We start from the raw sequence: 57,671 nt of genomic DNA, 5'->3' as shown, positions 1-57,671 counted from the left end.
GCGGCGCGATGGTGGATGCCTTGCGTGCCGCGCGTGCTAAAATTGTGAAATGGAGCGCGCACGATGCCGGTATCGAAGACGTCTCCAAATGCGGCCTCAAGGGATCGCCGACCGTCGTCAAGCGAGTGTTCGCCCCCTCTGCGCGGGCTGAGAAGGCGGCGTTGGTTGAGGCCGCCGAACAACCGGCGCAAGCGCTGATAGACGCGATTTTCAAGCGTGAACCGAAGCTCGAAGCCGATCTTAAGGCACTTGTCCGTGACGCTTGATCTGGAGAGTCCTGGCAACAACAGATTGAAACGGTCCAAGGATGTGCCAACGCCAAGAGGCACCCGAGTCAAGTGAGCGCGCAAGATGTAGCTAGGCATCGGGGCCCGCGACCAGCGCATTCGGGGTGCATGCCGTTCTCGATTGCTCGCGATCACCTGGGACCGCATGTTCCGTAGACCACGTTATGGCCTCGATCGATGTCCGGAGTTGGCCGCGATTGTCAGGCAGATCGACAAAGGGCTGCGCATGCGTCCAGATCCCACTGCATGGTCGTGTTCGACGGCGTTGAGGCGACTGTTTCGCGCGTAGTTGTCACGAGCAAGGACGGAATACGTCCGCGACCGGGACCACCATACTAGCGCCCGAACGCCCAAAGCACTGTCCCGCTGTTGAAAGTGCGAAGCCCACCTATGTGGCACCTTTGGACCAATCTCCGCGATTCAACAGCCCTATACCCATTGTGAGTGGCGGCTGGCTCTTCGCCGGTTGGTTTTTGACGGCCGTGCAAGCGCCATCAGGTTCAATACACTTGCAATGAGAAATCGGTCGCCAGCGCTTTGTTTCAATGTATTCAGAACCTGTGGGGTGAGTGCAAGAGTTGGCACGGTGATTGCTGTAAGCATGCAAGAAAGCGGCGGGGCGGTGCTCGCGAAGCGCGAAACCTAGCGGCGGTCTCTTTGAAAAGCTCGTGCCGGCCAGCAGCCGGCATTCGCGCGGCTTGCGGGCGAAGGCCCCAAGAGTCAGGTGGATGCGGATAGTCCTTGTAATGCTGTACGAAGATCATAGCGGTTCGACCAACTGGCAGGAGCAGAAATCGAGAGGGCCTGCGCGGCGCAAATCTCGCCATGGCTCTGCAAGCGAATGCTGGCCGTGTCGGGAATTCGCGGCATCGGACTTTTCGTGCACCGGAATTCGTCTGGATCGCCGCCGCTCAGCTGATGAACGCGTTCCCTTCCATGCGCGCGAACAGGACTGAACATGCCGCTGTCTGCTACCGCGAAGCTGGCCACCAAGAATTTCGCCTGGATGGTAAACGCGATCACAAGCTCATCGAAACCAACGAAATGGCGGTAGCCAATAGTTGGCCCGGATACGAAGTTGCTCCGTCAAGGACCGTTCTCTCCTCATCGCCAGGGGTCAAATGGCATCTCAAGCGTCTCGATTTACACCCGGTCAGCCTCCGCAGATATGCTGCGAGTATTTGACCGAGCAAGCGCGAGCCCTGTTCGGCCCGCACCCGTTCGCTGCGGAGATGTCCCAGGACCAGGTCGCTAGCCTGCTGCCTGAATATCTGGCGATGTCACAGGCGTTCCCGTACCTGCAGGCGGGGTCGCAAAAGGATCTCATATTCGATGCAATGAATCACAATCGAGATCTTGCGAGGGACGTTGAACTGACCAGCGTGGTCGCAAATTTCATCTGTTGGGATGAGACGGGTGGTTATGGCCAAATTCTCCAGGGCGGAAAGGCGGCGCTACCCGATATTCTGGTGACTGAAAACTTCCACTCGAACCTGTTTAGAAAGGATGCGTCGCAACTACTCGGCAGAGCAATACGGCCCAACTACAGCGCCACGACGAAGCGGTACCTGCATTCTCTCTATGCCGGATTGTCATCCAAAGATCCTTTGGTGCGTTGCGCCTACATGGTCGCTTTTGAGCTACACGCTGCAGATATGATCCAGTCGCTATGGACCACTCTGGTCAAAACCTTTAAGGCGCGGCCTGACGATCTTGAGTACTTCCGCAGCCATGTCGGCGGAGAAGATCCCGCGGAGAAGTATCACGGAAAAATGACAAGCCGGCTGATTGGCGAACTTGTCCCGGCTGACCGTAACGATCGCTTTTTGGATGAATTCGATCGAGCCTATCGGCTCAGCTTACAGTGGTGCCGCGATCTGCTCCGAATTGTCTCACTTCATGATGATCGGTCGGAGATCGAACACCATGGCCGTTGTCATTGTGGTTCTGTCAAGTTCTACGTCCAAGCGCCGCGAGAGCTCTCTGCAGTTCGATGCAATTGCTCAATCTGTCAAATGTCTGGATTTCTGCACTTGCTCGTACCTGGCAAAAAGCTTGGCATTGAGTGCGGCGAAGAATTCCTCACGGCGTACCAGTTCAACAAGAACATCGCTCGGCACACGTTTTGCCGGGTTTGTGGCGTAAAGCCATTCTATAGGCCGCGGTCGAACCCGTCCGGATTCAGCGTAAATATTCGATGTCTGGATAACAGGACCATCGAACGCATAACAATAAGCGACTTCGATGGCGAGCATTGGGACCAAGCGTTCCGCTCGATGCACCAGGACCTGGAGCCCTGCGTCGAAGATAAAACCCTGGAGTGAACTCGAATGGCGCGCGCAATGAATCATAAATCCCGTCTGCTTTCAGAAGAGGCTTTGACAAAATACCGCATAGAGCTGTTGGTGAAGGGTACGGTCGTGATTGGCCCCCAGGTATTGTTCACCCAAGATGACTTGGCCAAGATCGATCAGCTGCAGGCTGAGATTCCCGAAGAAGAAGTGAGGGAGGGAGATGCCGGCGACTCGCACAATGTTTTCGTCAAACGCGTGAGGATAGACCCGCCCGGCCGCGCTCCTAGCGACGCGAGTGGTGCAGCTCCAAGGGAGATCATGGAACTACTTGAAAGGAAAGACCGCACCTTCGCGCTAAGAAAGATTTTGGGAGCCACGTCAGATTACGTGATTCGCCGATGCCAAATGCATCGGATGCCCCCTGGCTCCTTTGTTGGCATTCATCTGGATGCTGCGAGCGACCCGGATTTCGAGTACTCGGTGATTGTGCAGCTGGCGAGAGACTTTGAGGGGGGTGAGTTCGTGGTATATCCAAGCGGGTACGAACAGCAGGTGTTCCAACCGCCATTTGGTACGGTACTTGTCACCACATGTAAGCTCCGGCATGAGGTGATGCCTGTGCTGACCGGCGAGCGCCGATCGCTGGTCTACTTCTGTTCAAAGCGCAGCGGCGCGAACCGCCGGATCATCGAAAGCTCTACCAAGGGCCCTTGAATGAGGTGGCTGAAATGGCTTCGAATGAGTTGGGTAACGGGTGAGCTCTCAGGAGAGATTGGTAGCTTGGCCATCTTGTGGTCAGACTGTCGCTCGCAAAGGCTGCCACAATGCAGGTCAGAAGCCACAGCTAGCTTTGCTGCCTGTATAAAGGCCACCACGCGTAATCCGAGCAAAGGTTTGCTCAGGGTAGTTGTGGTAAGTCATCGTCGCTGCCTCGAACCGAGAGGCGTGTCGGCGCGTGATGGTGTAATCGCGCCGCGCGCGGGAAGGCCCTGTTGTCGTCAGGTTCTCGACAGCTACACACCTAGCAAACAGCCGAATGCTCGGGCTAATTTGCGACGGATGTGCGGGGACTGGGCCTTTGCAGGGTCCATCAGAAGAGAAGTCTCGTCTGAAGCCCCTAATCGCGCGCGGTGTTTTGCTCGATCGTCCTGCATTAGCCGAGTCCTGAGTATTCATTTCGAAAGAGAGAACGGATGGACTTTACCTCAACTCGAGGGAAGCTCCATGAGTCGGGCAGCGCGGGCCAGCAAAGAGAACTTGTCGGTCTCCCCGTCGGCAGACGCCCGGCCGACCACGCCCTCGTGGACGAGTTGCACAGGAACGATCCGGATCTCATCGCCCAGACCCGATTCGTTCAACCCGAGCAAGCCCAGCTGGTGCGCTTAATCCGGAGCCGGAGCGACGACGCACAAACCTTCCGGCAGATTGTCAATGATCAGGATGACAAAGGTACCGCCAACTTCCTGTTCGTGACTGTGAACGATGGTGGTGTTACTGGCGGCGGCGCCGACTGGTCGCTGCTGCTGGTTGATCGCCGCGTGCCCGCCGCCCCTGTTGCCTATCACTATGACTCCGCTGGGTCTCACAACAACACCGTCGCAGAGCAGCTCGCAGCACGTCTCGGCTCCCGTCTGCAAGCGGCCGGCATGGCCCGGCAGCAGAACGGCCTAATTGCGGAGTACTTTGTGGTAGACGCGAAGCGAGCGCTGATTAGACGATTGTCGCGAGGGGCGAGCGGCCAGACGAAGCCGCTGCACATCGAGCACCTCATCCGCCGAACCTGCCCATACGGTACAAATGGTTACCGATGTTCTGCTCCTGTGCAGCAAATAGCCAAAAGACTCCCGTTGTGTTCCTTCCAGGCCGCCTAGATTGCCTCGTGAGGCCACTCGTTCAGCGATGAAATCGTAGCGCTCAATGCTCAATGAAAACCGACTAATGCAACAAATCCCGCATGGGCGCCTAAATTCGGCATTCCATCGCCTTCTTTCGCGGTTTTGCTGCGCGTATTATCGGTTTGTCCGGCAGAGCGCGATGTTTGATCACTGCGCCTGCTGTGATCATCGATGAAAGCCCGCCATGTAGCGGATTACGAAGAAAGTCACGGCGACGACGGCGGACGTTACAGCGAGTGAAAACGCTACTCGCGCCAAGAACTGGCCAGGGCTAAGCCCGTCCCATGAACTCATTTTCGTGCTTGCCTTACGACTCGGATTTGCGCCTGCAGGATGATCGTACCAGACGCACTTTGCGAGTAATCAGCGGAATTCGGTTTGTGCGCGCCGCGAATCGTCGCGCCCCTTGAGGCAGTCACTCTGGAACACTAAGCTCCATTAGGGGTACAAAATTCCACTGCTGAGCAACTGACCCGTTGAATTGGTAGAGCCAAGTAGGATTGCCATCTTTCGTGACGCGGTTTTGTTGTCGATGCACAGCTTATTGTCGGCGATACTCAGAATAAAACCTGGACTCTTGAGTAATTCCCATCGCTGCTTGGGATCGGCAGGGTGTAGATTGCAAGCGTCAGCGCTACTTCCGGAGCGATGCGATCGCCCTTCTGTGCGATTGCGAGCTTACCTGCGCTTGAGTTCAACGTTGACACGCGAATGTCGGGTTGCAAACATTTTGCGTCCTAACGGACTATGGGACAGAACAAAATAGGACAAACTGGACAAGTACACACAGCCAGGCGAGGTACAGCAGCCTTTTGAAAAAAGGCACGTTGCTTGCTTGGGTGCAGTGAGCGTCACCGGTCTTGCAGGGGCTGTGATGCTGGGGCGGGCCTGACATGTTTCAGTGCCATTTCGGGTCCGCCCCGCTATTGCTCGCGAGGCAACATGGAGCAACGTATTCGAGCGGCTTCAGCGGCTATCGCGTTCGCTCATGCGTTCGGTCGTGAAGTCCTCAGCGTGTACGAACATGAAGGCCGCAGGTACAACAGAATCAGAGTCCGCGTAACCGCGAGCATAACAAACGGTTACGACTTCGAAAGTGAATGTCCCATGGCCGGTGCGCTACCGAGTATATATCACTTCGGTGCGGAGCCGCATTGGCTACCGGGGCCCAAGTGCCCACGACTCTACAGCGGCCTTGATTATTGCACCTCAACCCACTTCTCCGTGAGAGTGACGGACAATGGTGTCCAGATAGTCGATTGGCGGAGGAATTCCTTCACATACACCGTCTGGTGGGTGGTCCGCGCAATAGAAGGAAGCCGACGATGGAAATTGCGCTAGCAATTGGCGCTGTGTTCGTTTTCACCGCAATCACGGTCGCTTGCCTGTGGGCGCTTGGAGCCCGGGGTGGCTGAGTATCATTGATGAATGAGGCCCATGGAGAAAAGCGTTTGCTACCATGCCGCCCCTTCTCGTTGAACTTCTGTGCGGTCCCACTTGGATTGGCCTGACGGACCCCCTAGCGGTCGTGCTGTTGTGGATGTTGATTGTGTGCGAATGCCGCCCGAACAAACGGGTGCGGACTGCTCGAAAGCTATACGGGTGCGGTGGTCTAACTCGCGGCCCGCTCTCAGGGCCGCGCGTTTTGAGCGGATCACTCCGCAAGCTTAAGGTTCAGGTAGTTCGGAGAGTAGAGCGGGTCAGCGGTTTCGTTGGCCTGGACAGCACCGAAACGTCCATCTTGAAGGCCATGATCTGATTGGCGCTTCCTTTGTAGATCTTCAGTTGCGGCCGCCTGAGCTCCTCAAGTTCCAGCTCCAATTGATCGAGCAGTCGCGCCGACCGCTCCGAGCGCGTCCCATAAAATGTCCGCCGCAGCTTCTCAATCTCGAGCTTGAGGTGGGAGATCAGCGCTTGCTGCTCGATTGCTTTGCTTGGGCATTGGCCGCTTCAGCAAGTTTGGCCCCCCGCCGCAAGCCTGGCCGCACGCTCGGCCAGGATCATTGCATGCGCGGCAGCGAGATCGGGCGGCAGTCCGTCGCCGGCGGAGTCCATGACCAAATGGAATCATGTTCGCCGCCGGATTCAAACGACAAACTCTCAGCCCACGCTGGTTGGACGCAAGGACTCCTGGGGATTGCGCCAATCGATGCCGGACAAAAGATAGCTCATCTGTGCCTGCGAGATCGACACCACGCCGTCCGCCAGCGACGGCCATATAAGACGACCTCTCTCCAACTTCTTTGTAAACAGGCATGCTCCCTGGCCGTTATGCCAGATCACCTTCAATAGATCGCCCCGGCGCCCGCGGAAGCAGAACAAGCGACCGCTCAGGGGATCACGGCGCAGCACCTCTTGGACCTGCAACGAAATTGAGACGAAGCCTTTGCGCATGTCGGTGTGGCCCGTCGCCAGCCACACCCGAACTCCCCTAGGGATTGGAATCACCCCGGATCCGGAGCCTCGATAGTCCGACGAAGCGCCTCAACGTCGAGCCTCGCATCGGCAATGACGCGCCGCCCGCCAGCCAGCTCTATCTCAATCCGATGCTCCGTCCAATGTGCTGTCGCGCTCTCCGATGAGGCCGCCACCGGGGCCATGCCCCACCCTCGGCCACAACTGCCTTGACAAAGCCAGCCTCGGATTTGGTCCGGTCTGCCGCGACGGCCCTTCGCCAAGTCACCAGCAGAGAACGCGACAAGCCATATCGCCGCGCTGTCGCCGCAACCAGGCGTGGCTCGGACATGCTTTCCAAAGCAATCCGAGCCTTATCCTCTCAGACCAGCGCCGCCGGCCTGTTTCCACCACCTCAAGTCGATTCAGCGCACTGATCTTCTCAACTATCAGGCCAGTCCGCTGCAAGGCGTCTCTTCTCGGAGGCTTACCGCCGATCGGCACGCACGAGCGACTTAAGGGTAGCCGCGATTTGGGCTGACAGAGCCAGAGCGAGACGGAGCAGACATTCACGTCACGTCCTCAGGTACGGGTTTCAAGGTGCGATCGAAAGCAGGGGCAAGTTCGGATCAATTGAACGGTCCAAGATATGGTCGATGGGATCTCAATCAAGCAATTCTCAGTAGGCGGTGCTGCAGATCGCGGGCCGCGGGCCTGTCGCGCGCGATCACAAGGCACTCCACCGTGCCAGCCTCTTCGTCGGCAGCAAGCGGGATCACGCCCTCCTTGCGTGTGCGGTCGAATAGAAATCCTTCCTTGCCGAAACGATCATGCGCTGTTTGGAGGGATCGTGATCGAACATTTCTCACGGATAAAATAACGTTGCAACCGGAATAGTCGAAGCCCAGCAGTCGGACCGCAATACTGTGTAACACCGAGCCGCCACCCCAGCGGCCGTTCGCTTCATTAAACAGCAACCGACCGTGATTCGCGAAAATGGCGTCAATGTTGATCATTCCGCGATATCCCAGGTCTCGCGCAAGTGCCACAAATCGGTAGGCGTGTGCCTGGGCGGTCAACCATTGCTCGTTCGTCAGGTCACTTGGAAGCTCAAGTCCTGTCCAGATCAGAGCTCTTTCGGATCGATCTGTGCTTTTACGCAGACGTATGTTTCCACTGTTGATGAAAACGATTGAACCATCATCCTCGATTTCATACTCGAGATAGAACAAAGACCGGGCCAGGTGGTACGACTCCACGACCAGCGTCCTACACGACGCTGTTGTCATCTCAGACCAAAGCGCGTCAGGATCAAACGACGGCCATGAAATTAGCCGGGTATCTCTTGCCCCAGGTAGTGGATCGCTTTCTTTGCCGGTCAGGATGACATTTCCGACCCCACCGGCTCCATTGTCCAGCTTTACAATGACTCTGCCGGTCTCGGATCTGAGGGAAGTGACCGCTCTGAATAGTTCGTTTGAGTCCGTCGTGACAGATCCATTGGGCAGCGGAAGTGCGACGCTTGTCGCCAATTGACGGAAGTGGCTCTTGCGGTTCAACAGATCAGGCCCTCGCTGCAGAGCGAAGTCGTCGCCGGTCTGCGGTATGCCCAGCATGGCCGCCAGGCGTGCGACGCCTTCAGTAGAGTAGCAGGGATGCAATCGCCAGTTTGATTTCTGACGAATATGTCGGTTGATGCGCTCAACGACAGTCTTGGACAGCAATGTGCAGTCATCAAGGACCGGCGATTGGCGGCCGCCTTCAGGTACAAGGAGAAAAAGACTCGATGCGTCGAAATCGAGCGTCGCGCCAATGAAGGATAGCAGATCCGCCGGGATGACTACCGGGGAGACTATTAGGTCGCCGTGCTGGGCAAACCACGCTGAACGGTATGCCGAGTTGGCGGCCAGCGAAAGTTGAGCTGATGTCAGATCGGCGCCCGACATTTGAGCCGTACCGGCATTCATGATCAAGATCCGCGGCATCCGCGACCTCCGGGCATCTGGACGCGATCAGACAGGGATCGTCAGGCCACAATGTTGAACTTGCTGCGCCGTGGTGAGGCACTGAGCGAAGGTTGATTTTGCGCCGTCTCGATATCACCTGCGATGTAGCGGGAGAGTACGGCGCGCCTCCAATCTGCCGATCTCAATTGATAGCTCCTTTCGGGCTGATCACGTGGCGATCCTTCAGCAAAAAATGCTGGATCTTGCCCAACGCGGTTTTCGGTAGTTCTTGTGTGAAAATGATTTCGCGCGGCACCTTAAAACGGGCGAGCTGTGACTGGACATGTGCCGTCAGCGCTTCCGCCTCGACCCGGGCGCCCGGTCGCTTGATCACATAAGCGACCGGTACTTCTTCCCAGCGCGCATCGGGTCGACCGACCACGGCGCATTCCGCGACATCCGGATGGTCCGCAAGCACACGCTCTACTTCTGCCGGATAGATATTCTCTCCGCCCGAAATGATCAGGTTTTTCTTGCGGTCGTGGACCCAAATATATCCATCTGCGTCGCAGCGGCCAATGTCCCCAGTGCGATACCAACCATTGCTAAGAGCCTCACGCGTTGCCTGTTGATTGCCCCAATATCCGCAGAAAACGTTGGGTCCACGGACTGCGATTTCGCCTGGGTTACCGGGCGGCAACTTGCGGCCCGAATCATCCAGGATCGCCGCTTCGCAGCAGAGACCTGCCAAGCCGCTTGAGCCCTCAGGCACGAGATTTCCGCCGAGCTTCGTATACACAGCGATCGGGCAGGTCTCCGTTGAACCGTAAACCTGCAGGACTGGAACGCCGCGCGCGACAAAGCGCTCGACAAGGTGCTGAGGCACCATCGTCGATCCGGTACAGATTGCTCTGAGCGAGGATAGGTCGGTGCTTTCCCATCGACCATTGCTGGCCAGGGCTTGCATCATGGCTGGCACCAGGGCTGCCAAGCTCGGCCGGTCACGCTCGAACGCATCAAGCATGGTCTCCGCCCCAAAGCGGGTGTGGATACTCACCGTCGCGCCGTGATGCAAAGTCGGCGTCGTCTGGATGTTCAAGCCACCAACGTGGAAGAACGGCAAAACAGCCAGCGTATGATCGGCCGAGGTGAGGTCATGCATGTGCTGACTCATGATGCCGTTCCAGAGCAACGCTTCCTGACGCAGCACGGCGCCTTTCGGTCGCCCTGTGGTGCCCGAAGTATAGACGATCAGAAGCGGGCAAGACGGCTCCGCGCGAGGATTGCGTCCGTCGCCACAGTCTCCGTCCAGGAGATCGTCCAATTTGCAGCCGCCGAGAGGCGTAAAGTCCAACCCGACAAGAGAGGCATGGGGCACTTGCTTCGTCAGGACAGGCAAAGCTGCGCCGAAGCACTGCTCAAGAACGAGCACTTTTGCCCCGGAGTCCGACAAAATGAAAGCGTGCTCGGCGGCCGCAAGACGCCAATTCAATGGTATGAGGATTGCGCCGAGCCTCGCGCACGCATAGAGCAGCGCCAGATAATCAGGCCTGTTGAGGCTGAGGATCGCGATCCGGTCTCCCCTTTGGACGCCGAGCTGGCTCTTGAAGGCGCGAGCGATCCGCTCGATCCGTCGATTGAGGCTGGCGTAGCTGAGACTCTGCCCTTCGAAACGGATCGCGGTTTTGCCGGGAGTATACGCAGCGTTTCGCTCGATCAGTGTGCAGAGATCCAACTTGTTATCCATGCGCCTCAGGCTCGCAAATTACGTTTGTCCCGATGCGCTTCAGCCGCAACCCGGAATTGCTTGGCGAGGCTCCGATCACATGCTTCGGTTGGCCCTTGTACAGGCTATGATGACACGGCCTAGGCCTTCTTGATGGATGTCATGGGTTGCGAACAATGGATATTGCTTGAGGGATCTCGGGCGATTGATCACTGACTCTCTGCTCGGCGGCGGTCGTGTGCATCTGTCGGTAGTGATAGGCACACCACGAAGACAGTTTCTTGCCGCGTCTTTGATATACAGGCTCGCCGCACATATAGGCCGCTCTGGCATCTCCATCTTTGAAGCCGATGATGCAACGGCATTGGCCTTCAATATGGTCGATTAACAGGACCTTCTTGACGTCGTCGGGCGCTTTCAACTTGCTGCTCCAGAATGCCAAGCAATATCTGCGATGCCGGGTGGTTGCGCGGAGCGGCACTTGCAGCTCAGGCTCTTTGAAAACCTGCGCAGGCCCGCCGTCTGCCTTGCCAGCCATGGGAAAGCAGTTTGAACAGAGCGGAAAGCCGGTTCGGCCAACTGATTTTGGCGCGGTGTCGCGCCAGAGGAGGGGTTTGGTTCAGATTCAGGAAGCAGCGACCCTCCGCTGGGGCTTCGGATGGAGGTCTACGTCCATCAATTCTGACCTCAACGCCTGTCTGGTGGCCCGGCCCAGCACAGTCACATAGTCTCGGTTCCGGAATGCCGAACCATTCAAAGCTACGTGCGAGCAGTAGCTCCGCAACCGGCACTCGCTGCATAGCCCTTCCGACCGACCCAGCATCGGGGATGAGGATCACGACCGACCATGGGGGCTTGGATCTGACCAGCTGAGACATTCTCAATCCTTCACAATCCCGGCGACAGACCGAGATAGGTGCTAACCTCAAGACCGTACAACTTAACGTTACGTGAGATTCAAGCCCTTTTTTGGGCCTGTGACAACGTGGCCAAGCTCTCAGGCTGCCGGAAAAGGGCCGCCGGCCGGTGTGCTGTCGCAAGCATTCAGCGCTGCGATGTGAGCCAAGAAAGTTCGTCTCCCGTCGAGATCAGGGTCGCCTGCCGATGAGCCCATTGCCGGAAACGCTTGCCCTTCGACCAGGCGCTCGCTGCCCTTGCAGCCGATTGCGCGCGTGAAGTCCGCTGCGCCGTCATTGAATAGCTCAGTCACGTCTATCTGGCGCCGACCGTGCGATGCCAAATGCGGCCGACCGATAGTTTTCGATGAGGTCGGCCTGATAGGGGCACCAGCCTATAGCCCTTGCGGCGTTGGAGAAACGATCCCGCGAATGTGCCGGCGGGCGTCATCCAACGTACCTCGTGGTCACTGACTTCGCGATTATCGCAGTGTCTGATAGAGGCGGTACAGCAGCCGCGCGCGAGGTTCAATCGACGAGATGTAGAGTTGCTCATAATGCGTATGCGCGCCCTTGCCATCGACGCCAAGGCCGTCAAGGGTCGCGGTATGCGGCGCGGTGAAATTGCTATCGGAGCCGCCGCCGCTGAACGCGTCGAGCAGCTCGAATCCAAGCTCGGCAGCAAGCTGTTTGGCGTGTGCGTAAAGCGCGGCGCCGGCGCTGGTCTTCTCATATGGCGGACGGTTCAATTCGCCTGATACCTTCACCTTGACGCCCTCGGTGCGCGAGCTGATGCCCAGAATCTTCGGCACCAGCTCGTCGGCATGGGCCATGGTCGGGACGCGCATGTCGACTTGCGCGTAGGCCAGTTCCGCGATCACGTTTGGCCTGGTGCCGCCGCGGACGACGCCGACATTGACGGTGATACCGCGCGTGAGATCGTTCATCGCCTCCAGCGTCTGGATCACATGGCCGAGTTCCCGAATCGCGCTGCGGCCGTCCTCGGGGCGCGTGCCGGCATGCGCGGCCGCACCCTTTATGAATACCTCGAAGCGCGCAACGCCCTTGCGCCCGGTGATGACCTTGCCGCCGTCGCGCGCCGGCTCGGTCACGAGCACGTATTTGGCCTTGCGGCCCTCGGCCTCGATCAGCGCGCGCGAGGTTGGGCTGCCAATCTCTTCGTCCGAGACGTAGAGCTGGGTGATGCCGAGCGGCGGGCGTGCGTCATCGGCGCAGATCTGCCGGAATGCGTGATAGGCGAGGTAGGCGCCGCCCTTCATGTCGTAGATGCCGGGGCCGAACGCACTGTCGCCGTCGATCTTGAAGGGTAGCCGTTCGATGGATCCCATCGGATGGACTGTGTCGAGATGGCTCAAGATTAGAAGGCCCGGTACGCCCTGCCCCCAAGAAGAGCGGATAACCAAATGATCGCCGCAGCCGTCATGCCCCGCAACGCGCTCGACGCTGGCGGGCAGGTCGCGATAGCCTGCTGCGACGACATCAGCCAGTTTGTTGATCTGATCCGGCCGCTCCGTCGGAGATTCGATCATGACCCAGCGGCGAATGCCCTCGAGAATCGGGGCGATTTCGAACGCGTTGCTGGACATAGTTGTCTGACGCCTTTGAATTCGATTGTTATCGTTCTGCAAGATCATGACATCAACCATGTACTCACATCAGAATCGAGGCCGAACATCTAAAGGGTCGCCAGCCGTTGTGACCCAGGCGTGCCTCTGGATCCGATCTTGCTGCGGCAACGATGTACGCGCCTGTCGATCTTAACTTGAGCTACCAAAGCTGGTAGTTTTCGACGGGATTATGCGGACCTAAGAAGAAGGCCCTTCTGGAGTTGGTCGTTCTGGTGAGCTGTAATTATTCTGATCAGGACCTTCCTGCGAGATCCGCGCAAATCGCATTGTCCTGACCAGGTGACCCCCACGCCTCTCAACGCGGAAGGTCGCCGGCCAGCGGCAGCATCGTACGAGCGGCGAAGCGCCGAAATCGCCTGAGCTGAGGGGACGGACCTCTCAATACGAGCTCTAATCAGTGAAACAGTTGCAGCCCGGTCGATTGTTCGACGACTGTCGCTGGAAGCGGCCAGGGATCGATGCCACCGCGCTCAGTCAAGCAGTAGGGTTCCGCGCCCCGGAAGTTGATCAATGGATTGCCACGGCCTTGTCGGGTCGCGATAAATTCATCCGATAAAGATGGTATGTGTGCCAAGCACCTTGTGGTCATACAAAACGCATTCGAGCGCGCAAAATGCGTTCGGCAATAGCGGTGGGCGCTGTATCGAAGCGGTGAACACCCTTGGGCCCCTCCCGACCGCCAGCGGCACGGCGGCTCCATGCAGATGGACGTCAAAGAACTCACCGCCAGTCCACGTCGTCCGGCTGCCGTTCCGCTCGTCACGATGGCGACACCCGCTGGCCAGATTGCGCATGGTCTGACGGAACTCTGTCGGTCGGATAGACGGCATTTCAAACTGGTGGCTCATGATCTGCCTCTGGACTTGTACCCGATTCCGACTTTTATCCGTATTGGGCGGCCCCTAATAAGGTATCCGGTGTCGGAATTACGTGACGAGCAAGCTCAGGTCGAGCTCGGCTATGACTTCGATGTCCTCTGGATTAGCTGAAGTCATGACCAGACGGACGTGCAGTATCTCACCTTGTTATCGGGATCGGCGATTGCAGCGGCAGAACTGAGAATTGCCGCCGCCAGGAGTTTCAATAGGACCCTTCTCAAGCAGAACCGCGCTGAGCGGCCGCCGACGCGCCAGTGCACACAGAGTTGTGGTCGCGATCCGACCAGCTGGGCTGGAACCTCGCTGGGCCGCCGGGCGGAGGGGATGATGCCGATTTCGGTACCGGCGCGCGGCTACCAGAGTTTCTCCGCATGTAGACGGCATCGGCGTACCTAAAGCGCCTTTAGGAGAATACGTTTTTTTGCCTCGAGAAGATGCTTATCCAGCGTCGCGTGCAGCGCTCCCCGCAACTCCGGCGGGATCGAGCCATCTGTATCGATCAATTCTCGGAACTTCCGAATGATGTGTTCTAACACTGCAATAGATCCTTGTGCTTCAACCTTCAGCCAGGACATCATCGATTCTCTCCTTTGGCGCGCAGCGCGCTTCCTCGTGGGTCCTCACCTCGGCAACTCTGGCTGCAGCAGACTCTCGTCGAAAAAAAGTTGGCGCTCGGGCCGCGTGCTCAGCGCGACTTGCTTTGATGAGGGCGAGCGCAGGCGGCGCACGCTCCTTGAAATCCCGCAGAAGTGACGCGCATTCACGCCTGCAATACTTTCGCGCTCGTGAGCAACAGTCTTGGTCGGAATACTGGAACATCGGCCAGCTCGGCTGTCACGCGTTCGAAACCGCGATCAGGCGCTTCAGTCGAGCGGCTGCGGCGCCGCCATCAAGTGATTCTTGTCCAAGTGCTACGCCTTCCCGCAGGGTCGAGGCCCGCCCGGCCACAACCAATGCCGCTGCCGCGTTCAAAAGCGCAGCGTCGCGAAATCGACCTGGTACGCCATCAAGCACATTTTGCAGCGCAACGGCATTAGCCTCTGCATCGCCGCTCTCCAGCGCGTCGCGGCAGCGGGGGAGCCCGGCTTCTTCCGGCGTCACTTCGAAGGTGCGGACTATACCCGCCTCAAGCGCAGCAACAAAGGTTGGACCGGTAAGGGTTATTTCGTCGAGCCCGTCCGAGCCATGAACAACCCATACCGACTCGGCACCGAGGTTCTTCAAGACGTACGCCAGAGGCTGGACCCATTCGGGAGATAATACCCCAACGATCTGCCGCTTGACCCTGGCCGGATTGGACAGAGGCTCGATTAGATTGAAGATCGTGTGGATTCCAAGTGCTGTCCGGATCTGGCCGACGCGCTGCATCGCCGGATAATGGGCCGAGGCAAACATGAAGCCGATGTTGGCTTCCTGTACACAACGTGCAATAGCTTCAGGCTTGAGATCGACCTTCACGCCGAGGCGCGCCAACACGTCTGCGGTGCTTGAACCCGAAGACGCAGCGCGGTTGGCATGCTTGGCGACAGGAATGCCGACCCCGGCGACGATGAAGGAAGCACACGTCGACACGTTGACCGAATATATAGGGGTGTCGTTCGTGCCAGCGATACCGACGGGGTCGCAAGCCGCCTCCACGCGCAGCATTCTATTCCGCATCGCGGAGGCGGCCCCGGTGACTTCTTCGACCGTCTCGCCCCGGACCCGCATCCCCATCAACAAGCCTCCGATTTGCGAGGGAGTCGCGTAACCCGACATCACGCTGTCGAAGGCTGACGCAGTTTCCTCGCGCGTCAGAGTGGCGCCGCTGGCAACTTTGCCAATGATCGATCTAAGCTCTTCCATCGAACTTTACACGTTCCTTGTTCAAACCTCGATCTCTTCCGCGACGTTTGAGGCGGCAGTCGGTTGAGTGTGGGCGCCCTCGGCGAGGCTACAACCTGACGCTACGTGAGGGTCAAGCTCTCCATTTCGTGCCGTCGAGAGGAGGTCGTCGGCCAGTAGAACACTGTAGTTTCTTGATGCCAGGACCGATGGCACTCTCTCGCGCCCGCTTGCCACGCCCGCAGCGGCCTCTTTACCGCGGTGTTCCGACCGGATCACCGCCAAAGCCTTTTAGCGTCGGGCGCCGCCGTCGTGGAGCATTGAAGCGGCTTCCTCTACCTGCTTCGCGAGTATTGGTGCTGGGGAGATGGAGCCCGATCTCAGCTGGGCTCTACAAAATAACGCCACCGGATTGTAAATGAAGGTGCGCAGGACGGCCTTCATAGAGCGATCGACGCGTCCCGTTGATCCGCGCGCATGAAGCGGTGAGCCAGCCGTGTTCGGTCCTGCCTTACAGTCGGAATACGCCGTATTGCGGCGCATCGATCGGCGCATTGAGCGAAGCGCTCAATGCGATTGCGAGGGCAGTTCTGGTATCGACAGGATCAAGAATGCCGTCGTCCCAGATTTCCGAGGTCGCATAATAGGCACTTGACCGCTCGCGATATTCTTCAAGAATTGGTGCTCGAATGGCTGCCAATTCCTGCTCCGAGAGGCGCCCTCCGGCGCGAGCCAATTGTCTCGCCTTGACGTGTGTGAGAACTCCGGCGGCCTGCTCGGCGCCCATCGCAGATATCTGAGAATTCGGCCAGCTGAACACGAATCGAGGATCAAACGCGCGTCCCGACATAGCGTAAGTTCCTGCGCCGTGCGAGCTATTGCAAACGATCGTAAACTTCGGCACGGACGCTCCGGACACCGCCATGATCAGCTTGGCGCCGTCCTTGGTGATCCCACGCCGTTCATATTCGCGGCCAACCATAAAGCCAGTTACGTTCTGCAGGAAGAGCAGGGGCGTCCGGTTCTTGTCGCACAGTTGAATGAAATGAGCCCCCTTTAGCGCGCTGTCGCCGAACAGCACGCCATTATTGGCAATGATCCCGATTTGATATCCATAAAGCCGCGCAAAGCCGCACACGAGTGATGTCGCATACCGCGGCTGGTATTCTTGAAATCGGCTGCCATCGACCAGACGAGCGATGATCTCTCGCATGTCGAACTGCGCTCGCGCGTCGTTTGGAATGATACCGTAGAGTTCGGACGCACTATAGGCGGGCGGCTCGGGGACCACTCGATCGATCGAGGTCTTCGCCGGTTGGTGGAAGCGAGCAACGACGTCGCGGGCAATCGCAATCGCATGGATTTCGGAGCTTGCGAAGTAATCACAGGTGCCCGACACGCTGGTATGCATGAGAGCGCCGCCAAGTTCGTCGGCGGACACTTGTTCGCCGGTGGCAGCCTTCACGACCGGAGGACCGCCGAGAAAAATCGCTCCAGTGCCTTCGACGATAATGTTGTATTCACTAAGCGCAGGGACGTAGGCCCCTGCCGCGGTGCAGTGGCCCATGACGATGGCGACCTGCGGCACCCCCATCTTCGAGAGAACGGATTGATTGCGGAGAATTCGACCGGCATGGTAGCGATCAGCAAAGAATTCCGCCTGCAAAGGCAGAAATCCGCCGGCGCAGTCGCACAGGTGAACCACCGGCAGACGGTTTTCGATGGCTATATCCAGTGTCCGCACGATCTTCTTGACCGAGAGTGGATACCATGCGCCGCTCTTCACGCTGGCATCGTCGGCGTGAACAATAACCTCTCGCCCCGCCACAATGCCGATGCCGACAACCTGGGCGGCGCCGGGCACCTCGCCGTCGTATGCCTTGTTAGCCGCCAGCGTCGAAAGCTCTAGGAACGGAGTTTCCGGATCGAGCAAGGCCGCGAGCCGCTCACGAACAAAAAGTTTATTCTGCCGACGCAGCCGCTCGAAGTCCCGCTCAGGCCTGTGGAAGCGGGCAACGCGTTGGCGCTCTTTCAATTCGGCGGCAAGTTGTCTGTTGTGCAGGTCGTTGCGACGAAATTCCTGCGAGTTCACGTTCGCCACGGAACCGATCCGCTGCATTTCAGCGCCCTTCTTTAGAGAGCGTGACCAGCACAGCGTCGTGCTCGAAGCTCTCACCTTCCTTGACGTGAATCCGATGGACGATGCCATCCTGTGGTGAGCGTATGATCGTTTCCAGCTTCATGCTTTCAATCGTCATCAGTGCCATTCCCGCCGAGACCGATTGACCGGACGAAACTGTGATCGCAACAACAAAGCCGGGCATCGGCGCCCGGGCCTCCAAAGCGTGAGTCTCGTTATTGCCGGATGCGCACGCTCGCAACGGGTCGTTGTAGCGCAAAATGCGCGTCCTGCCGCGGATGTGGAGGTGAATTAGCTCCCCCTCGATGGCGAATCTGACCGGTTCGCTCTGGCCCGCAATGGTCAAGATGCCGCTACTGTCATTGCAATGGCTGAACGCGACAGGGGCAATCACCTGGTCTCGAAGATGGAGCCGGTAGTCTCGCTGGTTGGGTGAAAGCCACAATTCATGATATACGCCGTCGACCTCGAATGAGTGATACACGTCAATTTCTCCAACTACCGAGCGCTGCGTGAAACTCGGGCACGGCATCGGCCGACTCGCGGACCGGTCTTGTCAGGAGAGCCGCAGATGCCAGGAACGCAGACATTTCGGCAGCAAAGTTGTCGGCGGCGAGATGTGGATTTTCTTCTAGGTATCCCGTATGGAACTGACCGCCAAGAAATGCCTCGTCGCAAAGAATCCGTGCGAGCAAGCTCGCGTTGGTCCCGCACCCAAGTAGAACCAGTTCGCGAACGGCGCGGTAGGCTTTCAGAGCAGCCTCTATGCGGCTCGGTGAATGCACAATGATCTTGGCGAGCATGGGATCGAATGCCGCCGTGATGTGCTGGCCTTGCATGATGCCGCTGTCGATTCGTGCGCCATCCGGATACTCGAGAAGAAGTACTTTGCCGGTGGTCGGGACGTATCCGCGTTCGGGAGCCTCGGCGCAAAGCCTGAGCTCGATTGCATGCCCATTTGAAAGAATGTCGGACTGCGAAAGTGCAAGTTTTCGGCCCGCTGCCGCATAGACTTGTTCGGCGATCAGATCGACGCCGGTGATCATCTCGGTCACCGGATGTTCGACCTGAAGGCGTGTATTCATTTCTAGAAAGTAGAACTCTCCGCCGCTGAAAATGAACTCGACCGTTCCTGCATTCTGATAGTTCGCTGCACGGGCGATGCCGACGGCGGTTTCGCAAATCCGGGTCCGCAATTCTGGTGATAGCGCTGGCGAGGGCGTTTCCTCGATGATCTTCTGGAAACGGCGCTGCACCGAGCATTCGCGCTCGAAGAGATGGACCAAGTTACCGAAGGCGTCACCGAGCACCTGTACTTCAATGTGTCGCGGTCTTTCGATATATCGTTCAACATAAAGTCGGCCATCTCCAAAGTAGCGACGCGCTTCACTGCTCGCCTGCTCAATGGCTGCCTCCAACGTAGCGAGGTCGCGTACAATCCGCATTCCCTTGCCGCCACCGCCAGATGATGGCTTCACGAGCAAAGGAACTCCAATAGCCCGCGCTCTCGAAACGAATGTGGCCGGATCATCTTCCTCGATGGCGCAGGGTGCGACTGGAAAGCCGTTGCTTTGAACGAACTCACGGGCGCGGATCTTATCGCCCATTAGCTCGATGGTTTCTGGAGCGGGTCCGATGAATACAATACAGGCCTTTGTCACTCTACTGGCGAATTCCGCATTCTCGGAAAGCATTCCATAACCGGGATGTATCGCGCCGGCGTTCGCCTTGCGGGCGGCAGCGATGATCTGCTCGATATCCAGATAGCTTGCGATCGGCGTGCGGCCGCTGATCGGAATAGCCAGGTCGGCCATTGAGACGGCCGGGGTTCCCGCGTCAACCTCATGGTAGGCAATTGCAGACCGAAGCCCAAGCTTGTTCAAGGTTTTGATGATACGTGCGGCTATCTCACCCCTATTGGCGATCAGAACCGTATCGAAGGGTAATTTATGCATTCGCCTATCCGGACAAGCGCGATTGAACCAGAGCGTCGGTCAATTGTAGGCGGCCATGCTCGTCATCTGACCTCGGGTGACCGTCCTGCAGGTCAGGCTTGGACCACTTCTGTGGATGAGGCAAACGAACAGGCAGCACATCTTCACTTCGAGTCGCTGCTTTTTTTGCCAGTGTCGCGCACGGAGATCACGTAGCGACATTGCTGACTGAGGCTCGCTTGCTTGGATCTGAGGCAGGCAGTGATAGCGGTGCGATCTGGTATGTGGCTGCTACAAAGGCGGAACACGTCCTCCATGCAAGCCTCTTTCTCCTCTGCGGTCGGCGCTTGATCGCGCGCGTTGACCAGCCTGGGTATTAGAGCTGTCATTGCGACGGCAAGAGCGACGGCGCAGTAGTAGAGTGTGAGGCGCGAAGGCAGCTGAGTTCGTTGATTTTGAGTCATGATATCCCTTTAGGTCGGTCGGGCAGCGGTATTGTTCTTCCTGCGCGAAGTGCCAACATGACCTGTCAACCGCGAAACAAGCTGGAACTGCTTAAGTGCTGTGCCGGCAAGCTCGTCCTTTCACTTTTGCGGTCTGACTGTACGGTGCTGGTCATCTGTCCGGCACGACGAAACGACACCTGCCCTAGTGGTGGAGCTCCGCGAAGAGGGGATGCACTGGCGGGTGAGCTGGCCAAACAAGTGATCATTTCGGAGCTTCCGGTGATTGTGCGGTTGTGCATGCTTGGATGTTGCGAGGCATTGCTTGGGCGTGACATGTGCTTAGGTACTCTGGCTGAGCCTATCCGCCAGGCGACTATTGACGCGGTAGCCGGCGGGAAGGGCACGTGCCAACTATCGCGAGGCAGAGAGATCGGGCAAAAGCCAGGTGCGCTCAAGCCACGGTTGATGATGCATTCGATCGTTCAGAGCGAACCATGATGGCGCGGGCCGAGACTGTGTTTGGTGTAGTCGCGCCCGTGTTCGTTGGGTGGGGTATCTGAGGCGGAGCCTCCGTCTTGCGTCCGTTCCGGCGAGGCTACGGTGATGGAAGCGCCTGCCGTGCAGATCTCGAAACGCGCGATTTCGTCCAGCCGCGACAGGAACAGCTCCGACGAAGCGCGGACAACGATGCGCCTGGAAGATCTTATCGTCCTGATCGAGTCGCGCCAGGTGAGTTTAGATGTTTCAAACATTCGCAATTCTCATGACGTGTCCGGACCGCTGGATTGTCGGACGTGGTTCCCACTTGTCCAGGATCGTACAATCTAACGCTAGGTCCGATTCAAGCCCCTCGTGCATCCCATCGTCTGAGGATGTCGGGGCTGTGCATTCTTCGTACGAGCCTCGGCTGCAAGGCGCACTTTGGTGTTTCAGAATAGCAGCTGTGCATGGCGACTGCCCGCTTCGGCAACCGAGGCCACGAGCGTCGCTGTTACGTGATTATACGGAGCGCCGGTGTCGCATTTCTTTGATCTGCCAATTGCATGCTCTCGGCATGAATCCGAAAAGTAAACTCTACCAGCCCGACCACTGGCGAGGCCGTGCGGAAGCAACGCGAAAGAAAGCGGAAGCGCTCGCTGACGGAAAAGCCAAAGACAGGCTGCTTAAAATTGCCGTGGAATACGACAAGCTGGCTCGGCGTGCCCACGTGTGGCGGATGCACAAAAACGAGGACGATACGTGGCCTGAGGAAGAGCTGTAAAGCGTCCCTGCGGATCATCAAAAGGCCCCCAGCCCGTTGATCGCTACCCGACCTAATGGTCCGCGCAAAATGTCGCTCAGCTGCAAGTCAGTGCCTGGAAGGGACGTTGAGGGGCACCGTGGGCCAAGGCATCCTGACGGTCCTGTGGCGCGCTCCTGATCGCGACACGTAGGTGAAGGCGGAGCAGGCCGCCTGCCCAACGCTCCTTCAAGTCTACTTGTTTAGTCAGCTTCTCGAAAGCTAATTCTCATATGACGAAAAATGCGGGATCCAGACGAGTCAATGCGTCGCAGTTAAAGCGGAAGCCCGGATGACATCCGCGCGGGGACATGTTGAGCTGTTACAGGTCAGTGTTTTGCACTTCGTCGCGGCTGCAATGGCATATCAGTTTGGCAAATTCGAGAGTTCTGCGGCATCGGTCAATATTTACTTTGCGCTGGTCGGAGGGACGGATTTCCAGGTAGTCGCGCGAAGTGTGTCACTGGAACCAAGTCTGTGAAGAGGTCTCCACGTCCGATTGATGGTGCGCATACGGTGCGGCCGCGGCATGCGAGAGGTGTCGGTAAGCTCCTCGCGCCTTTGGCATCCGCGAGATTATTTCAGAAGAGCGCTGCGATGATCCAGTAGATACCGGCCCAAAGCAGCGCATTTATGAGGAGTGCAGCCAGCAGCCAAAGGTTCCACCTCCTTTGCACCTGCCGGGAGCGACAATCGGCGCCGTAATGCTTGATCGGTTGTTGCTTTGGTGCGCGCCAATGCGTCATTTCATCAGACGTCGCGCTGGTCCACGGAAAAATGCCGGGTTTTGCATGCCTCGTACTACTCATAAGTTCGCGGTCCTCTTTCATAAGGAGAGTGTCAGAATCGTTTGTCTGAGCGCGGCGAGCATCCGGCCGATGGTATGCTCGTCGTATCGTCGGTGCATTTAAGGTCGGCGTTCCGTTGCCACAGCAATCTACATGCCACGACGGAGAAGTGTCGGCACCGCTTTGATGTAAGCAAAAACGCCTCTGTCGGGCGTTGGCGACACGGAACCGCTGTCCAAGGTCGGATTCGCGACGTCCATGTCTGAAAGACAACACCCGCATTAGCAGCAAAAGCGTGAGCGCTTCGCGAGCGTCATACCGTGAGAAATGCGTAAGAGCTGTATCGTAGTAGCGCGGGAAGGCGGCCGACGGTCGCACTCATAGAGATCGATTAATCATTGTTTCTGACCATCACCTTACGAGGAGACACCGAGATGGCAGGCGATCCGCTGGATGCTATCAGCTCGAAAACAGTTCGTGCTCGGCGTCAGCGGCTCTGGTGCAGGCCCGTTTGATTTGGTCCCGTACAATTCAATCGAGCTTACGTAGATGGCGCATTGGCACCGTTCAGACTCGACCGAAAGCTGCGAATGGTCAAGTACTACGATCTCACCAAGCAGTAAGATCGCCGCGAAGCATCAACTGGTGCCAGCAGTGGTTTTGCGAGTCATCATAGAATGTGGATGTCAAACGCCACCATAGGGAGCATGCCATGATGCCGACCAATTCATTGAAGAGGAGGTGACGGCCAAGAGCCGACAAGTTCTTGTGAAGAAGGTCACCATGAAACATGAATGGGCGCTAACGCTTGCTTGAAGTGGGCAAGAGCGATGGCGGACATTGCTGTTGCTGATGCGCGATCTGTTCGGCGACGTGCGACCAATACTGGCTGGCATCGATAAGTAAGATGATTCGCATGAGAGGGGCTTGATGGCACAGCTGCCTTACGAGCGGGAAGGTGCAATCGGCGGACTGATTCGCCATCGCGCAGATCGTGTTATCGCGCATGCTCAGGCAATCAGTGGCCCTTGAGAGCGACCTTCGCCCACAATGCGAGTGTTAGAAGACTATAACAGGAGAACGAGTGATGATGAACATCTGCGGCTTTCTCAGATGGTGCGCTGAAAAGGGGTATAGGAGCGCTGGGCCGAGGATCGAGCCGGTTGACGAGTTGCGAGACAACGTCATCTGCGTCGAGTTCAAGGCCATCCGAGAGGCAAAGGAGCGGGCGTGCGGGCGCAGATGATAGAGAAGCTGGAGGCCGGCCGCGTGCAACACGGCCGGTTCGCTACCGTTCCGGGATCAGGCCCTTGCGGCGTGTTCCTCGTGCAGGGGCCTTGCGGGTGTGAACTAAAGATAAGTGGATTCGTCCGTCCTGGCTGGGAGCATGTCGCTGTCTCGACGCCGCGGCGCTGTCCGAATTGGGACGAGATGTGCTTTGTCAAAGACCTGTTCTGGGATGAAGAGGAGTGTGTCATGCAATTGCATCCGCCACATTCGCAGTATGTGAATAACAGCCGATATTGCCTGCACCTGTGGAGACCCACTCATCGCGGCATCCCAATGCCGCCGCCGAGCTTTGTGGGCATCGTTGGGCTAGGGCCATCAGAAGCCGCAAAGTTGTTCGCCCAGATGAGCGCGACAGCATGATGAGCTGAGTTAAAAGGACATCTGAGCGGAAGATGAGGCCGAGCGGGTGCAGAAGCACCGGTTCGGCGCCGCCGGAACGCGGCGTCGCAAGCGGATATAGTCGCCGATCGCCTGTTGCACTGTGCAGGGGTGCTGAGCCTGAAATCGCTGTTTTCAAAGGAGCTGCTGATGGTGCACTGATCCGGTTCAAGAGATGTCTCGTATGCGCTTGGGACCAATTATTATCGAAGGAACGAATTGGAGTTCGGGTCTTGGTGGCATTCAAACCAGTGTTTGCAGTACCGTGCTGAACGCCGGTTCGGCAGCAACAACGACGTCTCACCGGGCAGACGACTTGTCACGAGTCAATCACTGGACGATCCGACGAAGCGAAAAGCATGTGCCGACCGAATGGCATAACGCGAAATGCTGAGACCGAAGCCAAAGCGAAGGCCGAATTCAGTTTGACGAAGGCGCTGTCCAGGCGCCGCCTACGCCACGAGCCGGGGTCCGGTCACCCTGACGGCATGCGGAATTGCTCAAGCTAGGCCTACCGGTCGCTCTGCAAGAGCCGGTAGCTCGTCGGCACTACTCCTCATCTGAAGCGGGGCTGATGAGCAGAGACGGTCGAGTCGCCAAATAGCCAACTCGGGCGGTAGCTTCTCCAAGCCTATTTGGTTGTCAGCTCGTCGTCAGCTTGCCGCAATAGCATTCGCAGGCAGGGCGTAAGCAGCCCGCCCTCGCTCTGAGGAAACGTACGCTGAAGAGGCAGGCGAGCCGCCATGTATAATCGAGTTAGTGGTCAATCCACACGCCCTAATCAAACTAACGAACCGCGTCAGCCGGCAGACAGCAGCGAATTTGCGCAAACACTGATGGATCTCGCTCGACGGGAGAGCTCGTCACCTGGGGAATTGCCCGACAAAATGGGGCTCTGCTGCAGCAGGCCACATACCTCCGATGCAAACATTTACAGTCCAAGCACCTCAGATTCCAGCATAACCTCTTTGTCCTCCAGCTCAAGTCCATCCTCTCCAGCGAGGCCTATCCCTCCTCTGTTCGGTTACAGGACTGCTGAATTGTCCGAGGCCAATGTCAACGGCATCTGCGTTGGATTGGCAGCGGAGTGGATCCGCAATCTCCCAAGCAGTCCTTCATCCCGGATGAGGGCGCTCCGCCCGGGTACTGAAACTCACAGCTCAGCCGCAGTGCTGCAGCAGCGGTATGAACGCCTCAAGTCGGCGGAAAGTTCTCACAATCCTCAGGCAAGAAGCACGATGTTACGCGAAGCTGGCCTAGAGCCGTCCGCCGAGCAAAAGCGATATAGGTTTGGTACATCTTCGCGCATTGACCAGATCGTGAGCGAGGTCACCCACGATCCATCGATCTATTTGGTCAGCTTGCGATTCGCCGAAGGTGACGCCCACATGATCGCAACGTCTACATCGAACGGAATGACGACCCTCTTTGATCCTAACTATGGAGAGTTTACAGTTCGGTCAGATCAGATGGGTGATTTGTTCAAAAGTCTTGCCGACCGCTACCGCAACCCGCCGAACGGACTTGATATATCGATGGTCGTCACACAGAGGATGACGTGAGTGTTGCGGAGGTTCCAAAACGGGCCTTGCCGATCCCACGCGCGGATGCTTTCGCGATTAATGCCGGACAGCCGCGTCGCGTCCGACAGTGCAACACCACGGCACGGAAGACGGATTGTGGCACCCTGAACGTGCGCCCGACGTGGTAGCGGAGCTCACCGGCGCCCTTCGGACGTTGGAGGGGCACGCTCGACGGAAGCTCTCTGGAAGTAGTGCAGCGAGGGGGAGAATATTCAGAGAGAGGCTGGCCGGTCACTCGGGTTCATGAGCTCGTGCCCTCGCGCGTCAAAGACTGAATGGGCTTCGCTTGCACTGAAGCAGGACCGTTGGCCCGTTAGAGCTTGCATGAAAGCTGGTTAAGCTCCTCGCGTGGGGTTCGGCGCTTTTCGTCCTTACGCTCAGGGCCAAGGGCAAGCATCACGGATCCAACACAGGCGGCACAAGCTGTATTTCGTCGGCTTCGGAATCGTCGCCGGCCACTTCTCTACTGAACTCGCCAGCCAGACAGCTGCCGTGGACGACAATGCATGCCGTCGCACCAGCGCACGACCGAGTCGACGTTCGCCACGAGCTCCGCAACAATCCGCGCCTTGTCCTCGTCGCTGCACTTCCGCTGACGTTCAGCTCTGGAGAAGACCTCAGCCCCGGAACCGACGCAGGTTCGTTCCAAGCCTGACGGTCAAACTTTGCATCGAGCTGGGCTAGAAGGTCATTTGACACTTCCCGAACAATGCCAGGTGACATGCGACCCGGAGCCCTCTCCGCGGAATGCGCGCAAGCTGGCTATTAGCTTGATCTGGAAGACGTCGCCCCGTGGTTTAGATATGATTCCAGTCTCACACCGGAAGCAGCGCGGGCGCGACTCGGCGCTGGTCGGGCTGGATGGATCAGACGCTGTCCCTGCCACGCCCGCACTGGTTGAAGTTAGCAGAAACGTGACTCGGCGCCCAAAAGCCCCACGCATACACGGAGCAAGCGCTGTCCCTACCACGCGCCGCTAACTTCAACGGCATTGTACACGGACTAGCTTTCCGAAAGCTGACGAACCCGACGCGATCTATAAAACGAAAGCGGCCGGTGTGGGTGGGTCGATGCTCCTGTCTGGAACCCACGCGTCTGTCCAGCGGACGTCCGACTTAAGGGTATGGTCAAGCATAGACACAAGCCGATCTCTTCAAAGAGGTCGTGAAACTCGCATGTGCCATGTGTCGCAGAAAGTGTCATCAGAAGCCCATCGATGTTTGCAAGGCGCGGCTCCGCGACATCATTCACGAAAGACGATCCATTATCTCTGCGACTTCGACGACAGCTGGGCCCATCCGATCAAGCGCGAAAAGTGATCCGACAACAGGCGAACGAACGGCCTTCCACTCTTACTCGATGCCGCCGGATGTCGGCGGTGTGCCGGACTATGTCGGAATACCTCGATGTCATAGGTGACCCCTCTCGTCCCGAGCACGGACATATGCGTCCGTGCGGCCCAGAGAGATTCGATCGCCGCTTCATCGACCGGATAGCGCTCGAGGCCGCTGTCTCCGCATTGTCCGGAAAATGGAAGGCGCATCAGCGCTTCACGCGGGCCAAAATAGCCGTGAACGGCCAGTCAAAACGGGATCCGATCTACGCTTGCCTTTCACGGACCCCTCTTTCTCGACATTGTGGTCGGGTGTCACGTAGATGATACGATGCGATCGTGTCCCATGTCATAGTGCAACGGGCGGCGGGTCACGGCGTCCAGCGGCTGGAGCCGGGAGGTCAGTTGGCGATCGCCGGTAGGCTTGATGGTGGGATCATCGCTCAACGTTGCGATGGCTTCCAGCGTCATGTAATGGGCGCGCTGGACGGCCCATTCGTGGTTCTGATCGGGCAGGAATTGCACCGATGAGGCGGACGATGGCGTCCTCGTTGGGGAAGATGCCGACCACCTCGGTCCGCCGATTGATCTCGCCGTTGAGTCTTCGGCTTTCCGGAGTTGCATAGTCGCGCGCGGGACCACCAGGTGGAAAGAGGTCCGGCATCCGCTAGTTCTCAGACATACTGCACTAGCTTAAGGTAATCGTCAGTGAGAACAGGTGAGCGAATAGAACAAGCCGCGTCTTGAAGGAAGGTGGTCAGAGTCCGACTGGCCCGATTGCGGACTTCGACAGATTGCCGTGCCGGCGCGCGAGTACGGAGAGTTGCTAGCTCGGAACTGACCAGGTCAGCCGCTGCTGCGGCGCAATCTGAGATAGAGAAGCAACCAGCAGACATGACAGCTTTTGCCAAGCCCAATGTGGTGAGCCAACCCGCATAGATCAGCACGGCACCGTCTGTCTCATGGAGCCCAGAGAGTTCCTCAACTGCAGCAGCATGGACTGAAGCCGCACCAACTGACCGAAACAGATCGGCTATTTCATCACGGGTGGCTTTAGAGAGGAGGCAGCGGCCGAGGTGTGATAAGAGCGCCTCAGTCGGACCTTCGAAGATGCGGAGGATGCGAGCGTCTCGATAGATTTTAGCTAAAGGCGTTCCCTCATCGTAACCACGGCCACCTAACAGCTGGACGCATTGATCAGCGACAAGACCGCACCATTCCGAGGACAAAACCTTCGTTGCCGACGCAAGGTGGACGTTGGGCGCGCCCTGCGCTGAAACAAGTCGGCAGGATGCTGCCAGCATCGCCTTCACGACCTCCCGCCGCAGCACCATCTGCCCAAATAACTGCTCGATGTAGCTGTTCTCGATCATACGCAGTTTACCGAGTCGACGATGGCTTGCATAAGAGGCTGCGAGCTGGATAGCGCGCTCAAGCGCTCCAAGACCCATAGCAGCCACACCGATGCGGCCGCGGTTCATACTAGATGACGCCGCGCCCCAGCCGTCTTGATCGCGAGAGAGCACGTAAGCACGCGGCACCTCGACATCCTGAAACTCCAGAGTATTCTGAATAATGCCACGTAGACCGAGTGTGCGATGCTCGTGCGTGACCTTTAGCCCTGGAGCCTGCCTGTCAACGAGTACACCAACGAGCCGACCTTTCGCATCGGGACCAGACGCGCGAGCAAAGCAAACGATCCAGCGAGCCCAGTCAGCGAGGCCGATCCAGATCTTGCGGCCAGAGATCCGAACTTTATCTTCGCGCATGAGAGCCGAAGCTTCTATATGCCTCGGGGCAGAGCCAGCTCCAGGCTCGGTCAAAGCGAAAGCGCAGAGATCGCCGCGTGTTGCACCCCGAATGATATGCTTTTGTTCGGGGATGTGCGGTGCCGCTTCGATGCAGGGCAAGGCTAGGAAGTTATGGATGACGAGGGTGGAGGCAGCGGAGACGTCGAAGGATGCAGTGGCGGAGATGAGGTCGATGGCCTCTTGCAAGGAAAGAGCTAATCCGCCGTGCTCTCCTGGTGTGGTGAGCCCGAACAGTCCATGCCTTGCCAAGATGCTGTGTAGGGTTGGAGGGAATGCTCGGCGGTCATCAGCGTCTGCGAAATTCAGCTGACTGAGGTCAGCGATCAAACTGGAGAAAAGTGCAGCTGCACGGCCCTCAGCTGTGCGTTCCTGCGCCTCACCGAATTGGGCGTTAACCTGAGTATACATAGCCATAAGGCCCATAATGATCCCGGCCCCGCTTCGGGCCAATTCATCCGCGTGGCTAGCTTGGCTACACATTGGTATAGTGTGGATGCAAGCGCAGTATAAGCACGTTGTCGGGGACGGGGGTTTATTGCGCCTACCGCTTCCCGGCCGATCTCAGCGCCGATCAGTTCCTCAGCCATGCAGACGCCCAGGAAACGTGGGGATTTGGCGCAAATTCTACAACAAAGAATGCTCCCGGAGGGCAATCGGCAATAGATCGCCGATTTTGCTGCGAACTCACGTGGCGCAACCAGCCCGCCAAAGTGTTCAGAGTCGTAAAACTCTACTTCTGGGTAGTCCAAAGTTTCGGTCCCGCTGCATCCTCAAAAGTCATTCCCCGTGATTTGCCTGGCCGTATGCTCAACAGCCTCAATTGCGCAACCTGCTGACACACACTCTCTCTAAAACAGATATCATGGTAGGACCCTGCGGCGGAGTTCAGGGCCCAGTAGGCGAAGCGGAGCCCATCCGCGAGGACAAAAATGAAGCGCACGCTAAATCATGGCACTTCCACGGGACATCTTGTGGCTCTTGACAATGAGCACTTCTCCTGAGGGGTTTCAAACAAGCGCTCTCGCCATGAGATGTAAGTGCGAAACTGCAGGAAAGGTATTTGGGCGCTTGGGACCACGCGTCAGGACAGGAAAGTAGGCAAGAAGGTCGAAAACGGGTAGGCGGCGCCGGATAAGCGCCAGACGAAGGGTTCAAACACTCAGCAGAGGTAGGTTCGTGAGACTGAAATAGCGACAGGCCCACTTCCATCGCAGTGCTGGACCCGTTTAACGTCGACCGAGGCCATTTCCCCGCCGAAGGAAAAGTCACAAGCAAATTAAGTCTGGGCCCTACCGCCGTTCATACGGATAGGCGGATGGGTTGGGCCTTTGGCGCGGCTTGCAAGGGCTACGTTGCAAGCTCGCCCGAGCAAAACCCTGGCATTCGTGCCAGGGTTTTTGATGTCATCGATACTTTGAGAGAGTGGATCAGAAGTCCATACCGCCCATGCCGGCGCCTGGAGGCATTGCTGGACCAGCCCCGGCCTTCTTCGGCAGCTCGGCAACCATCGCTTCCGTCGTAATCAGCAGCGCCGCCACCGAGGAGGCGTTCTGGACTGCGATGCGCACGACCTTGGTCGGGTCAATGATGCCTTTGGAGACAAGGTTGCTATACTCGCCTGTCTGCGCATCGAAGCCATAAGAGTACTGCTCGTTGTCGAGGACTTTGCCGACCACGATCGAACCGTCTTCACCGGCGTTGATCGCGATCTGGCGGGCCGGCCAGGACAGCGCCTTGCGGACGATCTCGACGCCGGTCTTCTGGTCGTCGTTCTTGGTGCGCAGGCCCTTGAGCTGCTCGGAAGCCCGGAGCAGGGCGACGCCGCCGCCCGGCAGGATGCCTTCCTCGACTGCCGCGCGGGTCGCGTGCATCGCGTCATCAACGCGATCCTTGCGCTCCTTTACCTCGACCTCGGTCGCGCCGCCGACGCGGATCACCGCGACGCCGCCCGCGAGCTTGGCGAGACGCTCCTGGAGCTTCTCACGGTCGTATTCCGAGGTGGTCTCCTCGATCTGCGCCTTGATCTGGGCCACGCGCGCCTCGATGTCGGCCTTCTTGCCGGCGCCGTTGACGATCGTGGTGTTCTCCTTGTCGATCGTCACCTTCTTGGCGCGACCGAGCATGTTGAGCGTGACGTTCTCGAGCTTGATGCCGAGATCTTCCGAGATCGCCTGGCCGCCGGTCAGGATCGCGATGTCCTGGAGCATGGCCTTGCGGCGATCGCCGAAGCCCGGAGCCTTGACGGCCGCGACCTTCAGACCACCACGGAGACGGTTCACCACAAGCGTGGCCAAGGCCTCGCCTTCGACGTCCTCGGCGACGATGACCAGCGGCTTGCCACTCTGCACCACGGCCTCGAGCAGCGGCAGCAGCTCGTTCAGCGAGGAGAGCTTCTTCTCGTATATCAGGATGTAAGGGTCCTCCATTTCAACCCGCATCTTGTCGGCGTTGGTGACGAAGTAGGGCGAGATGTAGCCGCGGTCGAACTGCATGCCCTCGACGACGTCGAGCTCGGTCTCCAGCGACTTGGCCTCTTCGACCGTGATCACGCCTTCGTTGCCGATCTTCTTCACGGCGTCGGCGAGGAACTTGCCGATCTCCTGGTCGCCGTTGGCCGAAATGGTGCCGACCTGGGCGATCTCCTCGTTCGAGGTGACCTTCTTGGAGTTCTTCTGCAGGTCCGCAACGACGGCCTCGACCGCGAGGTCGATACCGCGCTTGAGGTCCATCGGGTTCATGCCGGCGGCAACCGACTTGGCGCCCTCGCGGACAATCGCGGCGGCCAGGACGGTCGCGGTGGTGGTGCCGTCGCCGGCAGCATCCGCCGCCTTCGAAGCCACCTCGCGCACCATTTGGGCGCCCATGTTCTCGAACTTGTCGTCGAGTTCGATGTCCTTGGCGACGGCAACGCCGTCCTTGGTGATGCGAGGCGCGCCGAACGACTTGTCGAGCACTACGTTGCGGCCCTTCGGACCGAGCGTGACCTGCACGGCATTGGCGAGGATGTCGACGCCGCGCAGCATGCGGTCCCGCGCGTCTACTCCGAATTTGACTTCTTTGGCTGACATAAAGAATTCCTCAGTTCTTATTTTCTCTTCCTTCAGCGCGCCCGCCGGGCGCTCGTCAGGGGGTGGGCTGTGCGAGCGCTGGGTTAGGCGGCTTTCTTCGTGGAAAACACATCGGTGAGAACGCCCATCACGTCGCTCTCCTTCATGATCAGCAGGTCCTGGCCGTCGATTTTGACCTCGGTGCCGGACCACTTGCCGAACAGCACGCGGTCGCCGACCTCGATGTCGATCGGAATCAGCTTGCCGGTCTCATCGCGGCCGCCCGGGCCGATTGCAATGACTTCGCCCTGCGAAGGCTTTTCCTTGGCTGTGTCGGGAATGATAATGCCGCCAGCGGTCTTCTCATCGGCGTCGATGCGCTTGACCACGACGCGGTCGTGAAGCGGACGGAAATTCATACAAGTCTCCTGAGCGTCTGAACAAGTTGGAGATAGTCACATTGTGACGAGCCCAATTACAGCAAGAGTCAGGCCAAAAATGAGCTGAACGATCATGCCTGCAGTTCTGCTGAATCGCTGCCTGGTCTGCGCGTGTCTTTGTCCGGAAGCAAACGCCCTCAGGTACACAGTCCGCCAAGCTGTTGCGAAAATGACATTGCGTTTCGTCGGAACACCCGGTTGATCCCAGGGTTCCTCAACTTGGCGGCCCTTACACCGATCGAAGCGCCGGCGTATTTCGACGGCGGCGGCCTGGCTGCACATAATTGGTTCGTCTTACAGCAGCATCTAGGAGCCGGGGAAACGTGCGGCGCACAAGATTCATCGAAGGGCGGGTTCGAACAATATGAGATCCTCGCGCATAATAACGATTATGCCAACTATCTTGAGCGCGGGACCTTCAAGAATTGATCTGGACCGAGCTCGATAAGGTCATTGCACGCTGGTACGAACCCAGCAGAGGCCCGCCATGGCAGTCGCTGCACCTGTCGGTCCGAGAGGTTTCCCTTTTTATGTCGATGGCATCCAAATAGCCGTCATGGATCAAGGGGACTGAGGGGCATATGAATAATATACGTTGATATACGTTGTGCCGGCGCATCTGGCGTGTGATTGCAGCTTCGAAGCTCGAAATTCACGCGATCTCCGCGCCCAATGGGAAAAGCACCTGTGTCCTCTGTAGAAGTCCACCAGTACATCGTCTCACTTCTTCAGAAGCCGAATCCAGTCATCCTGGATATCGGCTGCAATGACGGGACCGATACGCAACAGTTTCTCAACCTCTGCCCGCAAGCTCAGCTCTACTGCTTTGAGCCGGACCCCAGAGCGATCGCGCGCTTCAAGAAAAAGCTGGGCTCGTCCCTCAATAAGGTGAAGCTGCTTGAAATCGCGATCAGTGATCGAAACGGGATGATCGACTTCCATCCAAGCAATGCAGATGGTGACGCGAAGGAATGGGACCTCTCCGGCTCAATACGCCGCCCAAAGAATCATCTCACTGAGTATGATTGGGTCCGATTCGATCGCCCTGTCTCGGTTGAAACGCGGCGGCTGGATGACTGGTGCGGCGAGGCGGAGCTGAACACGGTCGATTTCATCTGGATGGATGTCCAGGGAGCCGAAGCCGATGTTATTGCCGGCGGCATGCGGACCTTGAGCAACACGCGCTTCATCTACACGGAATATAGCGACCGTGAGCTCTACGAAGGGCAGTTGTCCCTGCAAGCCATTCTGGACTTGCTACCATCATTCGAAGTGGCGGCCCATTATCCGCGCACAGTGGAAGGTGATGTATTGCTCAAAAATACGCGCTTCTAGTGGCTGCTCGTATCGAGCGCCTCATTCATTGCTGGGAGACCTGACCAGCGCGCTCCATGCCACCCAAAGCTGCACAATTGGCGTCATGAAGGCGAGGGGATGTCAGTAGCCGAGCGGGCACTCCGGTTTCCGGCTGCCATTGCAGACCACACGCATCACGTCGGCGTCGGGCGGGTGGTGGGTCTCTGACAATCATTTATTTGGCGAGCCGGCACGACCGAGGACTTTGCAGCCAGCAGGCCGAGCCGTTTCATATGTTTGAATCAACACTGCCAGCTGGGGCTCGAAGCGTGGAATCATCTGAACGGCAGCTGATGGTCTGAACCTCTGGTAAGCTGGTGCACTGCTTCGAAGCAACTGGTTCTCGTAGTTCCTTGTCTCAATCGGAAAGCGAGCTGAAGCATGTGTTTATGCCATATGAAGGTCGCCGTGAGGCGTCCAGCATAACTGCAGCAGCCGATTGTCCAGCAAAGCGTGCGGCGCAGGAGAAGGGGGCCGCGATCATCAGCGGCCGATCTCGTGCCGGATCGGATCAAGACCGCCATCGTAATCGCGGTTACTTGCTGCTCATGTGTCGCAAGCGGAGTTGATCATCGAATCTGCGAGCACGCTCGGCCCGTGCGGCTGCGGCGCGATGACGAAGATCGGCGAGGATGTCAGGAAACGCCTTGACGTAATGCTGGCGCAATGGCCGAAGATTCTCCTAGCCGCGCCGCCCGATCACCCGCAATTCCAGATCGGCCCGATCGGCGTCCGCGTCCAGCACGGCCCGAAACCGCCGCCATTGTAGCGGCCGCCGGCGGAAGCCGGGGCGGCCGAAATAGTGCCATTCGCCATCCCAACCGTGGTACTGATGAACCGGGTCAATATACCAGTGGCGCCGGTCGGCGCGCGAGAGCCGGCGCATCGCGTCCTTATGCCCGTAGAGCGGAATGCTGTTGCTGAGCGGCTGGCGATAGCCGGGCAGGAAGCCGTAACCTTGCCAGACCGGCTTGGGCCGCTTTTGGATTGGCGCAGCGTTCGCGACGACCGACAGCAGCGACAGGATGATAGTAGCAGTTAGACACACAAGGCGCGCGACATGGATCGACAATAGTCGGTCTGTTGCGCGGAGGCTATTCAAATTTGGGTGCAGAGTCCTGCGCAATCTTGCGCAGAATTGTTCTCTCAGCTGATCACGCCCTTCCTGATCAGAAAGCACGCATATCCGGTGCTGTCACCCACCTGCACCGCGCCAGCCCTAAGCCTTAGCGCGAGAAGATCCGGACATGAGAGTTTGCTGCGACTGATGGGGCGACCGACCCAGCGCTCGATCTCGGTCTGCACCGTGCGTGCGTCCGGGCACACGGTCGAGATCGTCGACCGGCATCATCACGCGCGCGGATCGGCGAAATCTCAAGCGGGTAGAAGGTTAGGATGGCGTGGACAGTCTTCTCCATACTCATGCCCGGGAGCTGGATCAGGCGCTCCGAGCAGAGTCGTGGGTGCCCGGGCCGCGAGGGTGGTCGCCATGGCCCATGGAGGCGAGCAGCCAGAGCAGCTCGGGCACTAGGATCGGATCAATCGGCTTCAGGATGTGATGAACTATCCTCTCGATCATTCTGACGTTTGTCTCTGTCTCCCCAAGCTTCGCAATCATCAGATACCACGGGCCAGAACAGTCCAAACTGTCGTCGATCGGTGGCAAAAAAAAGCCCGGCCTCATTTCGATAGCCGGGCCGAAGTCAGTCGTCGACAGAGGGAGAACTGTCGACGGTTATTTGCGGCAAAACGTTCACCGCAAATTCTAATTACGAAAGGATTAATGACCGGAGAAATCTCGCGCCTTTTCCTTTCTATCAGACGATATTGACCGAATGCGGCTCAACGCTGGCTCGCACAAACCTTGAAGGGTGTATTGTCCGTTATCCTGAGGATCGTCGAGCCATGGTGATAAAGTGAGCGTTGCCGAACAGAGACGATCCGCAGCTGAATGGCGTCAATGTGTCGGCCGCAGAGCGCAGCAACCCAGCTTCCCCTGGGCTGGGACGAAGTACGTTATTTTTCGCATGCGAGCACTCGTTGCCCGTTCGCGCGATCCCGCACGCGAGGGCCCTCTGCTGCACACACAACGACCGCATTGGCATCATCGTCTCACCGATGGCAGGAAGCCGCCGTCCGCTCCGATTTTCGGGGCATCCTCGTCATCTATTTCTCATGGTACACCGTGACGTCGCGTGCGATTCAAGGCCTTTTAGCCTGACGATGCAGATGTTCTGGAGCGTGCTGGCGCGTGTCCGGAATGTGCGGGCCGGTTGATCTCCGGGCCGATAGCCGCGGTCGTATGAGGAAATGGGGCAAGTGCGGCGGGGAGGGGATGCTCTATGGAGATGCGGTGGTGTTTTTGAGAAGCGCCTGACCGCAAGGGTCTCTCTCTTTCTTGTCCTTTAAACAAGGCCGGCAGGCCGCCAAGTCCTTGCAACCGCAGGCCGCATCATATCGCAGGCTCTGCAATTCGTAGCTGCAGAGCGTGTGGGGACGTGGGTGAACCACTTCATGGAAAGCCCGGCTGTGCTGCACTTCCGAGCAGGAGTCGGCCGGCGCTCTGGAGCGTTCCCTCGTTTAGAGCTGCGTGTTGGGCAACCACGAAGCTGTCGCACATGGCGCGCGCCAGATTGCTGGTGGTATAGAGCGACGTACTTCCAGCGAGACCGCTCGCAATCCTACAGACCTCAGCGCTCTGCCGCGCGGCGTTCGTTGCGGCGAGTCGCATCAGCGTCGCCGTGCTCCGGTTTACCGCACCCTTGAGCGCTTCCTTCCACAGCTCCTCGGTGGCCTCATAGAAGAAGGAACGGGCGGAACGCAGCATGGCTTCGGCTCTGGCCATCTCCAGTTGGACATAGCCGCGCTCCGCCATCACGGGCGCTCCAGTGATCGAGGCGCGGCTTCCGGCCATGGCGACCACCTCGTCTAGCGCCGAGCGCGCAATACCGATGCCGACAATTGCATGCACCTGCGCAGCGAAAGCCACGGACGGATAACGATAGACCGGCCCGTCGAGTGTCGGCGGACCGCCGCGGATCAAGGTCCATTCCTCCGGCACAATGACATCGTTGACAACGACGTCGTGGCTGCCGGTGCCTTGCAGGCCGATGACGTCCCAATTGGGGCGGATTGTCACCTTCTCGGCCGGCATTACGGCTACGCGCACAAGGTCACCGGTCGAATCGTCTTCCACAGTGATGCCAACGCCTATCAGGTCCGCGCCCGGTGAGCCGCTGGCGAATGGCCATACGCCGTTCACGACAAATCCGTCGGTGCTTCGCCTGGCGGGCTGGAGTGGGAAAACCGCACCTGCCAACACCACATCAGGTCCATTCGCGTATACCTTGCGAAGCGTGTCGTCCGGAAGAGCAGCGAGGTAGCGAGCCCCATCGCCGAAGCTGGCGACCCAACCGGCGGAGCCGTCGGCTTCAGAAATGCGCTCGATCAGGCGACAAAAATCGGCCGGCGTTCGCTCCTCACCGCCGAATCGCCTGGCCGCCATAGCCCGATAGACGCCAACGCGCTTGAAGCCCTCGATGATCTCGTCGGGAATCTTCTGCGCTCGGGCGAACTCGTCTCGACGCGCGCGGATATCGACCAGTAGCGGCGACAGATTATCCCAGGTCGCAGCCATAGCGTCGGCTTCTGCAGTGATCTTCTCTGGTGGAGCGTTCATAAACTTTCCTCGGGTGTTGAGCCGGTCGACGGCGCGTGTCATTGATATGGACTGCCCGCGCATGGCGAAGCCGGCCGGATTGATACCCAGCCGGAGGGATCGTCGAAACTGTCGCAGTTGATAATCGGCTGTGATGCGATTGCAGGCGGTTGCCAGTCCAAACCGCACCCCGAGCGGATTGGCTCAAAGAAAAGGTGTTGAGGGCCAGGAAGGCTGATCGAGATGTGGCCTCGATGTTGCCATTGAGGCTGAACTGGCAAGGCAACCGATATGAGGCGGCGAGATCGATCCGCCTCTGCTGCACTATGTTTCGGACGGCTGATGGCAGCGCTCGTTTTGTCATGTCTTATCCAACGGACAGGTTGTCACAATTGGGGCTCGGCCGGCGCGAACCACGTTGTGAATACCTGACTTGGCGACCGGTACCCCAAGCCTGCGGCTCGTTTCCATATCCCCAGCAATCGACGTGCCACCAATCATGTCTGCCGGTCGTGGCTGAATCGAGCGAGATCACGTGACCCGTGCCGCGCCAGGAGGATGCTCGCGCCTCCCGTGTCTGATACCAGGCACAAGAAGTCATCAACCGAACAAGGCGGGAGGAGAACGACTGAAGTGGACCTCGGCCGCGGACCAGTCGGGCTCGGCTTGCCTGCTGGAGTTTCAGCCCCGCTGCGATCTCCTGAGACTACCAACAGCGCAATTTACCGTGGTCGCGGAGCCTGAGCGGCAGCAACGCCTGATCAGTCTGGTCGACGATGCGTTGGTTGAAGAGACTATGGACGACGTGCGATGACCGCGCGAGTCGCGATCATCAAGCTGATGTCCGCATTGGAAAAACGCACTTCAAAGGTGCACGCCGGCCGCGAAGATGCTCCTTTCCGATGCGCCACTTCGGAACTTCCAATGACAAGACCCGCCTGCGCAGAGCCACGAGTGCCTTTTAGATGGCACGTCAACGCGTCTGTCGATAGTTGACCGTCAGGCTTCACGAACTCCGGCGCGGGCATAAAAGATTGTTCTCCGCTCGAGCCGATGGTCGCCATCGTCGTGCGCGCGACAAGTTTCTGTTTATGCTGATCCAAGCTAGGCCCAAGACAGATGCAACAAGGCTGCTTTCCGACACTTGTGGTCTCCCAAATGGCTGATGCAGAGAGACGTCCGATGCCTACGCGAGTAGCTATTTTCTTTACGTCGGTCGGCTGGTTAGTCATGTCGGTCGTAATCCTGCTCTATTTGATCTTCGGCCCTGGCTGAGCCTGGTGATCATAAGCAGGACCATAGATGGCTTGCCGGATCGGGAGTGAGAGTCTGCCGGAATTGTCGCTTGTTCCGGGGGCCGAGAGCTCAGACCCTGCATGCCTCGCACCGCGATCTGCCGCTTGACCCCCCTCGGCCCGCCTCGCGCATTAAGGTGCAGGCTTGAATACTGTTGGCCGCGATATGAGTGTTTCTTGGTGCTGGCCTCGCGTTGCCAACATGAGCGCGTAGAACACAAGGAGGATTAAGAGGCCGCGCATAACATAAAGCTTCCCGAAGCTATAACAATTGTGGAGCTGATTGTACTCGGTGCAGTTGATGCAGCCGATGCACGAGCGAATTGCGCGGAACTCGATGAAGCCCTGTATCAGGCGGCAAACGACCAGCTGGCCGCGCGAAGGTGCCAGCGTCAGCTCAGCAATTCGACCCTGCCGGTGTCGAGCCGATATAGCCCCCCGACGACCTTCAGTCTGTTCTGCTCAACTGCCGCGTTGAGAATCGGCCCCGTCGATTTAAGTTTGTTGACATTATCGACTACATTTCGTCGGGTTGCTTCTGCGAACGTGTCACCTGTTTGCTGGCGAGATGCTGTTACTGCAGGCGCAAGCGCAGCGATGAGGGATGAAATGTGCCCCGGCGGCGGCTTATCGTCGTGGAGCGACTTGATCGTGGCGTCTATCGCACCGCAATGATCGTGGCCAAGTACCAGGATCAGCGGCGTATTCAGCACGGCGACCGCATATTCCATACTGGCGACCGTGTCATCGTTGGCGAAGTTGCCGGCGAGGCGGCAGACAAACAGATCACCGAGTCCGCTGCCGAAGACAAGTTCAGGCGCCACGCGAGAATCGGCGCAGCTCAGAACCGCGGCATATGGATTTTGCCCATCCACCAAAACAGAGCGCTCGCGCTTGAAATCGTCGCCTCGTGATACGCCATGGACATAACGATCGTTACCTTCCATCAGCCGCTTCAGGGCAGCATCCGGCGAGAGCAGGTTATTCGGCTTGGGCGGCGTTTTTGCTTCCTTCGCATCGACAATGTTGTTGTCAAGCCGCAGGCAAGCCGCCGAAACAGCGAACAGCAACAGCGAGCGGCGCGAAGGCGCGATCTTGGTCAGATAGGACATATTCGGATAATGGCCTGCATGCATGCATCTCACCTCATCGCGCGGCTTTGCGCCACCCGGTCGCTTCGGCTTCCGATTCGCTGCAGAGCCAGCGTTCACCGGGCTTCTTCGTCATGTCGATTTGTTCGTAACCGAATTGCCCGGGCAAGTGATAAAGTCGCTCGCCGTTGTGGCCCACGGTGCCTTTTATCAGACACTCTGACGAGGGCGGGTCCGATAGCAAAGCGGATCCGAGCAGGAGCTCCTGAGCGTCGATCGGAACCGAGCTCGCGCCGATGATGATCGTCCCCTTGTTGCGGCGACGCCAGTCCCAGGGCGCGATGAACGCCCCCGACCACAGCCCCGCATAGGCTTTGCTCGCCACAACCTCATAGATAACGTACGTATTGGCAGAAGGCGACGATAGTGCCCAGCCGGAGCGTACCATCCAGGCGTTCACGTCCTCGCCTTCGATGAAGCAACGGCCACGCGACCTGCCGTATTCATCAACTCCTGTGGTATGACAATCCCACGTTCGTCCGTTCGAATGCTTGATAAGCTCGTCGCGAGCAGCCACGCCGCAAGCCCATTTCCGGCCGTGGGCGTCGAGGCAAATCTGGTCAGTCTCAGGAGCGTCGATGCCTGAGAGCCGAAGCGTGGTTTTCTCGAGCTCGATCGTATTGCCGTCGAGGATGCGCGGAGGGCCGCTGAGCTTCGCCGCGCAGACCGGAGATGTGATGACAGCCAACAATGCGACCATCATTACGCGGTGTTTCATTCCGACAATAGCCTTTCGTCTTGATTCATGTTCACGTGCGATCCGGCGCCGCGTTCGACGCTTAAACGCACTATGTCCGTTATCGGGCCGCATCTTTCGACGTTTGCTTTATGAAAGCTTGGCCCTCATTTCCAAGCTACGACCTGACGCTGCGTGAGGTTCAAGCGATTTCTTCCGGTGTGCGTATCGCGGTATCCTTCGAGCCTCACCGGTCTCACTCAGTGGGCGCGCACAGCACCCTCTCTCGGCCTGAGGAGGAGATCCCCATCGCTCAGCCGCCAACTCGGCATGCGGGAGAAAGCCGAGCCTCGGAACGCTGTTTCTCACGCGATTGAAGAAGAAAAGCGCCTGTGAATTGTGACAGTCGAGTGGAAGTCAGGCGTGGAGGACAGCAACCTGGCTATGCTTTGTGCCAACCCCCATCGGCACACAGAAGGCTGCCGACGGTTTCGGCGAGAGCGATGACATTTTAAGTTCTTGCCACGGAAAGACCGACGTTCGAAAGAAATCTGGTCTCGCGTCCTATCAGAGATTTGGACGAAAGGCGCCACGGAGTCCAGCTCAACGCTCGCAGCGCAAGTGAATCGGTATCGTTTGCGCAAACCGCGGAAAACCAGGAGCTCTCTTGAGAGCCAGCCGGGATGGTCGGGTGGTGCCGCGGCCCCGTTCGGAGAAGGCCAGGATTTTTCATGACCCGGTCGGCGCGACTGGCGGCCGCTCTTTCGTTGTGCGCTTCCCCGTACTCACGTGTTGAGAGTTACCCAGCACGGCATGAGGGCATGCGTTTGCGCCGGGAAAATTTAAGGACAACCATGTGGAGCCGTGGCTACTTCGTATACGCACCGGCGAGGGGTAAGCCGCCCGCGTGTTCGGACGATCGCGAGTGCCGTCCTGATGCCATTCGGTGCGAGGCGTCAATCCACAAGGCCCATCGCGGCATCCGAGCAGGTAGCTCTGGTGTGGTATGGCCGACTCAAGCTACACATCATTCTGAGCCACCTCACTACCCAATGGAAATGAAATGGTTTCAGCCCCCCGGGAATTGCCCGTCTCTTCTTACGCGCTTGAAGTGGATGGCCGACTCAGAGCTGAATTCGCAACCAAAGACGGCGCCAGGGCAGGTGGAGCAGAACTAAAGAAGCGCTTTCCCATGCTTCAAATCCGGATCTACGATGCGCAGACGAATGCGTGCGAGGAAATCTAGCGGGCGACTCAGTCCGGTCTTCGATGCCTCGCGCACGGCTCCGGCTCCTCGTTGGGGGCACTCGAAGGACCGGTGGTCAAGCCGGGGCCGCTAACACTGCCCCATTACCCTATTAACCGGTTTCGTCGCAGCAGTCGATCCCGCGTGCCACCTCGGCCTCGGAATGGTCACGCTCTTGCGGGTGCCAGTCAGTCGCGCGATGCGCGGTTCGCACGCCGGATCGGGCTTGGGCCCGAGGCATCTGCAGGCCCAGTCCCGTGAAGAATGGCATGGAGAGCTGGTTCTCTCGCAAATGGTGTCCTTCCACTGCGTGGGGTGCGCCGAGGTCAAGCCGCCTCTCGCAAGGCGGCACGCGCCGCTGAGCTCGACTCCTCGCAGAAAGAATCGGAGGTAATCGTGCTGCCCCATTTTCTCGATGGCCGGCTGAAGGCCGCGGGAAAGCTCGCGACTGTTCAAGGTGTAAACACCGGAGAGTTTAGAGCTGATAGTCTTGCCGTTGCTCTGAGGCGTTCGGCCCTGCAGGAGCTACGGCGCGATCTTGCTCTGCGCGATCATTTACCGAGGCCTTTAGCTCCCTTCTAATCCTCCCGTTCCTTTGGCTCCATGCGAGCGAACCAGGAGCCAGGAGGAAAAGCCGCGATACGCTTGGCAAAGGAGGATTGCGGCTCCCAATCTTGTCCTTCGCTCTTCTCGAAAGTGATGACCCCGTTGTATGTAAAATAGCGGGGCCCTGGGATATTACAGTTCACCACAAGCAAAACGCGCCACAGATCACCTTTCTCGGTCGGCTTGTCATTCTGCTTCGGCAAGTAGTCCACTCCAACAGGATCAACGATAGTGCAGCTGCCCTGCCGCAGAAGATCACCGAGCCGACCTTGCATGGTCGTCACAAAGTTGAAGTTGGCCGGGTCATGCAGAAAGCCAAGATTTGCGTCCCTTTCGCCATCCTTGACTTCACTGGCGATCAACGAGAGCGCGAAGGCGCGCCAGCCCAATTCCATTGGCTTCGCATAGGTCGACGCAAGTTCAATCGTCCCGTCGAGCGCGACCTTCCAGGTGATAACGTACTCTTCGTCTGATTTATCATCCCGGTGCCTGGTCCAAGAAACAAAAACATATTCATTTTGGTCAAGTTCAGCGACGCCCCACATCCGAGGGACGAACTGTGCCACCTTCGAGACGTTGGAGATAACTTGTTCTATTGTCTCACCGTCTTGCGCTCGCCACGTTGACTTGACTCTTTCGACAAGGGGGCTGTCGTTAGCGCGAACAGTGTTGCTCGTCGCAGCCAGCCCGGCCAGGCAGATCAGGGATCGACCGAGCCAAAGCCATAGCGCGCGTCTTCCTGACGTTTTCTTCATAACCGTCGGCCTATCCGGTCTCATCCACACGTCATTCCAGAGCAGGCAACCTTCAACCTGTTATGCGCGAGCGCAAGAAGTTAGCGGCGACGCGACGGGGCGACCACTGGTTTTCCCGTGCGAGCAGGCGCTCCCCTCTATGTCACGCGCCGCTAACTTCACTGCCACCGACAGCCTCAATTTGCTGTGCTGGACATGCCCAGCAGGAGGACTGGGCAGGCAGAGGACGTGCATTCTTCGTGCCAGATAATAGACGGCAATTCGCACCGGTTTTGTGTCCTCTTTGTCGACTTTCCGACTGGCGCATGTCTCGATGTTTCCGTTCAACCTCTCCAGCACGGCTTATGCATCCCCGTCACGCACCGGATGTTCGACGGCACAGCGGAACGCCTCGGTGCCAAGTTCCTGATGAGAAGTGGCAGCACGTTTGCCGTCATTGAACCGTGTGGTTCGGTTATCGTTGCCGGAATGTGGGCTTTTGATCGCTGCCATGCCTTCGGGCACTTTCGGCCAAGGGGCCATGGCGCGTTTGGCGCTCCTTTCGCGACGTCCGGCGCTCCGGAAGTCGAGAACAGCCTCAGTCAGGCGCGCTTTGTACTCGATGGCGAACGACGGCAAGCCGATCTTCGCCGAGCATTTGGGGTGTGGCTGGCACCGCAAATCAAACGTGCTGCCCGGGTAAGTTGTAAGTTGCTGGCTTAGCCAGGTGTCTTGGCCTATTCAACACTGATCCTGTTGGTCGAGAAGGTGGCTGGATGGCGCGCGTGCTCGAAAAACCGCTGGGAAGCTGGGACTGGCGACAAATGCGTTCTGCTCGAGGCAGCGGCCCCGACCGCGCAAGCCGCATTTGTCCTTTCCACCGATCTGGCGTGCAACCCGCGGGCAACTGCGATGCTCATTGCGGTATCGCTGATTGGAGAGCACTGCTACATCATCTCAATGCTAGAGATGCACGGTCATTCGCGTAGCAGATGTCGCAGCATCAGCTTGAGACATGATCTGAGAGGTTGACGGAAGACTGCTCTTGCCGATAATCCAAGTCGTCGAGGTTCTCCGGTTTCCATTTGATCCGGAGCTAAGAGGGAAGCCGGTGAAAATGCCGGCGCTGCCCCCGCAACTGTGAGCGGCGAGCCGCTGTCCAACGACGTCACTGAAGCCTGCGCGGCTTCGGGAAGGCCGGACAGCAGCGATGACCTGCGAGCCAGGAGACCTGCCCCGACACTATATTCGTCCACGGGCGGGGTGTCCCGGTGGTGCGCCAAGCAGCCGTCGCACCGCGACTTCCCCTGCCTGCGTCCGCCATGGCCTTTGCCCCCAACATGGGTTAACGCTATGTCTCTTCTCTCCCTCCCTGTTGCCACGCTCGGAACGCCACGCATCGGTCCAAGGCGCGAGCTCAAAGTCGCTCTAGAAAGCTACTGGGCCGGAAAAAGCAGCGAACAGCAGCTGCTCGAGGACGCAGCTGGCCTGCGTGCCGCGAATTGGGCCCGTCAGAAATCTATCGGCGTCACGGTCATTCCATCGAACGATTTCTCGCTGTATGACCAGGTGCTCGACACAAGTGTCATGGTTGGCGCCATCCCGGAGATCTACGCCTCGAAAGCCGAATCCGTTTCGCTCAAGACATACTTCGCCATGGCCCGCGGTTCACAATGCGACGACCAGGAAGCGAGTTGCGGTCACGGACCGCGCGGATTTGGCGCACCCGCGCAGGAGATGACCAAGTGGTTCGACACCAACTATCACTATATGGTCCCCGAGTTTCACAGGGGACAGACTTTCAGGCTATGCTCTCGCAAGCCGATCGAGGAGTATGAGGAAGCCAAGGCCCTTGGCTTTCAGACCCGCCCCGTCCTGATCGGGCCGGTCACATTCCTAAAGCTCGGCAAGAGTCCCGATCCCACGTTCCAGCCACTCTCACTGCTGGATGAACTGATACCGCCCTATATCGAGGTTATGCAGGAATTGGCCAAACGTGGGGCAAATTGGGTTCAGTTCGACGAGCCCAGCCTAGTTCTTGATCTGGATGAGGGGACGCGAAAATCTTTGCGACATGCCTATGACCGGCTCGCCAAGGAGGGGCCGGCGATCAAGCTCATGGTTGCCAGCTATTTCGGCGACCTCGGCGACAATCTGGACACCGCCTTGAGCCTGCCAGTTGCCGGGCTGCACCTCGATCTGGTTCGAGCGCCACAGTTGTTGCACCAGATCATCGCTGGCGGCCGAAGTGATCTCGTCATGTCGCTCGGTGTCGTCGACGGTCGGAATGTATGGCGGTCGAATTTGTCGTCGCTGCGCCAGCGGCTCGAACCCGCGATTGCGAAGCTCGGCAAGGATCGTGTACAGATCGCCCCATCCTGCTCGCTGCTTCATGTGCCGGTCGATGTTGAACTCGAGACCGGCCTCGCTTCCGACGTCAAGAGCTGGCTTGCTTTCTCGGTCCAGAAGATGCGGGAGCTTGCGATCCTAGCGCGTGCACTCGCAGGCGACCAGAATGTTGCGTTAGCTCTTGCCGAGTCGGAAGGTGCCGCGACTGTCCGCCGGACTTCGCCGAAAATCCGTGATGCCAATGTCGCTGTCCGGATGAGAGCGATCGACCAGACCATGTGTCGGCGCGCGAGCCCATTTGCCCGTCGGGCCGAGATCCAAAGCAATCGATTCGGACTACCGGCTTTTCCTACCACGACGATCGGATCATTTCCGCAGACCACAGAGATCCGGAATGCCCGTGCGGCGCATGCGCGAGGTGCGATAAGCGACGAGCAATACGACAAGTTCCTCAAGGAGGAGACTGCGCGCGCCGTACGTTGGCAGGAGGACATCGGTCTTGACGTCCTCGTGCACGGCGAGTTTGAGCGCAATGACATGGTGCAGTACTTCGGCGAGCAACTCGCCGGCTTCGTATTTACCAAGAGCGGATGGGTGCAGTCCTACGGCTCGCGCTGCGTCAGGCCACCGATCCTGTTTGGCGATGTAGCACGGCCGAAGCCTATCACCGTGGACTGGTGGCGCTACGCGCAATCACTAACAAGGAAGCCGATGAAAGCGATGTTGACCGGACCGGTGACGATCTTGAACTGGTCCTTTGTTCGGGATGATATTCCCAGAAGCGAGGTCTGCCGCCAGATTGCGCTCGCGATCCGAGACGAAGTCCGCGATCTCGAGAATGCTGGTGCGACCATGATCCAGATCGACGAAGCTGCAGTCCGCGAAGGATTGCCGTTGCGTCGATCGGAGTGGGCGGCTTATCTCGACTGGGCCGTCGATTGCTTCCGCATCTGTTCATCGGGCGTCGCCGATCAAACGCAAATTCATACGCATATGTGCTACTCGGAGTTCAACGACATCATTGGTGCGATCGCTGCAATGGACGCGGATGTCATCTCGATCGAGACATCGCGCTCGAAAATGGAACTACTCGACGCGTTCAGGAACTACGAATATCCAAATCAGATCGGGCCGGGCGTGTACGACATCCACTCTCCACGCGTTCCCGAGACGAGCGAAATGAAGGAGCTGATGGTGTTGGCTCGGACGCGGCTGCAGGATTCGCAGCTCTGGATCAATCCAGACTGCGGCCTGAAGACGCGCAAATGGGAGGAGGTTCGGCCAGCGCTAGCGAACATGGTCACTGCCGCCCGCGAACTGCGCGCTGCATTCGATCCGCGAGGCCGTTGATCCGGGCTTCGGTCTCTTTTCGACAAAGCTGATCCGCTTGTGGTCATTTGCGCGGGAGCCTTAGGAACATAAAAAATGCCCCGCCCCGCTTAGCGGGCCGGGCGAAAGTCTGGGAGGAGCGAAGCTGACGCATTCGCGCGGACTTCCATCGGCGAAGCCGCCAGTTCGATCACGGCGAGGACATTCGCCGAAAATCTGAGCCGAGTTGAAGCACAAGATCAGCGTAGCTCAATTATGCCGTGGTATGCGACCGTATAGCCTGAGAGTTAGAATCTACACCAAGGTTTGTCGCTCATGAGCACGTCGGCACGATTACGACAGCAGCGAGGGGGCATGCCGGGCGGTCGCCGCAGGACAGCAAACTCGGTGCGCTTTCCTGCCTGGAGCCTTATGTTCGATCAGGGCGACGTAAGCCCGGCTCCATGGATCTCGCAAGCTTATCCAATGCATAAGCGGTTGCTAAATTTGAACCTTGCTTAAGGCAGTCCTTGGTCGACCGGTTCCACCCGATAGTCGGGTTTCGGCTTGGGCGCTGAGGAGCACCCTATCGGCACCGCGGCATCATCAAGCTCGTGACACCCTCCGCATGGTCCGCTCATAGATCTCAAACAGAGGTTTCTGGACCTGATTACGGAGTGTCGCCGATGCCTATGGCCGCTCCAAGGCCAATGGGAGGGCATGCTGCACGCCGCATACACGTATGTAGGATCGCGTGAAGCGGTCACGCGTCAGGAACGAGCATCATTTACGATGCGGATCCCCATAGGTTGTTGAAATCCAATTGCGCCAGAACTGGTCGTGGCGATCCACGTCCAGCGCCTTGCTGTTGGTGCTGAACGTACCCGGGACTGGCAGTGCCTCGCATTCGCGTGCAGTGAGTAGGACCGGCTGCGGCCGGATGTCTCAGAGCGTATGGGGCGGGGCTCAAGGAGTGGGTGCTTCGCCGCACCCGCGCGGCGGCAATCGTCCGTCCTCATCGGTCGGCGGACACGAGAGGCGTCCGTTTCGCGCGATATCACTGCGCAACTGACAGACCTGCGAGGTTTACATTGTGGTGCCGGAACCAGAGCTCAGCTAGGCTCCGCCATGCTGTTTGCGCCGGTGGTCGAGGAAGCGATCACGTTGCGCAGAAGCCATTTTGGGGGGGGGGGCGGCAGCCTACGTGCCCGCGAGCACCCCCATTTTCTTTCGACAGAATGAGCATGAGGTCCACTTCCTGCTGTCAAACGGCCGCGTCAATACGGCCCGTCCGTCTCGGCGCTGTGTCACGGATTGCCGGCCTTGGCGGACGACAACGCGACCGAGCTCCGTTCGGCCTCAGCTTCTTGCTCCAATTGCAGAATATGCGCTCTTAGCGCATCGGAAGTCGCTGCCGCTGTCTCGCTGAACAGCGGATCTCCATCATTGGTGAGGGCGGAAGCGATTTCGGTCCAATCCTTAGCCGAGAGAGCCTTCAGAGCGGCGGGAAAGAAATCTCGTTCTTCCCACATCATGTGGTGCCGCTCGCGTACTATAAAGTCGCGTATGATATTGCCGACGTCTTGCCGAAAGAGGTCACGATCCGCGAGGATAGCGTCAATAGCTCGCGCGAAGTGGTGCAAACGGTCGACGACTTCCTGGTGTTCAAGCGCGAGATCGCCGACGATTGCAGCTGCCTCCGGATCGCGAGACTTGAGCTTGAAAAAAATCAAGTCTTCCTGTGGATGATGGTACACCTCGGGGTAAACCTCGAAATAGCTGATAATCGCGCGAATGACCTCATAATCGGGCCGGATCCCCTTCTCAAAAATCTCCAATTCGCGTTGAAGAGCGACCAGAAGAAGATCAATGTTGCGATGCTCTCGAAGCAGAAGATCGATGATCATTGCGGTGTTCCTGGAGGCACAATCTAGGCTGGAAGCGATTTCTGCCATTTGCAAGACTGCCCAAGCCGAATTCGGTGTCCTTCGCGGGGCTGCGATTTGTCCGCGCCATTCGACGCAAAAAGTAGCGCGCTTCAATTTGAGCTGGCGTAAATCAACTTAGCTGAAGTGTTGCACAAAGCTCCTGGGCAGTCCGTCGTTACGCAGCACGACCGCACAGCGCACGAAACCACCTGATAGAGGTATTGGGCTGCCTGGTCTTCGCGGTAGATCTCGCTATTGGGAGTGAGACGCTTCGGTCTCGGAATTATGCCAAATGGTTCACGACGATGAGGTCGCCCACGCAAGACGCTGGTCGGATGGCGTCTCGTCTCGCTAGAACTGGCGGCCTGGGCGTGCATGGCGGACCCTATCTTACCAACGTCGATTCGACGCAGATTGGCTGCTCCTGACGAATTGGAAATTTGGATGTTTTCCCTAGGTAGAAGCCCCTAAGTATTTACACGTAAGTCCATGAGCGGGGCGTGTATGGGGCGACGCGGTCACTTGGTTGCTCAAACATGCTCAAATCGGATTACGAAGCTGCATGCTGGCTTCGTCGGCCGCGCACTGCCGTACCCCTGAAGAGCTCCAGCCAGCCGAAACGTTGTCGTCCATCGCCACTTTCGGCTCGCCGCAGGAAGTCTTGTTCGGCGCCTTGACTTTGATCCTCGTCAGCATCGGTCGGCCGCGGAGGTGACGGGGCCGATGTTGACGGCATCCTGATCGATGTACGCTGGCGTGGTGACGTGCTTGATGATCATGCGATAAGTACGCATGTGGACCGAGTTGGGGTCTAGCCCGGATCATAGGTCTCGGCTCGCGTGACATATTGACCTGGCGCAACGGCCGGCCTGGGTGTGTTGCATCGGCAGGCGTCACCGAAAACATGATCGGCTCGGTGCGCGCGAAACCTGCCGTTCGTCAGCTTGATGCATGAATAAGCCATTCACGCTATTTTGCGCTGCTGCTAGAGTCCCGCGGTAATGGCGATCCGCATCAACTCGGACATGCTGCGGACATTAGTCTTGGCCATCAGGTTCGCACGGTAAACCTCGACTGTCCGCGGACTGATGCCGAGATCATGGGCTATCACTTTGTTAATCTTGCCGGCTAATAGTCCCTGCAGGACGTCGCGTTCGCGGGACGAGAGATCCGCGAGGCGGGCTTCCGCCTGCAGTTTCGCTGCGTCGGCTGGCTTTGTTGGCCGCGCTTCCAAAGCACTATTGATCGCACGCAATAGCACCTCCTCCTCGAACGGCTTCTCGATGAAGTCGACCGCACCCGCTTTCATCGCTTCCACTGCGAGCGATACGTCGCCATGACCAGTTATTAAGAGGACGGGGCAGTCGGCGCGATCGGCTTTCACTTTTCTGACGAGTTCGAGACCGCTCATAGCCGGCAGACAGATGTCTGACACAATGCAGTCAACCGGACCGCTTGCGACGTCATTGAGAAACGCGGTCGCCGTCTCATAGGTTGCTACGTAGAAACCATTAACATCAAGCAGAAACGCGAGCGAGTCCCGCATAGCGGCGTCATCGTCGATCACGAGAATGCGCCGCCCAGTCATGTGTCTTCACTAAGCTCCGCAATCGCGCGGTGAACTGAAAGATCCTGTCGCCGCCCGGATTCCTCGTGGCTCGATGATCGTCCAGCAGATCGATAGCCCCACACCCATGCCATGCGTGTTAGACGTGACAATGGGCTGGAACCGGCCGTCGCTGATGCAGAGCAGGGTAGCGAAGCTCCCCCAGTCCGCGGCCGCGGCGAAAGCGGGAAAAACGACCGGAAGGTAGATGATCGTGCCCGTGCGGTCCTGAAGATGCGGACTAACGCCCGTCGCAGCACGAGAGCCAACGCGGCGTCTGCCGCGCCAGGCCCATAGCCGTACCTGATGTGGTCCGACATGTTTCTGGCAGGCCCTCTCATTGATCAACTCTAAATTGTTTACCACGAGAGGCCACCCCGAGGCAGTCCCGGCCTCAACTCACGCCAATCTATTGCGCAGGATGGTCGCCGCTATCCGGGCCAGATGCGCCAGTGCGTCGGCTGCACGGCGACGCGTTCTCCGGTCTTTGCCTTAATCCAGCCGTCGAAGATCCGGCGGCAAGGAAAGACCACCCGGTGAATGGTGTTACCCTCGATCACGGCAATCTCCAGATCCCGATCAAAGGGCGGCGCAGTTTCGAGCCGCTCCCAGGTCAGGTCGCCACTAGATCCTGGACGGAGTTCATCGCTGCGGGCTGACAAATTCAGGCAACCTTCTGAACACTACGGACGAGATCGCTTGGTGTGCCGCGCGAACAGGCTCAACTCGGTATAACCTAGGCGGCGCGTGCTCTCGATGGGGTCGGCCGCGGCCGGGATTTTATCGGCCGTGGCGCCGTTGAACCTATCGTGCCGGGACATGATCCGCTCGCTAACCGAAATATTAGGATTGGCGCTGCGAAACAACTCCCGGGCTTCGGTCGAATCGATCTGAATCAGCTCAAGCCCGCGGCGGTTGGTATTCATCGCTGTTCTGCAGAAGTTAAACTGGACTGCGCTGCGACGATCTGGCCGGCGCCGCGACAAATGTCGCCGTAGTCTGTCATGCCGAAACATCCTCCGTTGGTGAAAATCTCCTTGTCCCACGACGTCAGCGCGGGGCGTTGGGTTGTGATGACGTCAGCCGCGCCCTTACGAGCGGAGCGGCATCCCCAATCGAGAACGGGAAGGCGCGGGAATTTTCTTGACACCATTCGGATGGGCCTAGTTGCGCTCGGCGCTGATCATCGCGCCCGTCCGCAGGTCGATGAAGTGGACGCCATCGCACGCAGCGCAGGTTATTCTGTGCAGGTCATCGGCACGCGGTTCGGGTGCGTCCGGCAGCAGTCCTTGAACTCGGTCGCCGGTATCTGGACATGAAAAGATGATGGGGCGCCAAGTCTTTCTGTCTGCCATGTGTGTGACCTTGGACTGGAAGCTCACTTCTATCAGTAGGCAGTCGCCGCAGAATTGATACAGGTCAAAAAGAGCTGATGCGCGTCCAAAACGGCCAAGCTCGAGCGGCTGCTGCGAGCCCGACAGGCCCGCGTTGGCAGGCGACATGTCTCAACTCGGGCGATCCGCCAGGGTCCCGCGTTGGTCTGCAACACGCCAGCGTGTAGCCGAGTTGATTTGAGGCGCATCCCTCGCGATGGGCCACGACAGCATCTGTCCTCAATGCTGCGATAGCCAGCAAGCAGATAGTCAATTGATCGCTCGCTTCGCATTGTCGGCAGCCTTGCCGGCGCTGATCCCAGATAATCTTTGGCGCTGAAGTCCGGAATCTTGGCCTTATCAAACGTTGGCTGCGACAAGCCTGATCATCGGCTTTGCTGTCGGGGCGGCAGGGCGGACCGTCAGAAGGTCGGGGCGGTTCGCCTCATTGGCCCGCGATCACGTGCGCGTAGTCTCGCCGTCGATAGTCCTGGCCGCCGGCACGCCTCAGAAATGCCTCTGCCCGGTCATTGGCGCAATGACCTGGTGTTTGCGGCAATGCCTCGTGAGACCACCAAATATCGCGTGTAAGGTTCGCGGCGTCTCGAGCCTCCATATTGCCAGCGGTTGAGTATGGGAGTTCAAGGTGCAAAATTGTAACGCTCCCCCGAGATCGCGATCGATAGAGATCAATAGCCGGCATCTCGGGCGTGACGGCGCATGCTGCTCTCGATCCTCTCTTCGAGACATTCCCCAATTCATCGTCACCCCAATTTGTTGGTCGAGGGCTTGAGCAGACCAGAAGACGCTGTCCCTCGGCTCAAACAGAGTGCGATCTGCAAAGCTAGACAGATAGAGATAGCGCGGCTTGCGGGACAACAGGAGCGCGCGGGCCGCGCTGCCAAAGTCTCGACTTTATCTCGACGGAGCAGCGGACAACCAAACCTCTTGGGGGTGCTGCTTGAGGCAGATCAAATACTCTTGAGGCGCCAATGGCAGGATGGTGGATAAGCAAACCCACAAGAAGAGGGGGCCATGCCTTCATTTAACGTTCGGTTCATTAAGACCGTTTGTGACGATACCGGTCACGAACATCGTGCCTGTCAGGCAGCGTTTAAGATCGATGCCGCCTCGCTAAGTGCTGCTGCACAGCAGGCGGAGACCGATTTCTGCAAGCAAAAGAGTGTCCGCGATTGGACAGTCTTCGCCGATGTGATCGAGCTTCGAACCCCGCCTGCATTGCCGCCGGCATAGGCTGGTTAGCTTGAGTTTGGCGAGAAGTCTGCGAATTGAGTTGTGGGGTCAATCTGTAATCTAAGCGTGATCCCGGACAGGGTCGTGTCGACCGTCGATTCGAGAGAACAACTGGTGATGCTTTCGTCAATTCGGCGGGCACCCTGTTGTCTCACCACACCTAAGCGGACCTCGCTGGACGGTTTGCCGCCTGCCGTTCAATGGGGTCTGCAGCGCTCCGCCAAGCATCGTACCGGCAGGGCCATCCGGATCGAAGGACCTGCTCCCACAAGTCGGTCTTGTTTGATCCAATGTCAAAAACAAGTCTGCCTCCGGCAGCTATGGCTGTTTCGAAGGGTTAGGCTTGGTTGTCCAATCTGCACACATATCCTTGACGGTTTAGACATCTCCTCAGCCGGTTACGCGCGGGCCTGTCCCAGACATCCGAACCGGCTTAGTTGAGCTCGCAGGACATCGATGCGATCGCACGTGACCTTAGTCTGTCCGTATCCGCCTTTCGAACCATGGCGCAAAGACCGGGCTCTCCTGAACTCTTGAGCAAGCGCCTCGCACTTGGCGGTGTTTCCGAGAATGCGCTTGCTGCCGCAATCGAGACTGCGATCTGCAACGCGTGTGTGGCCTGTGTCAGACCAAAGTCCGCTGCGCCGCCGACCTCGAGAGCCAACACCATGCAAGTCCGCTCAAAGACTGCCCGAACGAACAGACCCGGCGCGATCGGTCGTGAGATATCCTCCGGCTGCTCTTTCGCGATCATCTCGCTCAATCAGTTCCTCACCGAAGATCTTGACTCCTGAGCATGCCCGCATTCAAAGAAGGCCGATACAGGACAAGCCCATCGCCGCCTCGAAGTCCACGACATAGTGAAGCAGCCCTTATGTCTATATTCGCTGTTTCTGCCTACGTCTTCTTCTTTGCCGCAGCGATGGGACACGATCCGGCGTTTACGTTCTGCGTATTGCTGGCTTTCGTCGCCAGCCTGGCCGCCGCCGCCGTCGTCGTCCTCAATCGCCGCTATGAACCGCCGGCGCGACTACCCCCGGCGGAGATCAAAGTTCGGCCGAACTACAACTCGGTCCGATCAGATTCGCCTCAGCGACGGCGAGGTGGCCGCTGGATAAGGGAAATCAGTCTCAAAGGGCAAGGCGTGTTGCATCCAGACGCTCAACACAAAAGAGTGCGCTCCACCTGCTCGGGCGTATATTCGTGACAAGGGCGGCAATATTCTTAAAAACGCGGATGGTCATTATCGTGTCGATCTGACGAAGCCCCGATAAGTGGATACGTTAGCGACAATAAGGCGTGAGAAGCCTCCTGTGTTCTCGGCGATGCGGAGCACCTGAAGGAGAAGCGGGATTGCGCCATGCACCCTCAAGTGCGGCAACATCCGGAGAAAACTCGCGTAGAGTTCTTAATCGCGACTGTTGCTTCGATGTCACCAAATGTATGAACCCGCGATCTACGCTCGTGCCTGACGAGGGACGACATGTTTGATGTTTATTTGAACGGAAGGCGCGATCTTTTGGTCGTTCCGCGAGGCATTGCGATCCCCGCGGGGTTGGACGGCAATTGGAAGCGAAAGAAGCGGGCGGTGCGTTTAGTGAGCGATGCCATTCGCCAAGATGTCCAACGGCGCGGTTACCACCGACGTAGTTTGACCTCAAATCGGTCGGAGACGGCAGTTGAGACCTCGTCACAAACGTAGCCAAGGCGGCTATCTCCGCTGACCCTTTCTTCGAAACACTATGGGCAGAAAGCATGACCGAACTTATACGCTGGCGCGAGTTCCGATGAGTGCCTCTTTTTTACGGTCGTCGCTCCGAAAAAAATGTGTTACAGGCGCTCCTCTCAGAAGGAGCATTCATCGTGAAAAAAGCAACCAAGAAACGCGTTAAGCGGCGCGAGTGGACGAAGGCAGATATCAAAGAGCTCAAAGTCCATTCGAAGGCTCGGACCCCGGTCATAAAAATAGCAAAAATGACCAAACGCAGCGAAGGTGCGCTACGCCAGAAGGCCTTAAATCTCGGAATCGGACTCGGACATCAGCGGTAATTGTGAGCAACGCTGGCTAGTGGCCGGTAGGGCGGCTCGCGGGCCGCCCTCTTTGGCCATACAGACTTTGTCGCACATTAGCGTGGCCGACCCGCGCTGAGAGAAGTTTTCAGGCACGTACTGGATGCCTTCAATGTCGCGGAACGTGCTCCAGCGCTTTGATCAAGTTTCTTGGAAGGCGGTTTCGACAGCCGCTTGCGATGTATGATCGCGAGTGAAGAGATAGTCTTAGCCATAGCCCTGTCTCGAAGATAAAACCCCAAGACACTCGGCCCCGGAACGCATGCGATGGTGCCACTACGCCCAGTCCTTGGCGCGTTAGTTCGAGAAGCTGACCAGTCTCAGAGGAACTCCTGTAGGGGCCGAATCTAGCATCCGTTCGGCCAGCAGCTTCTTCAGCTTCGGCGAGGCAGTCTTGGCCGCGCTGGGCCGAACACATCGGCTGATCGCTTTAGCGAAATGGAAACAACTCGCGAATGGGGCATCCTCGAAGCTCGTGCCAGACTAAAGTTTGGGCGTAAGCGAACCTCGCCGAGCCTGTTGGCTAGCTCGAGCTCCGAGGCAATATGGCGCGCTCAACAGCAATTGAAAAAGCGCTCTGTTAGCTTGATAGGTGGCGGCGCGGCGGTTACATCCTGAACCCGTCATCACCTGAGCGCCCTCGGCGTTGTGAACGGACCACAACCACCTGATCGTGTCCCTGAGCGTGGTGTAACTGGCGGTGGGACACCGCGTTCGCCGGCAAGAGCCGGACTGGTCAGCTGGCGATGGCCGGGAGGCTGACGGTTGGATCATTACTCAACGGCGCGATGGTTTCCAGCGTCATGTAACGGGCGCGCTGGACGGCCCATTCATCGTTCTGTTCGAGCAGGATCGCGCCGATGAGGCGGACGATGGCCTCCTCATTGGGGAAGATGCCGACGACCTCGGTCCGGCGCTTGATCTCGCCGTTGAGGCGCTCGATCGGGTTGGTCGAGTGCAGCTTGGTGCGGTGCTGCGGCGGGAACGTCATGTAGGCCAGCACATCGGTCTCGGCCTCGTCGAGGAAGCCGGCGAGCTTGGGTAGCTTGGGGCGGAGCTGATCGGCGACCTTCCGCCATTGCGCTCGTGCGGCCTCGGCATCATCCTGGGCAAACGCAGTGGCGATGAAGGCGGAGACGACACGCCGTCCGCTTTTGCCGGCATGGGCCAGCGCGTTGCGCATGAAGTGCACGCGGCAGCGCTGCCAGGTGGCGTTGAGCACCTTGGCGACAGTCGCCTTGATGCCCTCGTGGGCGTCGGAGACGACCAGCTTGACGCCGCGCAGGCCGCGGCGGGCGAGCTTGCGCAGGAACGCCGTCCAGAATGTCTCGGCCTCCGAGGGACCAATGTCCATGCCGAGAACTTCGCGCCGGCCGTCGCTGTTGACGCCGACCGCGACGATCACCGCGACCGACACGATGCGCCCCTGCTGGCGCACCTTCACGTAGGTGGCGTCGATCCACAGATACGGCCAATCGCCCTCGATCGGGCGAGCGAGGAACGCCTTCACCTTGTCATCGATCTCCGCGCACAGCCGCGAGACCTGGCTCTTGGAGATGCCGCTCATGCCCATCGCCTGCACCAGATCGTCGACCGAGCGGGTCGAGACGCCCTGCACATAAGCTTCCTGCACCACGGCGGTGAGCGCCTTCTCGGCCATCCGGCGCGGCTCCAGAAAGCCGGGGAAGTAGGAGCCCTTGCGCAGCTTGGGAATGCGCAGCTCGACCGTGCCGGCGCGGGTCTCCCAGGTCCGGTCGCGGTAGCCGTTGCGCTGCGCCAGACGCTCGGGGCTCTTCTCGCCGTAGGCGGCCCCGGTCTGGCCTTCCACTTCCAGCTCCATCAGGCGCTGGGCAGCAAAGCCGATCATCTCGCGCAGCAGATCCGCATCAGGGGTCTTCTCCACGAGCGTGCGGAGGTTCATCATCTCATCGGTCATCGGTGGTTCCTCGAATCAGGTTGGTGTCAGCAACCCGACCCTACCGGCGAACTGCCGGTGACCACCGCAAAGCCGCCCGCCCGCTACGGCGCTATGGGAGGGCGCGCGTGCGGACGGCTTTGCTCTACCGAGCTACACCATCACTGGGGACACGACCCAACCACCTTCGACCGCGCTGCTTCAAAACATATTCGAAGGATGGGAGACTCATGTTAGCGAGCTCCATTTCTGACAGTCGTGCGTTTGATCTTCTGAACGCCAGAGCGGGCCCTTTCCAGGCGAAGCCTCACTGTAGCAGCCTTGGCAATGAACTCGCTTGATCGGTCAACGCCGCTTTCATCAAAAGCGAGCTCAACCAGGGCTGCCTGTCGTGGCTCCAAAGTCGGAGATGCTTGCGCGTTTTGGCCGTCAGCGACATCTGCCCGATCCGGGCATCGTCTGCGGAGGACTTATGCCGCAGCAAACCGTTTTTCTCTAGCAGCTTTGAGTGGGTTGTCACGAAGGAGGGGTCGACGAGCATCAATCGTGACACCAGGTTGACCGGTACACGCATTTCTTTGCCCAAATAGTTCACAGCCATCAGGATCGTCCACCGTGGCCGAGTGATGCCCAGCACATTTAATTTGGCAAGTTCTTCGACGCACGAATCGATCTGATCTCCCACATAAATGACCGGACAAGCTCGTCTCCGTCAGTAGAGATGCGGCCAAGCGCGCTTGCTGGATCAGGTAGATCCGGAGGCATCTTAAGTCAGGTTCCATCGTTTACAAGTCTCCTTGCGCCGATTAAGGGAGGGGCAACTCTCCAAGAGCAGGAAAATCAATTACTTGGTATAACTCGGAAGGATAGGCTGGCGAACAACAGGCT

General features: G+C 58.4%; 42 protein-coding genes, 3 pseudogenes and 1 riboswitch (1 of these 46 only partly in view). Of the genes and pseudogenes, 14 read left to right on the top strand and 31 right to left on the bottom strand.

Features of this window, described 5'->3' with window-relative positions; all coding sequences use genetic code 11:
• Positions 1-266: the final stretch of an electron transfer flavoprotein subunit beta/FixA family protein gene (locus tag ACTEK7_RS12080; RefSeq protein WP_225129669.1), read on the top strand. It extends 577 nt beyond the left edge of the window; 266 of the gene's 843 nt are visible here — the last part of the coding sequence; the start codon falls outside the window, past its left edge; the stop codon is at positions 264-266.
• A 741-nt stretch (positions 267-1,007) separates the two neighbouring features.
• On the opposite strand, the gene ACTEK7_RS12075 is transcribed toward ACTEK7_RS12080, so the two are convergent.
• On the bottom strand, positions 1,008-1,310 hold the full coding sequence (locus ACTEK7_RS12075; RefSeq protein WP_225129667.1) for a hypothetical protein: 303 nt from the start codon (positions 1,308-1,310) through the stop codon (positions 1,008-1,010).
• Between the two features lie 158 nt (positions 1,311-1,468).
• Between ACTEK7_RS12075 and ACTEK7_RS12070 the strand changes: the two genes are divergently transcribed.
• From ACTEK7_RS12070 to ACTEK7_RS12060, 3 genes are all read left to right on the top strand, one after another.
• Positions 1,469-2,611 (top strand): GFA family protein, encoded by a 1,143-nt coding sequence (locus tag ACTEK7_RS12070; protein ID WP_225129665.1) that lies wholly within the window; start codon positions 1,469-1,471, stop codon positions 2,609-2,611.
• A gap of 6 nt (positions 2,612-2,617) precedes the next feature.
• A complete protein-coding gene (locus tag ACTEK7_RS12065; protein WP_225129664.1) occupies positions 2,618-3,295 on the top strand; it encodes a 2OG-Fe(II) oxygenase in 678 nt (225 codons plus the stop codon).
• A 479-nt stretch (positions 3,296-3,774) separates the two neighbouring features.
• Positions 3,775-4,452 (top strand): hypothetical protein, encoded by a 678-nt coding sequence (locus tag ACTEK7_RS12060; RefSeq protein ID WP_225129661.1) that lies wholly within the window; start codon positions 3,775-3,777, stop codon positions 4,450-4,452.
• A 1,801-nt stretch (positions 4,453-6,253) separates the two neighbouring features.
• Here ACTEK7_RS12060 and ACTEK7_RS12055 read toward each other — a convergent pair.
• The 6 genes and pseudogenes from ACTEK7_RS12055 to ACTEK7_RS12030 form a co-directional block, all read right to left on the bottom strand.
• Positions 6,254-6,480 (bottom strand): annotated as a pseudogene (locus ACTEK7_RS12055) (IS66 family transposase); the annotation flags it as partial.
• Between the two features lie 96 nt (positions 6,481-6,576).
• Positions 6,577-6,897 (bottom strand): IS66 family insertion sequence element accessory protein TnpB, encoded by a 321-nt coding sequence (gene tnpB, locus ACTEK7_RS12050; protein WP_345944123.1) that lies wholly within the window; start codon positions 6,895-6,897, stop codon positions 6,577-6,579.
• 641 nt (positions 6,898-7,538) lie between these two features.
• Positions 7,539-8,855 carry a preATP grasp domain-containing protein gene (locus ACTEK7_RS12045; protein WP_225130996.1) on the bottom strand — a complete coding sequence of 439 codons (1,317 nt, stop codon included), beginning with the start codon at positions 8,853-8,855 and terminating at the stop codon, positions 7,539-7,541.
• Positions 8,856-9,018: 163 nt separating this feature from the next.
• Positions 9,019-10,551, bottom strand: coding sequence for a class I adenylate-forming enzyme family protein (locus tag ACTEK7_RS12040; RefSeq protein ID WP_225131013.1), 1,533 nt, complete (start codon positions 10,549-10,551; stop codon positions 9,019-9,021).
• A gap of 151 nt (positions 10,552-10,702) precedes the next feature.
• Positions 10,703-11,080 carry a hypothetical protein gene (locus ACTEK7_RS12035; RefSeq protein ID WP_225130986.1) on the bottom strand — a complete coding sequence of 126 codons (378 nt, stop codon included), beginning with the start codon at positions 11,078-11,080 and terminating at the stop codon, positions 10,703-10,705.
• A gap of 840 nt (positions 11,081-11,920) precedes the next feature.
• The gene (locus ACTEK7_RS12030; protein WP_225130984.1) at positions 11,921-13,045 is read right to left on the bottom strand and encodes a M20 family metallopeptidase; all 1,125 of its coding nucleotides are present in this window, start codon (positions 13,043-13,045) and stop codon (positions 11,921-11,923) included.
• A gap of 740 nt (positions 13,046-13,785) precedes the next feature.
• On the opposite strand from ACTEK7_RS12030, the gene ACTEK7_RS12025 reads away from it, so the two are divergent.
• The gene (locus ACTEK7_RS12025; protein WP_225130982.1) at positions 13,786-14,076 is read left to right on the top strand and encodes a hypothetical protein; all 291 of its coding nucleotides are present in this window, start codon (positions 13,786-13,788) and stop codon (positions 14,074-14,076) included.
• 281 nt (positions 14,077-14,357) lie between these two features.
• On the opposite strand, the gene ACTEK7_RS12020 is transcribed toward ACTEK7_RS12025, so the two are convergent.
• The 6 genes from ACTEK7_RS12020 to ACTEK7_RS11995 form a co-directional block, all read right to left on the bottom strand.
• Complete coding sequence (locus tag ACTEK7_RS12020; RefSeq protein ID WP_225130980.1) at positions 14,358-14,543, bottom strand: hypothetical protein; 186 nt, start codon at positions 14,541-14,543, stop codon at positions 14,358-14,360.
• Between the two features lie 256 nt (positions 14,544-14,799).
• Positions 14,800-15,810, bottom strand: a complete 1,011-nt coding sequence (trpD, locus tag ACTEK7_RS12015; RefSeq protein ID WP_225130979.1) for an anthranilate phosphoribosyltransferase — start codon at positions 15,808-15,810, stop codon at positions 14,800-14,802.
• Positions 15,811-16,300: 490 nt separating this feature from the next.
• On the bottom strand, positions 16,301-17,908 hold the full coding sequence (locus ACTEK7_RS12010) for an acyl-CoA carboxylase subunit beta (RefSeq protein ID WP_225130969.1): 1,608 nt from the start codon (positions 17,906-17,908) through the stop codon (positions 16,301-16,303).
• Position 17,909: 1 nt separating this feature from the next.
• Positions 17,910-18,413 carry an acyl-CoA carboxylase biotin carboxyl carrier protein subunit gene (locus ACTEK7_RS12005; RefSeq protein ID WP_225130967.1) on the bottom strand — a complete coding sequence of 168 codons (504 nt, stop codon included), beginning with the start codon at positions 18,411-18,413 and terminating at the stop codon, positions 17,910-17,912.
• 1 nt (position 18,414) lies between these two features.
• Entirely contained in the window at positions 18,415-19,884 is a 1,470-nt protein-coding gene (locus ACTEK7_RS12000) for an acetyl-CoA carboxylase biotin carboxylase subunit (RefSeq protein WP_225130966.1), read from the bottom strand.
• Between the two features lie 907 nt (positions 19,885-20,791).
• Positions 20,792-21,061, bottom strand: a complete 270-nt coding sequence (locus ACTEK7_RS11995; RefSeq protein ID WP_225130964.1) for a hypothetical protein — start codon at positions 21,059-21,061, stop codon at positions 20,792-20,794.
• 302 nt (positions 21,062-21,363) lie between these two features.
• Here ACTEK7_RS11995 and ACTEK7_RS11990 point away from each other — a divergent pair, with 302 nt between their 5' ends.
• The 3 genes from ACTEK7_RS11990 (at position 21,364) to ACTEK7_RS11980 (ending at position 25,606) form a co-directional block, all read left to right on the top strand.
• A complete protein-coding gene (locus ACTEK7_RS11990) occupies positions 21,364-21,570 on the top strand; it encodes a hypothetical protein (protein WP_225130962.1) in 207 nt (68 codons plus the stop codon).
• Between the two features lie 2,048 nt (positions 21,571-23,618).
• On the top strand, positions 23,619-24,026 hold the full coding sequence (locus ACTEK7_RS11985; RefSeq protein ID WP_463671671.1) for a DUF7694 domain-containing protein: 408 nt from the start codon (positions 23,619-23,621) through the stop codon (positions 24,024-24,026).
• 761 nt (positions 24,027-24,787) lie between these two features.
• The gene (locus tag ACTEK7_RS11980) at positions 24,788-25,606 is read left to right on the top strand and encodes a YopT-type cysteine protease domain-containing protein (protein ID WP_345944122.1); all 819 of its coding nucleotides are present in this window, start codon (positions 24,788-24,790) and stop codon (positions 25,604-25,606) included.
• 1,755 nt (positions 25,607-27,361) lie between these two features.
• Here the strand turns inward: ACTEK7_RS11980 and ACTEK7_RS11975 are convergent.
• The 4 genes and pseudogenes from ACTEK7_RS11975 to ACTEK7_RS11960 form a co-directional block, all read right to left on the bottom strand.
• Positions 27,362-27,570 (bottom strand): annotated as a pseudogene (locus ACTEK7_RS11975) (transposase); the annotation flags it as partial.
• A gap of 64 nt (positions 27,571-27,634) precedes the next feature.
• Positions 27,635-29,194 (bottom strand): acyl-CoA dehydrogenase family protein, encoded by a 1,560-nt coding sequence (locus tag ACTEK7_RS11970; RefSeq protein ID WP_225130952.1) that lies wholly within the window; start codon positions 29,192-29,194, stop codon positions 27,635-27,637.
• A 1,004-nt stretch (positions 29,195-30,198) separates the two neighbouring features.
• Positions 30,199-31,839, bottom strand: a complete 1,641-nt coding sequence (gene groL, locus ACTEK7_RS11965; protein WP_225130950.1) for a chaperonin GroEL — start codon at positions 31,837-31,839, stop codon at positions 30,199-30,201.
• Positions 31,840-31,922: 83 nt separating this feature from the next.
• Positions 31,923-32,237: a co-chaperone GroES gene (locus ACTEK7_RS11960; RefSeq protein WP_128932171.1), complete on the bottom strand. Its 315-nt coding sequence runs from the start codon at positions 32,235-32,237 to the stop codon at positions 31,923-31,925.
• Positions 32,238-32,477: 240 nt separating this feature from the next.
• Between ACTEK7_RS11960 and ACTEK7_RS11955 the strand changes: the two genes are divergently transcribed.
• Together ACTEK7_RS11955 and ACTEK7_RS11950 are read left to right on the top strand one after the other, a co-directional pair.
• On the top strand, positions 32,478-32,687 hold the full coding sequence (locus ACTEK7_RS11955) for a hypothetical protein (RefSeq protein WP_225130948.1): 210 nt from the start codon (positions 32,478-32,480) through the stop codon (positions 32,685-32,687).
• A 258-nt stretch (positions 32,688-32,945) separates the two neighbouring features.
• Entirely contained in the window at positions 32,946-33,593 is a 648-nt protein-coding gene (locus ACTEK7_RS11950; RefSeq protein ID WP_345944121.1) for an FkbM family methyltransferase, read from the top strand.
• A gap of 720 nt (positions 33,594-34,313) precedes the next feature.
• On the opposite strand, the pseudogene ACTEK7_RS11945 reads toward ACTEK7_RS11950, so the two are convergent.
• The 6 genes and pseudogenes from ACTEK7_RS11945 to ACTEK7_RS11920 all read right to left on the bottom strand — a co-directional run bounded on the left by ACTEK7_RS11945 (position 34,314) and on the right by ACTEK7_RS11920 (position 43,619).
• Positions 34,314-34,680 (bottom strand): annotated as a pseudogene (locus ACTEK7_RS11945) (hypothetical protein).
• A 1,446-nt stretch (positions 34,681-36,126) separates the two neighbouring features.
• A complete protein-coding gene (locus tag ACTEK7_RS11940) occupies positions 36,127-37,335 on the bottom strand; it encodes an acyl-CoA dehydrogenase family protein (RefSeq protein ID WP_225130945.1) in 1,209 nt (402 codons plus the stop codon).
• A 1,624-nt stretch (positions 37,336-38,959) separates the two neighbouring features.
• Positions 38,960-39,703 (bottom strand): carbonic anhydrase, encoded by a 744-nt coding sequence (locus tag ACTEK7_RS11935; RefSeq protein ID WP_225130943.1) that lies wholly within the window; start codon positions 39,701-39,703, stop codon positions 38,960-38,962.
• 10 nt (positions 39,704-39,713) lie between these two features.
• Positions 39,714-40,436, bottom strand: a complete 723-nt coding sequence (locus ACTEK7_RS11930; RefSeq protein ID WP_225130931.1) for a thermonuclease family protein — start codon at positions 40,434-40,436, stop codon at positions 39,714-39,716.
• 1,782 nt (positions 40,437-42,218) lie between these two features.
• The gene (locus ACTEK7_RS11925) at positions 42,219-43,001 is read right to left on the bottom strand and encodes a nodulate formation efficiency C protein (protein WP_225130922.1); all 783 of its coding nucleotides are present in this window, start codon (positions 42,999-43,001) and stop codon (positions 42,219-42,221) included.
• A gap of 342 nt (positions 43,002-43,343) precedes the next feature.
• Positions 43,344-43,619, bottom strand: a complete 276-nt coding sequence (locus tag ACTEK7_RS11920) for a hypothetical protein (RefSeq protein ID WP_225130920.1) — start codon at positions 43,617-43,619, stop codon at positions 43,344-43,346.
• A gap of 411 nt (positions 43,620-44,030) precedes the next feature.
• Positions 44,031-44,233: riboswitch (cobalamin riboswitch) on the top strand.
• 100 nt (positions 44,234-44,333) lie between these two features.
• On the opposite strand from ACTEK7_RS11920, the gene metE reads away from it, so the two are divergent.
• Complete coding sequence (gene metE / locus ACTEK7_RS11915) at positions 44,334-46,679, top strand: 5-methyltetrahydropteroyltriglutamate--homocysteine S-methyltransferase (protein WP_225130918.1); 2,346 nt, start codon at positions 44,334-44,336, stop codon at positions 46,677-46,679.
• A gap of 1,265 nt (positions 46,680-47,944) precedes the next feature.
• Here metE and ACTEK7_RS11910 read toward each other — a convergent pair.
• The 5 genes from ACTEK7_RS11910 to ACTEK7_RS11890 form a co-directional block, all read right to left on the bottom strand.
• A complete protein-coding gene (locus ACTEK7_RS11910; protein WP_225130916.1) occupies positions 47,945-48,544 on the bottom strand; it encodes a hemerythrin domain-containing protein in 600 nt (199 codons plus the stop codon).
• Between the two features lie 1,006 nt (positions 48,545-49,550).
• Positions 49,551-50,153 (bottom strand): response regulator FixJ, encoded by a 603-nt coding sequence (gene fixJ / locus ACTEK7_RS11905; protein ID WP_225130913.1) that lies wholly within the window; start codon positions 50,151-50,153, stop codon positions 49,551-49,553.
• A gap of 449 nt (positions 50,154-50,602) precedes the next feature.
• On the bottom strand, positions 50,603-50,731 hold the full coding sequence (locus ACTEK7_RS11900; RefSeq protein WP_275945328.1) for a hypothetical protein: 129 nt from the start codon (positions 50,729-50,731) through the stop codon (positions 50,603-50,605).
• Positions 50,732-50,854: 123 nt separating this feature from the next.
• Positions 50,855-51,097: a hypothetical protein gene (locus ACTEK7_RS11895; RefSeq protein ID WP_225130911.1), complete on the bottom strand. Its 243-nt coding sequence runs from the start codon at positions 51,095-51,097 to the stop codon at positions 50,855-50,857.
• A gap of 237 nt (positions 51,098-51,334) precedes the next feature.
• Entirely contained in the window at positions 51,335-51,673 is a 339-nt protein-coding gene (locus ACTEK7_RS11890) for a hypothetical protein (RefSeq protein WP_225130909.1), read from the bottom strand.
• Positions 51,674-52,579: 906 nt separating this feature from the next.
• On the opposite strand from ACTEK7_RS11890, the gene ACTEK7_RS11885 reads away from it, so the two are divergent.
• Positions 52,580-52,798: a hypothetical protein gene (locus tag ACTEK7_RS11885; RefSeq protein WP_225130907.1), complete on the top strand. Its 219-nt coding sequence runs from the start codon at positions 52,580-52,582 to the stop codon at positions 52,796-52,798.
• 433 nt (positions 52,799-53,231) lie between these two features.
• Here the strand turns inward: ACTEK7_RS11885 and ACTEK7_RS11880 are convergent, their stop codons facing one another.
• Positions 53,232-53,561, bottom strand: coding sequence for a hypothetical protein (locus tag ACTEK7_RS11880; RefSeq protein ID WP_225130906.1), 330 nt, complete (start codon positions 53,559-53,561; stop codon positions 53,232-53,234).
• A gap of 111 nt (positions 53,562-53,672) precedes the next feature.
• On the opposite strand from ACTEK7_RS11880, the gene ACTEK7_RS11875 reads away from it, so the two are divergent.
• Positions 53,673-54,005, top strand: a complete 333-nt coding sequence (locus ACTEK7_RS11875) for a hypothetical protein (RefSeq protein WP_225130904.1) — start codon at positions 53,673-53,675, stop codon at positions 54,003-54,005.
• A 656-nt stretch (positions 54,006-54,661) separates the two neighbouring features.
• Entirely contained in the window at positions 54,662-54,847 is a 186-nt protein-coding gene (locus ACTEK7_RS11870; RefSeq protein ID WP_225130902.1) for a hypothetical protein, read from the top strand.
• Between the two features lie 757 nt (positions 54,848-55,604).
• Here the strand turns inward: ACTEK7_RS11870 and ACTEK7_RS11865 are convergent.
• Both ACTEK7_RS11865 and ACTEK7_RS11860 read right to left on the bottom strand, forming a co-directional pair.
• Positions 55,605-56,804: an IS256 family transposase gene (locus ACTEK7_RS11865; RefSeq protein WP_225130900.1), complete on the bottom strand. Its 1,200-nt coding sequence runs from the start codon at positions 56,802-56,804 to the stop codon at positions 55,605-55,607.
• A 286-nt stretch (positions 56,805-57,090) separates the two neighbouring features.
• Positions 57,091-57,468, bottom strand: coding sequence for a MarR family transcriptional regulator (locus ACTEK7_RS11860; protein ID WP_225152236.1), 378 nt, complete (start codon positions 57,466-57,468; stop codon positions 57,091-57,093).
• Between the last annotated feature and the right edge of the window lie 203 nt (positions 57,469-57,671).

Source organism: Bradyrhizobium sp. JHI2711 (genome assembly GCF_056156565.1).
This window is presented reverse-complemented; position numbering and strand designations above follow the sequence as displayed.

What these genes read in the sequence shown, in the direction of transcription:
- ACTEK7_RS11990 (WP_225130962.1), top strand. Translation starts at nt 21,364, where the DNA reads ATGAATCCGAAAAGTAAACTCTACCAGCCCGACCACTGGCGAGGCCGT.
- ACTEK7_RS11995 (WP_225130964.1), bottom strand. Translation starts at nt 21,061, where the DNA reads ATGTTTGAAACATCTAAACTCACCTGGCGCGACTCGATCAGGACGATA.
- ACTEK7_RS11875 (WP_225130904.1), top strand. Translation starts at nt 53,673, where the DNA reads ATGTCTATATTCGCTGTTTCTGCCTACGTCTTCTTCTTTGCCGCAGCG.
- groL (WP_225130950.1), bottom strand. Translation starts at nt 31,839, where the DNA reads ATGTCAGCCAAAGAAGTCAAATTCGGAGTAGACGCGCGGGACCGCATG.
- ACTEK7_RS12060 (WP_225129661.1), top strand. Translation starts at nt 3,775, where the DNA reads ATGGACTTTACCTCAACTCGAGGGAAGCTCCATGAGTCGGGCAGCGCG.
- ACTEK7_RS11885 (WP_225130907.1), top strand. Translation starts at nt 52,580, where the DNA reads ATGCCTTCATTTAACGTTCGGTTCATTAAGACCGTTTGTGACGATACC.
- ACTEK7_RS11925 (WP_225130922.1), bottom strand. Translation starts at nt 43,001, where the DNA reads ATGAAGAAAACGTCAGGAAGACGCGCGCTATGGCTTTGGCTCGGTCGA.
- ACTEK7_RS11970 (WP_225130952.1), bottom strand. Translation starts at nt 29,194, where the DNA reads ATGGGCCTTATGGCTATGTATACTCAGGTTAACGCCCAATTCGGTGAG.
- ACTEK7_RS11930 (WP_225130931.1), bottom strand. Translation starts at nt 40,436, where the DNA reads ATGAAACACCGCGTAATGATGGTCGCATTGTTGGCTGTCATCACATCT.
- ACTEK7_RS11910 (WP_225130916.1), bottom strand. Translation starts at nt 48,544, where the DNA reads ATGATCATCGATCTTCTGCTTCGAGAGCATCGCAACATTGATCTTCTT.
- ACTEK7_RS12065 (WP_225129664.1), top strand. Translation starts at nt 2,618, where the DNA reads ATGGCGCGCGCAATGAATCATAAATCCCGTCTGCTTTCAGAAGAGGCT.
- ACTEK7_RS11890 (WP_225130909.1), bottom strand. Translation starts at nt 51,673, where the DNA reads ATGTCGCCTGCCAACGCGGGCCTGTCGGGCTCGCAGCAGCCGCTCGAG.
- ACTEK7_RS11895 (WP_225130911.1), bottom strand. Translation starts at nt 51,097, where the DNA reads ATGAATACCAACCGCCGCGGGCTTGAGCTGATTCAGATCGATTCGACC.
- ACTEK7_RS11865 (WP_225130900.1), bottom strand. Translation starts at nt 56,804, where the DNA reads ATGACCGATGAGATGATGAACCTCCGCACGCTCGTGGAGAAGACCCCT.
- ACTEK7_RS11940 (WP_225130945.1), bottom strand. Translation starts at nt 37,335, where the DNA reads ATGACACGCGCCGTCGACCGGCTCAACACCCGAGGAAAGTTTATGAAC.
- ACTEK7_RS11935 (WP_225130943.1), bottom strand. Translation starts at nt 39,703, where the DNA reads ATGCATGCAGGCCATTATCCGAATATGTCCTATCTGACCAAGATCGCG.
- trpD (WP_225130979.1), bottom strand. Translation starts at nt 15,810, where the DNA reads ATGGAAGAGCTTAGATCGATCATTGGCAAAGTTGCCAGCGGCGCCACT.
- ACTEK7_RS12020 (WP_225130980.1), bottom strand. Translation starts at nt 14,543, where the DNA reads ATGATGTCCTGGCTGAAGGTTGAAGCACAAGGATCTATTGCAGTGTTA.
- fixJ (WP_225130913.1), bottom strand. Translation starts at nt 50,153, where the DNA reads ATGACTGGGCGGCGCATTCTCGTGATCGACGATGACGCCGCTATGCGG.
- ACTEK7_RS12035 (WP_225130986.1), bottom strand. Translation starts at nt 11,080, where the DNA reads ATGGCTGGCAAGGCAGACGGCGGGCCTGCGCAGGTTTTCAAAGAGCCT.
- ACTEK7_RS12030 (WP_225130984.1), bottom strand. Translation starts at nt 13,045, where the DNA reads ATGTCCAGCAACGCGTTCGAAATCGCCCCGATTCTCGAGGGCATTCGC.
- ACTEK7_RS12025 (WP_225130982.1), top strand. Translation starts at nt 13,786, where the DNA reads ATGCAGATGGACGTCAAAGAACTCACCGCCAGTCCACGTCGTCCGGCT.
- ACTEK7_RS12010 (WP_225130969.1), bottom strand. Translation starts at nt 17,908, where the DNA reads ATGCAGCGGATCGGTTCCGTGGCGAACGTGAACTCGCAGGAATTTCGT.
- metE (WP_225130918.1), top strand. Translation starts at nt 44,334, where the DNA reads ATGTCTCTTCTCTCCCTCCCTGTTGCCACGCTCGGAACGCCACGCATC.
- ACTEK7_RS11985 (WP_463671671.1), top strand. Translation starts at nt 23,619, where the DNA reads ATGATAGAGAAGCTGGAGGCCGGCCGCGTGCAACACGGCCGGTTCGCT.
- ACTEK7_RS12045 (WP_225130996.1), bottom strand. Translation starts at nt 8,855, where the DNA reads ATGCCGCGGATCTTGATCATGAATGCCGGTACGGCTCAAATGTCGGGC.
- ACTEK7_RS11980 (WP_345944122.1), top strand. Translation starts at nt 24,788, where the DNA reads ATGTATAATCGAGTTAGTGGTCAATCCACACGCCCTAATCAAACTAAC.
- ACTEK7_RS12000 (WP_225130966.1), bottom strand. Translation starts at nt 19,884, where the DNA reads ATGCATAAATTACCCTTCGATACGGTTCTGATCGCCAATAGGGGTGAG.
- ACTEK7_RS11960 (WP_128932171.1), bottom strand. Translation starts at nt 32,237, where the DNA reads ATGAATTTCCGTCCGCTTCACGACCGCGTCGTGGTCAAGCGCATCGAC.